Raw genomic sequence first — 51,122 nt, forward strand, 5'->3', positions numbered from 1 at the left:
GCGGGGGGGCCCCCCCCCCCCCCCCCCCCCCCCCCCGCCGCGCCCCCCCCCCCCCCCCCCCGCCCCCCCCCCGCCGGGGGGGGCCCCCCCCCGCGGTGCGTTCCGCGGTCAGCCCGCCGGCGGGACGACCCGGTCCAGCCAGGCCAGCAGGTCGGCGACGACCTCGTCGCGGTTGGTCTCGTTGAACACCTCGTGCCGGGCGCCCGGGTAGGCCCGCAGCGTCACGTCCTCCACCCCGGCGCCGCGCAGCCGGTCGACGAGGACCTGGACGAGCGCCAGCTGCCCGTTGAGCGGGTCCGCGTCGCCGACCGCGACGTACACCGGCAGGTCGTTCCGGATGCCGCGCAGCCGGTCGGGGTCGGCCAGCTGCCGCCCCGAGAGGAACATCTGCCGGCTGTCCGCGGTGGCGAGGCCGAACCCGCACCGCGGGTCGGCGACGTAGGCGTCGACCTGGGCCTCGTCGCGGGAGAGCCAGTCGTAGTCGGTGCGGGCCGGCGCGAACGGCGCGTTGAACGCCGAGAGGTCCGTCGGTCCGTCGAGGTCGACGGCGGGCTCGAGCAGGTCCAGGACCGTCGTCCCGGTGAGCACCAGGGCGGCGAGGTCGGCGGAGTGGTCGAGGACGTACTGCTGGGCGGCGAAGGAGCCCATGCTGTGACCGAGAAGCACCAGCGGGGCGTCGGGCAGGTCGGCGCGCACGTGCGCGGTGAGCCGGCCGATGTCGCGCACCAGCTCGTCCCAGCCGCCGGGGCCGAGTTCGCCCCAGTGGCCGTCCTGCGCGGTGGCGCCGTGCCCGCGGTGGTCCTGGCCGACCACCACCCAGCCGGCGCCGGTCAGCGCGGCGGCCAGCGGTTCGTAGCGGAGCAGGTGCTCGCCCATCCCGTGGGTGAGCTGGACGATCCCGCGCGCGGGACCGGCGGGGTCCCACCGGTAGGCGGTGACGCGGACGTCGGAGGCGGAGTCGAACGTGGTGGTCTGATCCGGCATGCGGGGAGGCTACGGGCGACCGGCGGCGGGTGGCAGGCCGGGCACGACGCAGCGGCGCCGCCCCCGGTCGCACGGGGCGGCGCCGCTGCTCGACGCGGGCCGGTCCGGTCAGCTGCCGGGCGGCGTCCCTCGGCCCGGCCGGCCACTCCCGCCGCCCATCCCGCCGGCGAACTCCCCGGCGGCCGCGGTGCCCGCCTGCTCGGCCCCGTCGGTGGTCCCGCTCGCCGCCAGCCCGCCCAGGTCGTTCCCGGCGGCGGTGCCACCGGTCAGGACCGTGTACGTGGCACCGCTCGCGACCTCGGCCGAGGAGTAGACGAGCGACCCGACGTCCTTCTGCGCGGTGTAGGTGGCCAGCACCTCGCCGTCGGCCGAGACGAGCTGCACCACGGTGCCCGCGGGCGCTGCGACGGTGGTCGCCACCCAGCTCTGGGCGGAGGAGGTCGTGGGGGCCTGCGCCATCCCCGCGCTGCCGGCCGCGAGCAGGACTCCCCCGCTGATCTCCAGACCGCTCTGCAGGTCGAGGGAGCCGTTGCCCGCACCGGTGGGGCCGTTGACGACCACCGTGCCGCCGGTCATGGTGCCCGTGCCGTTGGAGTCCAACCCGTCCCCACCGGCGTCGACCACGGTGCTGCCGCCGGTGACGGACAGCCGGTAGTCCCCCACCGCGGCGAACGCGTCGGCCCCGCCGCCGCCCGGGCCCAGCTGCCCGGAGCCGTCGTTGCCGCCGCCGACGTTGATGCCGTCGTCGCTCGCCGTCAGGTCCAGGTCGCCGCCGCTGATCGTGACGACGGCGCTCTCCAAAGCCTCGTACGACTCCGTGACGGTCACCGTCCCGCCGGCGACGGTCAGGTCGCCGTCGGCGTGCACGCCGTCGTCGGCGGTCGCCAGCGTCAGGGTGCCGTCGGAGATGCTGACGACGCCGTCGGAGTGCACGGCGTCGTCGGCGGCGTCGACGTCGACGGTCCCGCCGCCGACCACGACGCTGACCGTGCCCTCGAGGCCCTTCGCCGAGGCGTCCTCGGCGACGGTCTGTCCGCTGCCGCCGCCCGACACCACCGCCACGTCCCCGCCGCCGATGATCACGTCGGTCTCCGCGGTGACCCCGTCACCGGCGGCGGTCACGTCGACGGACCCGCCGGCCACGTGCACGTAGCCGGCCGCGGAGTCCTCGGCGTTGTCCGCCTTGAGCCCGTCGCCGCCCGCGGTGACGGTGAGGTCGGCGTCCCGGACGACGAGGTAGTCCTTGCCGCGGACGCCGTCGTCGACCGCGTCGACGGCGATCGTCCCCGAGTCGAGGACGAGCCCGTCCTTGCCCGCGATCCCGTCGTTGGCGTTGCCGGTGACATCGAGCGAGCCGCTGCCGGTGATCGTCAGGTCCGCGGCGCTGTACAGCGCCGCGTTCGGCTCGGCGCCGTCGGCCGCGTAGCCCGAGCCGTCGCTGAGCGCGTTCGACGACCCGTCGGCGAGCACGACGACCGCGGTGCCGGCGTCGAGGAACGCCAGGGCCGACGTGTCCGCCGACGAGACCTCGGCGTCGTCCAGGACGATCCGCACGACTTCCTCGTCCGGTGCGTCGACGACGACCTGGCCGTCGAGGGAACCGCTGAGCCGGTAGGTGCCGGCGGCGGTGATGGTCACCGTTCCGCCGTCCACGCTCACCGCGTCGGAGTCCGATGCGGCGGAGTCCCCGGTGAGCGACACGTCGACGACGTCGGCCGCTTCGTACGCCGGGTCCGCGTCGTGCGCCGCGGTGTTGGCGGCCAGGGCGTCGGCGACGCCGATCCCGCTGCCGGCGGCGATCTCCGCCGCTGAGACGGTCGCGGTCGCGCCGTCCGAGGAGCCGGCGGTCGACTCGGCCGTGCAGCCGGCGAGCACGGCAGCCACGAGGGCCGAGGCGAGGGTGGCGCGGATCTTCTTCGGACGGGTCACGGGAGGGTCCGATCGTCGGTGGCGGGGGCCGCCAGGGGGTGGAAGTGCCGGCGCAGGACCGGGCACCAGGTGTTGTCGGGGAGGTCGCCGCGCAGCGCGGCGAGGCCCGTGCCGTACTTGGAGATGCGGCTCGGCCGGTGCCCGGAGCGCCACAGCCGGCGGTCCGCGGCCGAGGCGGCGGCGCTGGACTTCGTCTCGACGACGGCGACCCCGGGGAGGGTCAGGGCGCGGCCACCCGGGAGCGCCCAGGTGAGGTCGGTGTCGATGGTGAGCCGGCTGTCGCCGATCGGGAGGTGCAGCGTGCTGCGCCGGTAGGTGGTGCGCAGGACGGGCCGCAGGTCCTCGCTGCGCACCCAGCCCAGGCCCGCCTCGCACAGCACGGCGTCGACGAAGGCTGCGCCGCCGTCCAGCCCGCGGGCCGGGCCGGGCAGCGGGATCCGGTTCTTGACCGTCGTCCCGCGACCGCCCCGGGTCTTGACCTCCAGGAAGTGGTCCCCGGAGTCCAGGTAGGTGCGGTGGCGCACCTTGAAGCGCCGCCGCCGCCGGCGGGCCGCGAGGTGGTAGCCGGCGAGGTCCGGGGTGTCGTAGTACAGGGACGCGTAGCCGAAGGAGCGGACGGCGTCGATCTCCAGCACCCGGGCGCCATCGGTCTCGGCGAGCCCTGCGACGACGTCGTCCACGGCCCCCAGGGGCAGCACGTACTTGCGGTCGACGCGCGTCTGCAGCGCCGCGCGGTCCACCATCTCCGCCAGCCCGATGGCGGGCAGCGCGCCCAGGGCCGGCAGCGCCGGGGCGGCCGGGCCGGTCACCGGACCACCGCGGCCGGGCGCGGCCGGCCGGGCTCGCCGGGCGCCGGCGCGAAACGCTCGCCAGCGCCCGTGCCGGCAGCCGGACGGCGCCGCGGGTCCAGCTCGTACCGGACGTCGACCCACGTCGTGTCGTTGACCAGGTCGACCCGCTGCACCGTCACCTGGTGCACCCGGGCGGAGAGCAGCGCCTCGAGGTGGCCGGTCAACGCCCGCTCGTCGGTGAAGGCGGTGTCGAGGACCATCACCTGCTGCCGGTACCGGCGCAGGAGGCGGGGGTGCCCCGCTGCGTACATGACGGCGAGGACCAGCGCCATCAGCGACATGGACAGCACCGGGCCCGAGGTGCCCAGGCCGCCGAGCAGGCCCAGCGCCAGGGCCGAGAAGTAGTACGCCACCTCGTGCTGCTCCAGCTCGGTCGAGCGCAAGCGGATGATCGCGAGCACCCCGAACAGCCCCAGGCCCACGCCGGCGCCCACCTCGCTGGTGGCCAGGGCGGCGGAGACGGCGAGGACGCCGACGTTGATGCCGAGGTAGGCGATGACCAGGTCGCGGCGGCGGTGGCGGGGGAAGTAGACGCCGAAGGTGAGCAGGCCGATGGCCAGCAGGTCGGCGCCGAGCAGGTAGGTGTGCGACATCGGGCTTTCCGGGAGGTGGACGGCAGGTCGACATCAGGTTGCGGTCCGGAGATGCGCTGGAACTGGGCGTGAGCTGGGGAGTTGCTGCCAGCAACCGTCCCGTCCTCGCCGTGGAACCCCACGGACGACGTCCAGCCCCCGCCCAGCCCGGTGCCAGCCGGCCGGGCGACCGTGGCGGCATGGCCGACCACGTGACCGACCTGCTCTTCGACTCCGCCGCGGCACGCACCGTGGTCCTCGCGCGGCGACCCGCGGGCGGTTGCGCCGTCGAGTGCGTCGTCTCCGACGTCGTCTGGAGCGACGTCGTCCGGCTGCTCCGGTGGGCCACGGCGGACACCCGCCACGACCTCGCCCTGGAGACCGGGGCGTGGTGGCGGCTGGCCGCCGCGTGCGCGGACCTCCTCGGCCGACTGCCGGGCCTCTGCGACGAGCTCGCCGAGCCGTGGGGCATCGACGGCTCGGTGGCGGTTCCGCCGGAGCTCGACGCCCGGGCCCGCATCGCCTGGTCGGCCGACCGGGTCGTGCGGCTGCTGAGGGCGCCGCACCCCGTGCCGCTGCGCACCCTCGCCGCCGAGATCGACGTGCTGGGCGCGGCCGCGGTGCAGTCGCTGGCCGGCTCCGCCGCCCCTGTCGTCAGGCCGGCAGCGTGAGCTCCCGGTCCACCGCTCTCCCCCTCGGCCTGGGGGCAGCCCTCCTGGCGGTCGCCGCCCTGACCCTGGCCCCGGAAGGCACCGGCTGGGCGTGGGGCTCACCGGCCGTGGAGCTGCGCTGGTACCTGGGCGGTCTGGACTCCGGCGCCACAGTGCTGCAGCTGCTGGGGAACCTGGTGCTGCTCGTCGTCCCGGCGGCGCTGGCGGTCCTCCGCTGGCCCGCGCTGGGCCGGCCGGGCCGGCTCGTCCTGGCCGCCACGGCCACGGCCACCGCCATCGAGCTCCTCCAGTGGGCGCTCCCGCTCGGGCGGGTCGTGTCGCCGCTGGACGCCGTGCTCAACGCCGCTGGCGCCGTCGCGGCCGGCCTCCTCGTGGCCGCCGCGACCGCGATCGGGCGGACCGGCGGCCGGCTCAGCCCGACTCGGCGATCCGCTTGATCGCCGCGAGGGTGGCGGGGATGCCCTCGTGCGCCTGCCGGGTGCGGAGGGCGATCTGCTCGTCGGCCCGCTCCCCGTAGCGCTCGGCGAAGAGGGCCAGCCCACCGGGCAGGAACTCCCACGACTCGGTGAGCTCCGTCCCGCCGGCGACGGGGGCGAGCGTGAAGCTCCAGTGCACCAGGTTGCCGCCGACGACCCAGGCGAACTCCCGGCCGCGGTCGGCCACCACCACCTGCGAGCGCGTCTCCCAGGTCCGGTCCGGGGTCACGTTGCGCCCGCTGAACCAGTCCCCGACCGCGCCCGACGCACCCTCGTCCCACCAGCACTCCCGGCAGACGGGGCTCCACTCCCCGGTGCGGGTCACGTCGGAGACCAGGTCGTACAGCTCCTCGGGCGACGTCGCGACGGTGATCGACCGGGAGTGGCGCAGCTCGCTCATCGGCGCAGTCTCGCAGGCGCCATGCGTGGTCGCGCGGGCCCGCCGGGTATGCGCGCCGCGTGGAAGAGCTGCTGCAGGACGTCGTGGACGTGCTCGTCGTCGTCGTGGAGGCCTGCGGTGCCGCCGTGATCATCATCGGGGCCGTGTGGGCGTTCATCCGGTTCGCCTGGGCCGGCCTGCGGCACCGCGACGTGCACGGCTTCGTGCCGGTCCGGCTGACGCTGGGCCGGTTCCTCGCCCTGGGGCTGGAGTTCCAGCTCGCCAGCGACGTCCTGCGCACCGCCGTGGCCCCCAGCTGGGAGGAGATCGGGCAGCTCGCCGCCATCGCGGCCATCCGGACGGCGCTGAACTACTTCCTCGGCAAGGAGATCGCCGAGGAGCGCCGCGAGGTCGCGGAGGACCGCGAACGGTCCGGGCGGGGATCGGACGACGCCGCGTCGCCGCAGCGCACGGCCGGGACGGCGCCGGACCGTCGGGGGCGGCCGGGGTGAACGCCTGGCTCGCCACGGTCACCGGCCTGGCCGCGCAGGTGGTCGTCGTGCTCGCCCTGCTGTCCGGCGCGCTGGTGCTGGCAGTGACCCGTTCGCCGGCTCCGGCGCTCGCGATCACCCTCGACCACCTCGTCGCGGCCGGGCTGCTCCGGCTGGCCGGCGAGCCGAGCTGGCAGGCGATCATGACGGCCGCGGTGGTGATCGCTCTCCGGCACCTGGCCGGCTACTCCCTGCGCCACGGGGCCGCGTCGTGGCGGAAGGGGCCGGGCCCCCGTGCCGGCCGGTCCCCCCTGCTCCCGCGGCGGCTGCAGGACGAGGTGCACCGCGCCCTGCACCCCGCCTGGCGGCGGTGACACCGTCGTCCTGGGGCACCTGCGGGCCACGACCCGGCTCCCCTGACCCGGTCCGCGGTCCCGGGGGTCAGGACCGCCCGGGCTCCGCCGACGCCGGCGTCTGCCCGCCCTCCAGGTCGCCCTCGGTGTCGAGGTAGGCCTGCTGGAGCTCGGCGAGCAGCGCCGGATCCGGCTCGGCCCACATCTTCCGGTCCACCGCCTCGAGCAGCCGCTCGGCGATCCCGTGCAGCGCCCAGGGGTTGCTCGTCTCCAGGAACTCCCGGTTCTCCGGGTCGAGCACGTAGGTCTGGGCCAGCTTCTCGTACATCCAGTCGGCGACCACGCCGGTCGTGGCGTCGTAGCCGAACAGGTAGTCCACGGTCGCGGCGAGCTCGAAGGCGCCCTTGTAGCCGTGCCGTCGCATGGCGGCCAGCCACTTGGGGTTGACCACCCGGGCGCGGAACACCCGCGCGGTCTCCTCGGACAGCGACCGGGTGCGCACGTGCTCGGGCCGCGTCGAGTCACCGATGTAGGCCGCGGGCGCCCGGCCGGTGAGCGCGCGGACCGTGGCCACCATCCCGCCGTGGTACTGGAAGTAGTCGTCGGAGTCGGCGATGTCGTGCTCGCGGGTGTCGACGTTCTTGGCCGCGACGGCGATCCGCCGGTACGCGGCCTCCATGTCCGGCCGCGCCTGGACGCCGTCGAGGTCGCGGCCGTAGGCGTAGCCGCCCCAGACGGCGTAGACCTCGGCGAGGTCGGCGTCCCCCCGCCAGTTGCGCGAGTCGATCAGCGGTAGCACCCCGGCCCCGTAGGCGCCGGGCTTCGAGCCGAACACCCGGGTGGTGGCCCGCCGCCGGTCGCCGTGGGCCGCCTCGTCCGCGTCCACGTGCGCCTTCACGTAGTTGGCGTCCGCCGGCTCGTCGAGCCCGGCGACCAGGGTGACCGCGTCGTCGAGCATGGTCACCACGTGCGGGAAGGCGTCCCGGAAGAAGCCGCTGATCCGCACGGTGACGTCGATCCGCGGCCGGCCGAGCTCGTCGAGCGGAACCGGCTCCAGCGCGGTGACCCGCCGCGAGGCGTCGTCCCACACCGGCCGGACGCCGAGCAGCGCGAGCACCTCGGCGACGTCGTCGCCGGAGGTGCGCATCGCCGAGGTGCCCCACACGGAGAGGCCGACCGAGCGGGGCCACTCGCCGGTGTCGGCGCGGTACCGGTCGAGCAGCGACTCGGCCATCGCCGAACCGGTCTCCCACGCCAGCCGGGAGGGCACCGCGCGCGGGTCGACGGAGTAGAAGTTGCGCCCGGTCGGCAGCACGTTCACCAGCCCGCGCAGCGGGGAGCCCGACGGCCCGGCGGGCACGTAGCCGCCCTCGAGCGCGTGCAGCGTCGCGTCCAGCTCGTCGGTGGTGCGCGCCAGCCGCGGCACCACCTCGTCGACGGCGAACCGCAGCACCGCGGCCACGGCGTCGTCGTCGTGGCCGAGCACCTCCCGGACGACGTCGGCCACGGCGTCAGGCGTCCACCCTCGGGCCTCCATGCCGGCGACGAGCGCCTCGGCCCGCGCCTCCACCTGGTCGGTGGCGGTGCGGCCGGCGGTGCCGTCCTCGGTCAGGCCGAGCGCCTCGCGCAGCCCGGGCAGGGCGACCGAGCCGCCCCAGATCTGGCGTGCCCGCAGCATCGCCAGGACGAGGTCCACGCGGTCCTGCCCCGACGGCGGGGTGCCGAGCACGTGCAGCCCGTCGCGGATCTGCGAGTCCTTGATCTCGCAGAGCCAGCCGTCGACGTGCAGGATCATCTCGTCGAAGTGGTCGTCCTCCGGCCGCTCGTTCAGCCCGAGGTCGGCGTCGAGCTTCGCCGCCTGCAGCAGCGTCCAGATCTGCGCGCGCACCGCCGGCAGCTTCGCCGGGTCCATGGCGGCGACGTTGGCGTGCTCGTCGAGCAGCTGCTCCAGCCGGGCGATGTCACCGTAGGAGTCCGCCCGGGCCATCGGCGGCACCATGTGGTCGACGAGCGTGGCGTGCGCCCGTCGCTTGGCCTGGCTGCCCTCGCCCGGGTCGTTGACCAGGAACGGGTACACCAGCGGCAGGTCGCCGATCGCGGCGTCGGGGCCGCAGGAGGGCGAGAGCCCGACGGTCTTGCCCGGCAGCCACTCCATGTTCCCGTGCTTGCCGACGTGCACCAGCGCGTGCGCGCCGAACACCGAGCGCAGCCACCAGTAGGCCGCGAGGTAGTGGTGGGACGGCGGCAGGTCGGGGTCGTGGTAGATCGCGATCGGGTTCTCCCCGAAGCCGCGCGGCGGCTGCACCATCACCACGACGTTGCCGGCGCGCAGCGCGGCGAAGACGATCGCCTGGTCGTCGCCGGAGCCGTCCACGAAGAGCGAGCCGGGGGCCTCACCCCAGTGCTCCACCATGGCCTCGCGCAGGTCGGCGGGGAGGGTGTCGAAGAAGCGCCGGTACTCGGAGGCATCGATGCGGACCGGGTTCCCGCTCAGCTGCTCCTCGGTGAGCCAGTTCTCGTCCTGGCCGCCGGCGGCGATCAGCGCGTGCACCAGGGCGTCGCCGTCGAGGTCGGCGACGCCGGGCAGCGCGTCGGGGCCGTCGAACGGGCCGATGTCGTACCCGGCGCCGTGCATGGCGGCGAGCAGCCGGACGACCGAGGCCGGCGTGTCCAGCCCGACCGCGTTGCCGATGCGGGCGTGCTTGGTCGGGTAGGCGCTGAGCATGACGACGATCCGGCGCTCGGCGGGTGGGGTGTGCCGCAGCCGGGCGTGGGCGACGGCGGTGCCGGCCACCCGTGCGGCCCGCTCGGGGTCGGGCACGTAGTGCGTCAGGCCGTCGGCGTCGGTCTCCTTGAAGGAGAAGGGCACGCTGATCAGGCGGCCGTCGAACTCGGGGATGGCGACCTGGTTGCCGACGTCGAGCGGCGACAGCCCGTCGTCGTCGGCGAGCCACTCCTCTCGGGAGCGGGTGAGGCACAGCCCCTGGATCACCGGCACGTCGAGCTCGGCGAGGGCACCGACGTCCCAGGCGCCGTCGTCGCCGCCGGCCTGCGCGGTCGCCGGGCGGGAGCCGCCGGCGGCCAGGACGGTGACCACCAGCGCGTCGGCGGTGCGCAGGGTCTCCAGCAGGTCGCCGGGCACGCTGCGCAGCGAGCTCACGAACACCGGCAGCGCGCGGCCACCGGCGTCCTCGATCGCGGTGCACAGCGACTCGACGAACGCCGTGTTCCCGGCCAGGTGGTGGGCGCGGTAGTAGAGCACCGCGACGGTCGGGCCGGTCCCCCGGGAGCTCCGCTCGAGCAGCCCCCAGTCGGGCGCGACCGACGGCGGCTCGAACCCCTCCCCGGTGAGCAGCACGGTGTCGGAGAGGAACCGGTGCAGCTGGGTGAGGTTGTCCGGCCCGCCCTGCGCCAGGTAGCCGTGCGCCTCGGTCGCCACGCCCATGGGCACGGTGGAGAGCTCCATGAGCTCGGCGTCGGGCAGCTGCTCACCGCCCAGCACGACGACGGGGACGCCGGAGCCCAGCAGCGGCGCGAGCACCTCCTCGTACTGGCGGCGGACGCCCAGGATGCGGACGACGACCAGCTCGCTGCCCTCCGTGAGGGCAGCCATGCCGGCGGCGTCGAGGCGGGCGGGGTTGCCCAGCCGCCAGTCGGCGCCGCTGGCGCGGGCGGAGAGCAGGTCGGTGTCGCTGGTGGAGAGCAGGGTGAACACGTGTGTGCGGCCTCCCTCGGGGTCCGCGCCCCGGGTCGTCGGGCACGGCAGCCGGAGTGTCTGGCTCGCCCCCGCTGCTGAGCGCAGCGCGGGCTCACAGTGGCGGGACCGCGCCGGGTTCGCACCGGCTTCCTCGCTGCACTGCCGTGTTGTGCCGCAGACGCTACCGGGCGGTCCCGCGACCGTCTCAGCCGTCGGTCCCGGCCCCGTCCCAGTCGACGACGCGGTCGGCCACCGCGTCCACCAGCGGGCGGTCGTGCGAGATCGCGAGGACGCCGATGCCGGCCGACCGGCAGTGCTCGAGCAGCAGCCGCCAGATCGCCGCCTGGGTGACCGGGTCGAGGCTGGCGGTGATCTCGTCGGCCACCAGGTGACGCGGCCGGGCGAGCAGTGCCCGGGCGAGGGCCACGCGCTGGAGCTGGCCGCCGCTGATCTCGTGCGGGCGGCGGTCCAGCCAGCCGGGGTCGACCAGCCGCGGGTCCAGCGCCGCCGGCTCGTCGGCCGGCGCGCCGGTCGCGGCGAGCACCTGCCGGACCGTCCAGCGCGGGTCCATCGCCCGCTCCGGGTGCTGGAAGACGAGCTGGACCGGGTGCGGTGCCCGACCGGACCGTGGCTCCCGGCCGTCGAGGGTGACCCGGCCGCGGTGCGGCCGCGCGAAACCGGCCAGCACCCGCCCCAGGGTGCTCTTGCCCCCGCCGCTCGGACCGCACAGCCCGACCACCTCGCCGGCCTCGATCGCGAGGTCCGCCCCGGCGAGCACCCACGGGCGGTCGCGGCCGTAGCGGAACCAGACGTCCTCGGCGCGCAGCATCACGCCTCCGCCGGCACGCGGAAGCCGTGCGCCGGCAGCGCCTGCCACATCGCCCGCGTGTAGGGGTGGGCCAGCCGCTCCCCGGTCCCGGTGAAGTCGGCGGGGCGGGCCTCGTCCACGGTGCGCCCCTCGCGGCAGATCACCACCCGGTCGGCGACCTCGACCGCGGCCTCGAGCTCGTGGGTGATGAGCACGACGGCGCAGCCGTCGTCGGCCAGCCCGCGGAGCTCGGCCAGCGTCGACCGGACGGTCGCGGTGGGCAGCCCGGTGGTCGGCTCGTCGGCGAGCAGCAGCCGGGGCCGGCTCATCGTCGCCATCGCGACCAGCACCCGGCGGGCCATGCCGCCGGAGAGCTCGTGCGGGTACCGGCGGAGCACCTCCGCGCCGAGGCCGCGCCGCTCCAGCGCCTCCGCCGCGGCGCGGCGCGGATCGGGGTGCCCGGCCAGCCGCGCCGACCGCCGGACCTGGCGGCCGACGGGGCTGGTGGGGTCGAGGAAGGCCGCCGACTGCGGCAGCAGCGTGGCCTCACGACCGGCCAGCCGGCGCCGGTCCTCCGGCGCACGCACGGTGCCGTCGAAGGCGATCGTCCCCCGCTCGACGGCGTTGGGCGGCAGCAGGCCCAGGACGGCGTGCGCGAGCAGGCTCTTGCCGGCCCCGCTGGCGCCGACGAGGGCGACCACCTCTCCGGCCGGGGCCATGAGGTCCATGCCGGCCAGCGCGGTCACCGTCCGGCGACGCAGCCCCCGCTCGTACTGGACGAAGTCCACCTCGAGGCCGCGGACCTCCAGCAGCGCGCTCACAGGTGGGCGCTCCGCGGGTCGAGCAGGGCGCGGCCGTTCTCCCCGATCGTGTCGACGAGCTTGACCACGGCCAGCAGGCACAGCCCCGGCAGGACCGCGAGCCACCACGTCCCCGCGCTCAGGTAGCGCATCGCCTCGGCCAGCAGCACCCCGATCGAGGGCTCACCGGGGTCGACGCCGAGCCCGAGGAACGACAGGGCCGCCTCGTGCAGGATCGCGTGCGGGAAGAGCAGGACCGTGCCGACGACGAAGTGGCCGGTCAGGTGGCCGGCCAGGTGGTGCCGGGCGATCCAGCCGCGACCGCGGCCGAGCTGCCGGGAGACGGCGACGTAGTCGGAGGAGACGACCTCGCGCGCCCGGCCGCGCAGCACCCGGGTCAGCGTCGGCCAGTGGGTCAGGGCCACGGCGACCACCGTGGCCCGCGTGCCGCCGCCGAGCGCGAACGCGAGCAGGATCAGCAGCACCAGGTGCGGCAGGGCGAGGAACAGGTCGACCAGCCAGCTCACGACCCGGTCGACGACGCCGCCGAACACCGCGGCGGCGCAGGCCAGCACCAGCGCGATCCCGGCGGAGATCAGCGCCGCACCCGTTCCGACGAGCAGGCTGAGCCGGAGCCCGGACAGGACACGGGCGAGCACGTCCCGGCCCAGCGGGTCGGTGCCGAACGGGTGCTCGGCCGACGGCGCCAGGTTGCGGTCGCCCAGCTGGGTCGTGACGGCGTCGTCGGCCGCCAGCCCCCCGGCGACGAGGACGGCGAGCACCACCACCAGGGACAGGCCGGTCCAGGCGAGGGTGCGGCGGCGGCGGTCACCGAGGAACCCCGGCCGGACGGCCGGCTCGGCGGCGGCGCTCATCGCACCCCCTGGCCGGCCGGGGACGGGGCGACCGGCGACGCCGCCCGATCGGGCAGCTCGTCGGGCGACGGGGAGCGGGGCGCGAGCACCGGGCCGCGCAGGCCGCGCCGCGCCCGGCGGGCGCCGGCGAGGTCCGCCGAGACCCGCGGGTCCAGCCGCGCGTGGACGAGGTCACCGAGCTGGTTGCCGACGAAGACGAACACGGTGGTGAACAGCACGATGCCCAGCAGCAGGGGCACGTCCTGCCCCAGCGCGGCGGCCGTCGTCGCCGCGCCGAGGCCGGGGTAGGCGAACACCTGCTCGGCCAGCACGGCGCCGCCGAAGAGCTCGCCCAGCGAGCTGAACTGCAGCAGCACGGCCGGCGCCGCGGCGTTGCGCAGCACCCGGTGGACGACGACGCCGCGCGTCGACTCCCCCTGAGCTCGGGCGAAGGCGACGTAGTCGCTGGCCAGCGCCTCCACGACCGCGTGCCGGGTGTGCAGGACGACCGGGGCGATGCCCACGACCGACAGCGTCAGCGCCGGCAGCGCGAGGTGGTGCAGCCGGTCCAGCAGGGTCACGTCCTCGGCGAGCGTCCCGACCGGGACGGCGCAGCACACCGGCGTCCACCCCAGCTGGACGGAGAAGACGTAGAGCAGGAGGAGCCCGACCCAGAAGGTCGGCGCGGAGGCCAGGGTGTAGGCCCACCAGCAGATCGCCCGGTCGGCGAAGCGTCCCCGCCGCGCCCCGGCGAGCACGCCGAGCGCGAACCCGACCAGCCCCGACATCAGCCAGGCGGTGGCCATGAGCGCGAGGCTGGCGAGGAAGCGCTCACCGATGACGTCGGCCACGGGCTGGCCGAACGTCAGCGAGCGGCCGAGGTCGCCCTGCACGACCTGCCCGAGCCAGGCGGCGAACCGCTCGGGCGCCGGCTCGTCCAGCCCCCACCGCTCGGCGATCTGCGCCCGCTGCTCCGGGCCGATCGCGGCCACGTCCCCGCCGACGTAGGCGTTCACCGGGTCGACCGGTGAGTGGACCATCAGCGTGAACGAGGCGACCGCGACCGCCGCGAGGAGGAGCACGAGCCGCACCAGCCGGCCGCCCGTCCACCGCAGCGCCGGTCGAGCGCGGCTCAGCAGCTCCACTGCCACCCGGCGATGCCCGCGGTGATCGGCCAGCCGTGCCCGTGCGGTTCGACCTGCGTCGAGCCGAGGTCGAGGCACTCGTCGACGAAGTAGGTGTGGTCGAGGTTGACCAGCCACGCCCAGGCGGCGTCCCCCGACGGCCCGAAGCCGGTGCCCTCGCCGTCGTACTGGGCGGCCCGCCAGTGCGGGATGGCGCTCTCCTGGTCGGGCGCGGTCATCGCCGCCTCGAGCTGCTCGTCGACCGCCGGGTTGGCGTAGAAGCCCGGGTTCCAGTACTCGACCCCGGCCTGGCGCGAGGAGTAGAGGTTGTACATCTCGGTGGGGTCGTGGCTCCCCCAGCCGAACAGGACGGCGTCGGCGTGCAGCCGCTGGTCGATGACGTCCCAGCTGGCGCCGTCCGCGGTGACCTCGATGCCCACGGGCGCGAGCATGTCCGCGACCGACAGCGCGAGCGCCTGCCGCAGCGAGTCGCCCGCGGGGTAGAGCAGTGTGAACGCGGCCGGGACGCCGTCCCGCTCGCGCACGCCGTCGCCGTCGGAGTCCACCCAGCCGGCCTCGTCCAGCAGCTGCCCGGCCCGCTCCGGGTCGGCGTCCTCGATCGCCGCCGCCGGCTCCGCCCAGGGCAGGCCGTCGACCGGTCCCGTCGCCGGGGAGCCGAAGCCCTCCAGGACGCCGTCGACGAGCGCCGCCCGGTCCACTGCGTGGTTGACGGCCTGGCGGATCGCCCGGTCGGAGGTCACGTCGTTGCCGATCGGCTGCCCGTCGTCGGTGGTGCGGCCCTCGTCCGGCACGTACGGGAACATGATCCCGCGGTTGTCGACCGACGGGACGGCGACCAGCCGCATGCCCGGCACCTGGGTCGTCGCCAGCGCGGACGGGACCGCCGCCATGTCGACCTGGCCGGCCGTCGCGGCCGCCAGCGAGGTGTCCTCGCCGGTGAACTGGAAGACGATCCGCTCGAACTCCGGCTGCTCGCCGTAGTAGTCCTCGTTGCGGTTCACGATGAGCTGCTGGCCCTCGTCCCACTGCACGAAGCTGAACGGCCCCGAGCCCACCGGGTCGCGCGCGTAGTCCGGGCCGTGCGCGTGCTCGGGCACGATGCCCAGCGAGACGAGCCGGTTGACGAAGGTGCTCTGCGGTCGCTCCAGGCGGAGCTCCACCGTGTCCTCGTCGACGGCGACCGCCTCGGCCAGCGCGGTGACGTCGGTGAGGCCGCCGCTCCGGCTCGCGGTGGCGAACGTGTAGGCGACGTCGTCGGCGGTCACCGGCTCGCCGTCGGTGAAGCGCGCGTCGGTGCGGATGTCGACGGTCCAGACCAGACCGTCCTCGCTCACCGACCACTCGGTGGCGAGGTCCGGGACCAGGTCGAGGTCGGCGTTCCGGCTCAGCAGCGTGGACTGGAACAGCGGCGAGCCGTACCGGCCCCAGCCGAGGGTCGGGTCGAAGCCGTCGTCCGGCTCACCGCCGATGGCCAGACGCAGCTCGGTCGGCGCGGCGTCGGGGGCCGGTGCGGCCGCTCCCCCGCCGCCGCAGCCGCTCAGCGCGACCAGGGCCACCGCACCCATCGCGGCGACGCGCCCCGCCGGCCACTCCCCGCCCATGCCCGCTCCCGTGCTCGACCTGCTCCGACCCTCGGCCTCCGACTCTATTGCAAAGTCTTTGCAACAGACTCGTCGGTGTCGGTACCGGTGCCGCCCGGCGCATCCGGATGGGACCGCCCGGCGGAAGCAGGGGTGTCGAACGGACCACCGAGGGAGTCGTCATGGCACTGCGTCCCCACCTCCGCCGCACCGGCCCCGCCGCCGGGGCCCCACCGACGTCCGGCGCGGCCGCCCCGCCGGCAGCCGGCACCCCGACGCCGCCGGCGTCCCGAACCCGCCGGGCGCCCTCCGCGCCGCCCGCGGGTGGCCGCAGCCCGGGCGGCGACCGGGTCCTCGCCGTGCACCGGATCGGCGCACTGCTCGTCGCCGCGGTGATCGCGGTCTTCGGCATCCTCGGCTTCGCCGACGGGCTGGAGTTCTTCTCGACCGACGGCGAGCGGATCCTGGGGCTGTCGTCCAACGGCCTGCTGTCGACGATCTCGGTGGTCACCGCCGCCGTGCTCGTCGCGGCGGCCCTCCGCGGGCCGCACATCGCCTCGTCGGTCATGATCGTCGTCGGCGTGCTGTTCCTGGTCTCGGCACTGGCCAATCTGGCCGTGCTGCAGACCGGGTTGAACGTGCTCGCGTTCCGCTTCGCCAACGTCGTCTTCTCGGTCGTCGCCGGACTGGTCCTGCTGCTCCTGGGCGCCTACGGGCGGGTCAGCGGGAACCTGCCGCCCGACAGCCCCTACGCCCGCCCCGGCAGCGATGCCGGCGGCGATGACCCGGCCGCCGACCACCCCTCCACCCCGGCGGAGTTCGCCGCCGAGCGGGCGATGCGGGACGCCGAGGTGGCGGTGGTGCAGCACACCGCCACCCTCGACCAGCAGCGCCGCGTGGCCGCCATGTCAGCGGCGCACAGCCGGGCGGAGCGCCGCCGGATCTGGCTCTCCTTCGACGAGCCCACCGGCGGGGCGAGGCCTCAGGTGGCCGACCAGTAGCCGACCGCGGAGACCCGGTCCCTGGCCGCGCCGAGCTCCCGGCGCAGGTGCTTGGCGAGGGCCCGGGTCGCCGCCGCCTCGCAGGCGGCCCAGAACCAGTCCCGCGACGGGTCGGCCCCTGCGGACGCCGACGGGCCCGTCGCCCAGGCGGCGGTCACCGCGTCGCGCAGCGCCTCCCCGGGCGCACCGTCGCGGTCCACCCACACGACCTCCTGCCCCGCGGCGGCGTTGACCGGGAGGTCGCGGTCGGACGGGTGGCCCGCCTCCAGCCACACGCGCGCGGGCAGCTCTGCGTGGTGGGCCAGCAGCGAGTTCACGGCGGGCAGCGACGCGGGGTCGCCGACGAGGTGGAGCAGCCGGGTGCCGGCGGGCGGCCGCTCGTCGCGGGTGCCCTGCACCGTCACCTCGATCGTGTCCCCGGGGCGGGCGGCCAGGGACCAGTTCGCCGCCGGGCCGTCGTGCAGCGCGAACTCTAGGTCGAAGGTGCCCGCCGCGGGATCGGGGGCGACGAGCGTGTACGCCCGCTGGTGCGGCCGGCCACCGTCGGAGAACCAGACCCGCACCCACATCGCCGGGTGCGGCGGGCAGGCGGCGAGCAGGCCACCGTCGGCCAGGTGCACCCGCTGGTACCGCTCCCCCACCCGCTCGCTGCCCCGCACGGTGAGGACGAAGTCCTTGCCGCGCAGCGCCTTCAGGACCACGCCTTCCCAGCCGTGCTGCACCGCTCGTCCCCTCTCGACGTCGTGTGCGGGACCCCCCGGAACCGGGCTCCGGAGCTGTGTATGGTCCCGATTGGTTAGGTGAGGCTAACCTATGAGAGGGGACTTCCGTGACACAGCTCCAGCCGACCGCGCACCTGTTCTCGGGTGCGACGGTCGACCACTACGCCGCGGTCGTCACCGCAGCGCTCGGCGCGCTCACCGACCGGGTCCGGGTCGTCCGCCGCCCCCGGTCGGGCGCGCCGCAGGCCGATCTCGAGGACCTCGTCGACGGCATCGACCTCGACACCCCGCTCGGCGACACCTTCTCCGCGCTGAAGGAGACCTCCCGGCTCTACCTGGAGCACGCGGTCTGGTTCCACGAGCCCGGCTACGTCGCCCACCTGAACTGCCCGGTCGCCATCCCGGCGCTGGCGGCCGACCTGTTCGCGTCGGCGGTGAACACGTCGGTCGACACCTACGACCAGTCGACGACGGCGACCCTGATGGAGCGCCGGCTCATCGGCTGGGCCGCCGGGCGCGCTGGCCTGGGCCCGGCCGCGGACGGGATCTTCACCAGCGGCGGCACCCAGTCCAACCTGCAGGCGCTGCTGCTGGCCCGGGACGAGGCGCTCGCCGCGCAGCCCGGCGGAAGCCTGCCCGGCGGCGCCCGGCTCCGCGTCCTCGCCACCGACCAGGCGCACTTCAGCGTCGCGAAGGCCGCCCGCCTGCTCGGCCTGGGCGACGACGCGGTGGTGCCGGTGGCCACCGACGGGCAGCACCGGATGGATCCGGCCGCGCTCCGGTCGGCCGCGGCCCGGGTCCGGGCCGCCGGCGACGTCGTCATGGCGGTGTCCACCACCGCCGGCACGACCGACCTCGGCCGCATCGACCCGCTCGCCGCGGTGGCCGACGTCTGCGCAGAGGTCGGCGCTTGGCTGCACGTCGACGCCGCGTACGGGGGTGGGCTGCTGGTCTCGCGCCGGCGCCGGCACCTCCTCGACGGCATCGAGCACGCCGACTCGGTGACGGTGGACTTCCACAAGACCTTCTTCCAGCCGGTGGCGTCCTCGGCGGTGCTGGTGCGCGACGGCGCCACGCTGCGACACGTCACCCACCACGCCGACTACCTCAACCCGCGCGGCGAACGGGCCCCCAACCAGGTCGACCGCAGCCTGCAGACCACCCGGCGCTTCGACGCGCTGAAGCTGTGGGTGACGCTGCGCGCCATGGGGGCCGACGCGGTCGGCGCGGCCTTCGACGCCTGCCTGGACCTCGCCGTCGACGTGCACGAGGACCTGGCTCGTGACCCGGAGTTCGAGGTGCACAGCGCACCGACGCTGAGCACCGTCCTCTTCCGCTACCGGCCGATCGGTGCCCACGGGCCGCTCGACCCCGCCGCCGCCGACCGGCTCGTCGGCGCGATCCGCGAGCGGTTGTTCGACGAGGGCGAGGCGGTCGTCGCCCGCACCGTCGTCGACGGGCGGCCCTGGCTGAAGTTCACGCTGCTCGACCCGGGCACCACCCGCGGCGACGTCCGGGCCGTGGTCGACCTCGTCCGCGCGGCCGGGGACGACCTGCTCGCCGCCGCCGGCACGCCCGTCCGCGACCGCGAGCAGGTGCTCGCGTGAGCGCCGCCGGCACGCCGGTGCACGACTTCGTCGCCGTCGGGATCGGCCCGTTCAACCTCGGACTCGCGGCCCTCAGCGCCCCGGTGCCCGACCTCTCCGGCGTCTTCCTCGACGAGCGCGAGGAGTTCAGCTGGCACCCCGGGATGCTGATCGAGGGCACCACGCTGCAGGTCCCGTTCCTCGCCGACCTGGTGACGATGGCCGACCCCACGTCGCCGTACTCGTTCCTGGCCTGGCTCAAGGAGACCGGGCGGCTGTACCCGTTCTACATCCGCGAGGACTTCCACCCGCTGCGCGCCGAGTACGACACCTACTGCCGCTGGGCCGCCGGGCGCCTGCCGGGGCTGCGGTGGGGCCGGCGCGTGGAACGGGTCGAGCACGCCGACGGCGTCTACCGGGTGTCTGCCCGCGACGTCCGGACCGGCGAGGTCGAGGTGCACCTGGGGCGCCGGCTGGTGCTCGGCGTCGGCACCGCGCCGTGGCTGCCCGAGCCGGTGCGGGACCTGCCCGGGCCGGCCTGGCACTCCGCGGACTACCTGCCGCGCAAGGAGGAGCTGCAGACGCTCGGGCACGTCACGGTCGTGGGCAGCGGGCAGAGCGCCGCGGAGATCTACCTCGACCTGCTGACCGACGCCGACCGCCTGGGCTACCGGGTCGACTGGGTCACCCGCTCACCGCGGTTCTTCCCCATGGAGGTCACCAAGCTGACCCTGGAGATGACCTCGCCCGAGTACGCCCGGTACCACCACGGCCTGCCCATGGCGCGGCGCGACGCCCTCGCCCGCGAGCAGCGCCACCTCTACAAGGGCATCAGCGGCGAGCTGGTCGACGCCATCCACGACACCCTCTACCGGAGGGGCCGGCGCGGCGAGGTGCCGACCGAACTGCTGCCCGGTGTCGAGGTGGCCGGCGCGCGCTGGGACGCCGGGCAGCGCAGCTACGCGCTGCGGCTCCACCACGAGGAGCAGGGGCGCACGGTGACCCGGACGACGCGCGGCCTGGTGCTCGCCACCGGTTACCGGGCGCAGGTGCCGGCCTTCCTCGACCCGGTGCGCGACCGCATCCGGTGGGACGCGCGCGGCCGGTACGACGTGGCGCTCGACCACTCGATCGACGTCGCCGGCCGGGAGGTGTTCGTGCAGAACGCCGAGGAGCACACCCACAGCCTGATCGCCCCGGACCTCGGCATGGGCGCCTACCGGAACTCGGTGATCATCAACGCGATGTGCGGCCGGGAGGTCTACCCGGTGGAGGAGCAGATCGCCTACCAGACCTTCGGGGTCGGCGACGCCGAGGACGCCGAGGACGCCGGGGACACCGCCGGAGCCGGGACCGGCGCGCTGACCGCCGCGGGAGCTCCCCGATGACCACCGCCCCGGCCTGGGCCGCCCGCACGACGGTCGGGGTGCTCACCCTCGAGCCGCTCGACCTCGACCGTGACCTGCGCCTGCTGCACGCGTGGGTGACGCACCCCCGCTCGGCCTACTGGCTGATGCAGGGGCAGGGGCCGGAAGAGGTGCGCGCCGCCTACGCCGCGATCGTCGCCGACCCGCACCACGACGCCTGGCTCGGCCGGGTCGACGGCGTCCCGACGTTCCTCGCCGAGACCTACGACCCGCGCCACCGCGAGCTCGCCGGCGTCTGGCCGGCCGCCCCCGGTGACGTCGGCATGCACCTGCTCGTGGCGCCGCCGGCCGACGGGGCCGCGCCGGTCCGCGGCCTGACGTCGGCGGTCATGGCGGCGGTCGTGCGGTTCTGCCTGGACCGCCCGGGGGCCCGCCGGGTCGTCGTCGAGCCGGATGCGCGCAACGCGGCCATCCGGGCCAAGAACCGGGCGGCGGGCTTCGTCGAGCACGGCGAGCTGGACCTGGGGCACAAGACGGCGGTGCTGAGCAGCTGCACGGCCGAGTCGTTCGCGGCGAGCGAGCTGGCCGGGGTGCTGGCGTGAGCGCGGCGGGGCTCGAGCAGGAGCTCGCCGGCGCGACCCACCTCGAGCCCGAGGCGATGGCCCGGGCGCACCGGCACGTCGTCACCAAGGCGCTGTCGGAGTTCAGCCACGAGCGCCTGGTCACCCCCGAACCGGCCGACGACGGGCCGGCCGACGCGCTGGGCCGGACCTGGTGGCGGCTGCCCACGGCGGCCGGGTCGGTCTACCGCTTCACCGCGCGGGTGCTGCCGCTGGAGCACTGGGACGTCGACCCCTCCTCGGTGAGCCGCACCGTCGACGGCGCCGCCGCGCCGCTGGACGCCCTGGCGCTGGTCGACGAGCTGCAGGCCGACCTCGGCATCCCCGACGCACTGCTCGGCACCTACCTGGAGGAGGTCAGCGCGACCCTCGCCGGCGTGGCGTGGAAGCTCCACCACCGCCGCGCCGACGCCCGCGAGCTGGCCCGCGCCGACCTGCAGACCGTCGAGCGGTCGATGACCGAGGGACACCCGGCCTTCGTCGCCAACAACGGGCGGATCGGCTTCGGGCTCTCCGACTCCGCCGCGTACGCCCCGGAGGCGGGCGAGCCGGTCCGGCTGGTCTGGGTGGCGGCCCGGCGGGAGCACACCCACCTGGCCTGCGGCGACGGCGTCGACGAGGAGCGGCTCTACACGAGCCAGCTCGGCGAGCAGTTGCTCGCGCGGTTCGCCGGCCGGCTCCGCTCACTCGGCCTGGACCCGGCCGACTACCTCTTCCTGCCCGTGCACCCCTGGCAGTGGGAGCACCGGCTGGCGGTCACCTTCGCCGCGGACGTGGGCCGGCACGACCTCGTGCCGCTGGGGGTCAGCGAGGACCGCTACCAGGCGCAGCAGTCGATCCGGACCTTCTTCGACCTGGACCGCCCCGACCGGCACTACGTCAAGACGGCGCTGGCGATCCAGAACATGGGCTTCCTGCGTGGGCTCTCCCCGGCCTACATGCGCAGCACCCCGGTGATCAACGACTGGGTGGCCGGCGTCGTGCGGGGCGACCCGGAGCTGACCGGCGCCGGCTTCGACGTGCTCCGCGAGCTGGCCTCGGTCGGCTACACCGGCGATGCGTACCACCGGATGGCCGGGCGCGGCATCCGCTCGCCGTACCAGCGGATGGTGGCGGCGCTGTGGCGCGAGAGCCCGGTGCCACGGCTGGCGGCGGGCGAGCGGGCGATGACGATGGCGGCGCTGCTGCACCGGGATGCCGAGGGCCGGTCGCTGGTGGGCGGCCTCGTCGCCGACTCGGGGCTGGACCCGCGCACCTGGCTGCGCCGCTACCTCGACGCCTACCTCCGCCCGGTCCTGCACTGCCTGCTGGCCCACGACCTCGCCTTCATGCCGCACGGGGAGAACCTGATCCTCGTGCTGCGGGGCTCGGCGCCGACGCGGGTGCTGATGAAGGACGTCGGCGAGGAGGTCGCCGTGTTCGGCTCCCGGCCGCTGCCCCGGGACATCGAGCGGATCCGCGTGAACGAGCCCGACGACGTGCGCCTGCTGTCGGTGTTCACCGACGTCTTCGACGGGTTCCTGCGCTACCTCGCCGGCATCTTCGACGCCGACGGCCTGCTGTCGGCCGACGCCGTCTGGGCGTGCGTCGCCGACTGCCTGCTGGCGCACCGGGAGGCGTTCCCGGACCTCCACCGGCGCTTCGACCTGTTCACCCCCGCGTTCGCGCACTCCTGCCTCAACCGGCTGCAGCTGCGCAACACCCTGCAGATGGTCGACCTCGCCGACCAGGCGTCCTCCCTGCAGTACGCCGGGACGCTGGCCAACCCGGTCGCGCCGTTCGGGCCGCCGCGGTGACCGGGCCGGCTCCCGGGGTGGCCCGCGACCGGTGGGGCGTGCCCACCATCCGGGCGGGGTCGCTCGACGACCTCGCCCGGGCCCAGGGGTACGCCACCGCCGTCGACCGGGCCTGGCAGCTGGAGGTCGAGCGGTGGCGCAGCGAGGCGACCCTCGCCGCGCACCTGGGCGCGGCCGGGTTGGACTGGGACACCTTCGCGGCCCGCGCCCGGCTGGACGACACCGCCCGTCGCTGCCACGACGCCCTCGACCCGGGCACCCGGCGGTGGGTCGGGGCCTACGTCGACGGGGTGCGCGCCGGCCTGGCCGAGGGCGCCGCGCGCTCGCCGGAGCTGCGGGCCCTGGGCTGGGCGGGTGGGGAACAGCACGGCGGGCGCGGCGGCTGGCGGCCGTGGACCCCGCTGGGCATCTTCCTGGTGCACCACGTCCTGTTCGGTTCGCTGGGCACGACGGTGTGGCGGGGGCACCTGCTGCGTTCCTTCGGGCCGGGGCTCGGTCGGGAGCTCGCCGTCGCGCTGGGCCTGGGCCCGCCGGACGGCAGCAACGCGGTGGCGGTGACCGGCGCGCGGACGGCGTCCGGGCTGCCGCTGGTCGCCGGCGATCCGCACCGCCTGCTGGAGCGGCCCGGGATCTACCAACAGGTGCACCTCCTCGTCGAGGGAGCGGCCGACGACGGCGTCGACGTGGTCGGGCTGGCCTTCCCCGGCGTCCCCGGGGTCGCGCACTTCGGGCACACCGGCACGGTGGCCTGGGCGGTGACCAACGCGATGGCCGACTCCCAGGACCTCTACCGCGAGCGGCTGCGCCGGGACGGCGACCGCGTGCTGGCCCTCGGGCCGGACGGCTGGGAGCCGGCCGACGCCGCGACGGTCCGCCTCGATGTCCGCGACGGCGAACCGGTGACGGTGGAGACCGTCGAGACTGCGCGGGGGCCGGTCGTCGTCCCGTCGTGGACGGCGGAGGAGCCGGGCGAGCCCGAGGCGCTGAGCCTGCGCGCCCCGAGCCGGGTCGACGCCGCGCTCGGCTTCGATGCCCTGCCGCTGCTGCTGCGCGCCCGCACCGCGGCCGACGTCGAGGCGGCGCTCACCTCGTGGGTGGAGCCGGTGAACAGCGTCCTGGTCGCCGACAGCTCCGGCGACGTCCGCCAGCTCGTCGCGGGCCGGGTCCCGGACCGGGCGGCCGCGAACCGCTGGTACCCGGTGCCGGCCTGGGAGCGGGCGCACGCCTGGCGCGGGACCTGCCCGGCCCCGGCCGGGCTCCGGGTCACCGACGGACCCCCGTGGGACGGCGTGGCGGTGACGGCCAACGACCAGCGCCCCGACGTCGCCCCGTACGGCTCGGTGTTCGCACCGGGTCACCGGGCCGCCCGGCTGCGCGCGCTCCTCGGCGACCGCACCGGCCTGACCGCCGACGACCTGGCGGCGCTGCTGCTGGACACCGCCGCCCCCGCCTCCGGCCCGCTGCGGCTGCTCCGCGACCTCCGGCTCCCGGAGGCCCGCACCCCGGCCGCCCGGCTGCACGCGGAGATCGTCGGGTGGGACGGCCGGATGGACGCGAGCAGCCGCGGGGCGGCGGCGTTCGGCGCGTGGCGCGCGGCCCTGGTCCGGCGCGTCGCCGACCTGCCGCTGCTCGCGCCCCTGCACCACCCGGCCGGCGTCCCCGAGGTGCTGGCGCCCTGGGTGTCCCCGGTCGAGCGGATCGGGACGGCGCTGGAGCGGCTGCTCCGCGTGCTCCCCCAGCACGGCGTCGACGTCGACGCGCTGGCCCGGGACGCGCTGGCCGACGCGGCGGGGAGCACCGCCGCGACATGGGGGGCGACGCACCGACTGCGCACCGTGCACTCCCTCGACGGCACCCCCTGGGAGGACGTCGTCGCCCGGCCCGCCGACGGCGCGCCGCTGGCCGGCGACACCGACTGCGTCCTGGCCACGACGAGCCTCCCCGGGCTCACCGACGTCTGCCTGCGCGGCCCCGTCGCCCGCTACGTCTGGGACCTCGCCGACCGCGACGCCAGCCGCTGGGTCGTCCCGCTGGGCGCCGACGGGGTGCCCGGCCCGCACGCGGAGGACCAGACGGAGCTCTGGCTGCGCGGCGACCTCGTCCCCGTTCCCCGCACCGCCACCCCCGCCGGCCTGGAGGAGATCTCGTGACCGACGCCCGCCTCGTCGAAGGAACCAGCCCGTTCGGAGACGGCCGCACCCTCGGGGTGCGCCGGCTCGACCCTGACCGCGACGCCCCCCTGGTGCACTCCTGGGTGCGCGAGGAGCGGGCCCGCTTCTGGGGGATGACCGACCACACCGAGGACCAGGTGCGGGACGTCTACGCATTCGTGGACTCGCTGCCCACCCACCACGCCTACCTGGTGTCGGTCGACGACGCCCCCGTCGCGCTGCTGCAGACCTACGAGCCGGCCGCGGACCCGGTCGCCGAGACCTACCCCGTGCAGGACGGCGACCTCGGCGTCCACCTGCTGCTGGCCCCGGCCCGCAGCAGGGAGGCGGGCTTCACCGCCCGGTTCGTGGCCGCCCTCGCGGCGGTGCTGCTGGCGAACCCGGCCGTGCGCCGCGTCGTCGTGGAGCCGGACGCCGGCAACGAGCTGGCCTTGGATCGCGTCCGCCGGACAGGGTTCGAGCTGGGGCCGGAGGTGGACCTGCCGGAGAAGCGCGCCCGGCTCGCGTTCCTGTCCCGGGAGACCCTCGAGGCGCTGACCGGCGCGGCACGGATATCGGGCTGACGCGCCCGGTCGGCCGCCCTAGCCTGCCGCGGTGGCCTACGACGCGCTGACGGAGAGCATCGCGCTCCTCGAGCGCGGTGTGCCGGACTCCCCGCCGCGGATCAGCCGACGCCGGCGGTTCGCCCCGCTGGCCGTCGACGTCGACGGGGACGTCGCCTGCACCCTCTTCGCCCGCCGCAGCGTCGGCTGCGCGGTGCAGGAGGCCTGGGTGCTCGTGCGGCGCGGGGCCCAGTGGTCGCTGCTCGGGGGCGGCGGGGGCGGCGGGTTCGAGGACGACGACCTGGCCGACCGCCCCGCCGCCGCGGCCCTGGGCGGTCACCTCCTCTGGCGCGGCGGTGGCTCGTCGCTCCGGAACGCCGGGCGGCTGCTGCCCTGGGGTGCCCGGTACGTCAGCTACGCCGTGCTCAGGGCGAGCGCGGAGGTCGACCGGGTCGTCGTCGGTCCGCGGGAGATCAGGGTGCCGCGGCACGGGCACCTCGTGGTCGTCTGGGACGGCGTGCCGCCCCTCGTGGAGGCACGGGCCGCGGACGGCCGGTTGCTCGCCGCGCGTCGGGTGGACCTGCGGCGCCGCCGCCTCCCCGAGGCGTACCGCGACCCCGCGTGATCGCCCGACCAGCGCGGATCCGCCGCCCGGACTGGTCAGGGCCGGATCGGCCCCCTACCGTGGCCGGGTGCGGCCGGGAGGGCAGGACGACCGGCGAGGAGCCGGTCCCTCCGGGGCAACCCCGGGGTCTCGCAGCAGAGCAGGGCGATGCGTCACCCGCCGGACGGCGCGCTCCGCGCACGTCCCGGCGCCTCCGTCACGGAGCGGCTGCCCTCCCCGCCGTCGCGCTCGGCGGCCCCGCCGGTGACGGCCACCCGGCGCGCCGAGGTCACCGCGAACGGCATCGCCACCGCGCTGCTCGCCGGGCGGTGGCGGCGCCCGCAAATGGTGCGCCGGGTCGCCGTCGCGCTCGGGTACCGGCGCGCCCCCCGCTGGGTGGGCACGCTGGTCGGTGAGGTGCTGGGGGCCTACTGGCACCCACCGGCCGACCGCCCGCGGGAACTGGCCGCCTTCCTCCGCACGACGGGGGGCTGGGCGCGCGGTCAGGCGGCCGAGGTGCCGCCGCGGGTGGTGCACTGGGAGCCGGTGCCGACCGCCGTCGTCCGGCCCCGGCTGCCCACGGTGGAGCTGCCCGACCTGAGCGCCCTGGCCCGGCTGCTCGACCTCGACCAGGGCGAGCTGGCCTGGTTCGCCGACGCCCGCACCGTCGAGCGCACGGCGCCCGAGCCCCTGCGCCACTACCGCTGGCGGGCGGTGGACCGGCCGACCGGGGTCCGGCTGCTCGCCGCACCGAAGCCCCGGCTGAAGGAGATCCAGCGGCGGCTCCTGCGGCACGTGCTCGACCCGGTCCCGGTGCACGGTGCCGCGCACGGCTGCGTGCCCGGCCGGTCGGTGCGGACGGCGGCCGCCCCGCACGCCGGCGCCGCCGTCGTCCTGCGGATGGACCTGGAGCACTTCTTCGCGAGCGTCCCCGCGCCCCGGGTGCACGGGCTGCTGCTGGGCCAGGCCGGCCTCCCCGAGCCGGTCGCGCACGCGGTGACCGGCCTGGTCACCACCGTGGTGCCCGCCGCGGTGTGGCGGCGCATCCCGCCGCCGGAGGACCCCGTGGCCCGGGAGCGGCACCGGCGGCTGGGGACGCGGCTCGCCGTGCCGCATCTTCCGCCGGGTGCGCCCACGTCCCCGGCCCTGGCGAACCTGGTCTGCTACCGGCTGGACCGCCGGCTGGCCGCGCTCGCGGCGACTTTCGGCGCGACCTACACCCGCTACGTCGACGACCTGACCTTCAGCGGCGGCACCCGGGTGGGGCGCGGCCGGCTGGCCCAGCTGGTGGGTGGGATCGCCCGGGAGGAGGGCTTCCGGGTGAACGCCGCCAAGACACGCGCGACCGGCTCGGCCCGCCGGCAGGCAGTGCTGGGCGTCGTGGTCAACGAGCGCCCGGCGCTGCCCCGCCGCGAGCGGGACGAGCTGCGCGCGCTGCTGCACAACTGCGCCACCCGCGGCTGGACCACCCAGCTCCGCGGCCGCGACCCCGCCACGTTCCGGGACCACGTCCTGGGCCGGGTGGCCTGGGCGGCGTCGGTGGACCCGGCGTCCGGGGCGCGGCTGCGCGCGCTGGCCGAGCGCATCGACTGGAGCTGACCGCCGACGGCTCGGGCCGACCCGGGACGTAGCCTCGCGGGCGCCATGTCATCAGCCGGGCTGCCCACGCCTCCCCTCCGGGACCGGGCCGACGCCTGCCCCGGCGCGCTGCAGACCCACTCCGCCGCCGACGGCGAGCTCGCGCGGGTGCGGGTCCCCGGTGGACTGCTGGTGGGCGACCAGCTGCGCGTCCTCGGCGCGGCCGCCGTCGAGCTCGGGGACGGCGCGCTGGAGCTCACCAGTCGCGGCAACGTGCAGCTGCGGGGCCTGCGCCCCGGATCGGCCGGCGAGCTCGGCGGCCGGCTGGCGGCGGCCGGGCTGCTGCCCAGCGACAGCCACGAGACGGCCCGCAACCTGTTGGGCAGCGTGTTGAGCGGGCGGACCGGGGGTCTGCTCGACGCCCGGCCCTGGGTGCGCGACTTCGACGCCGGGCTGTGCGCCGACCCGTCGCTCGCCGCGCTGCCGGGACGGTTCCTGGCCACGTTCGACGACGGCCGGGGCGACGTCGCCGCGCTCGGCGGGGACGTCGGCCTGTTCGCGCTCGCCCCCGACGCCGTCGCGCTGACCCTCGCCGGCGCCGACTCCGGCCTGCGCGCCGGTCCGGCGGACGCCGTCGACCTCGCGCTGGCGGCCGCCCGGGCTTTCCTCGACGAGCGCGCCGCCCAGGGCGGAACGGCCTGGCGGCTGGCCGAACTCGCCGACGGGCCGGCGCGGGTGGCGGCCCGGCTGGACGCCCCGGCCGGGGAGCGGGTCGAGGTGCCGGCCCAGCCGCGGATCCGCCCGATCGGTGCGGTGCGGCAGGACGACGGCCGCACGGCCCTCGCCGCGGTGGTCCCCCTGGGCCGGCTGACCGCCGCCCAGGTGTCGCTGCTCGCCGACGTCGCGGCAGAGGTGCAGCTCACCCCGTGGCGCGGGGTCGTCGCGCCCGACCTGGCCGACGGGTCGGCGGCCAGGTCGCTGGCCGACGCCGGGCTGGTGCTCGACCCCACGAGCCCGTGGACGCGCGTGACCGCTTGCGCGGGGCTGCCCGGGTGCGCGAAGTCCCTGGCCGACGTGCGGTCGGACGCGACCGCTGCCGTGATCACCGGATCCCTCCCGGCGGACGGGGCGCGGCAGCACTGGGCCGGGTGCGAGCGGCGCTGCGGCCGGCCCGGCGGCGCAGTGGTGGACGTGGTCGCGACCGGCACCGGCTACCGGGTCGAGGGCAGCGGCCACCCCGGCTGAGGCCGGCTCGCTCCGGCAGGGGTGACGGACAGCAGCCCACGATGCTGAACCCGGGGCTGGGGCGTGCGCCCTGTTACCGGTAGTCGCTCAGCAATGCGCGGAGCACGCGGACGACGTCGGCCAAGACGTCATCGAGGTCGGTGAGGTCCCGCCACTCGTGCCGGACCAGCCGGCGTCGCCACCAGCGGCCGCGGACCTGGTCGACCGCGATGTCCTCGTCGAGCCCGTCGAACCACACCTCGATCGGCTCGCCTGCCGTCCTGGGCTCGATCGTCGTGCCCCAGCCGTAGACGGCCTCCCGCCGGTTCCCGGACTGCCAGAAGCGGTCGTGGTGCCGGTACGACACGGTGCCCTCGTGGTCACGCAGCACTGACTCGACGGTCGCGCGCAAGGCCACCTGCTGGGCGGGCGGCTCCGGAGCGGGGAAAGTCGGGCACGGCGCGACGCTAGCCCGGAGCCGGGCCGGAGGACGCACGTGGCGGGTCGGGCCATGCGAGAGCGGGCACCCGCCGCGGTGAACTCCCGAGCACCACGACCGACCGCTGTCCACGCTGTGCTGAAATCTGTGGACAGGCTTTTGACCTGCACTTTCGGGTTGCCGAGGCCGGTCCGCCCGGCTAGTATTCGTACATGCGTTCGACCGCTGCGGGTGATGCGCTGGACCGGTTGACGGCCGCGCTGGACGACCTGGCGGCCGAGGACCTGGCCGGCCGGTTCGGCCCGCAGCTGCTCGACCGGCTGCGGCCGCTGCTGGTGGCGCAGAACCGGCTCGCCGCGGAAGTCACCCGCACCGTGCGGGAGTGCGAGGTCACCTCCGCCGCCGAGCACGACGGGCAGCGGACGATGGCCTCCTGGCTGCGCGGACATGCCCGGCTGTCGTCGGCCGCGGCGTCCCGGGTGGTGCGCTCCGGGCGGGCGCTGCCCGAGCTACCGGCGGTGCGAGCCGCGTTCGCCGCGGGTGCGATCACGGCGGAAGCGGTCGCGGTGATCACCCCGGTCGCCGCACCGGTGAACGTGGCCGCCGCGCAGGCGCACGACGTGGGCCTCGCCGGGGTCGACGCAACCCTGGCCGAGGTCGCCGCGAGTCGCCCGCACGCCGAACTCCGCCAGGTCGTGGACCACTACCTGGCCCGGCTCGACCCCGACGGCCCCGAGCCCGATCCCACCGAGGGCCGGTCACTGGTGTTCGTCACCCACGCCGATGGCCGCGTCGGGTTCCGCGGCGAGCTCGACGCCGTCGGCGGGGAGAAGTTCCAGGCCGCGATCGAGTCGATCGTGCAGGCCTCCCGCCCCGCCGGGGACAGCCGCACCCGCGCCCAGCAGTCCGCCGACGCCCTGGTCCAGCTGGCCGACAACCAGCTCGCCTCCGGCGCCCTGCCGGTCCTGCGCACCGTGAAGCCGCACGTCATCGTCCGGATCGACCTCACCGACCTGGTCGACCCCGCCACCGGACCGGGCGCGGCCACCACCGGGCTCGGCGCCACCATCTCCGCCGCCCGCGCCCGCTGGCTGGCCTGTGACGGCAACGTCTCCCGCATCGTCATCGGCCCCGACGGCGAGCTCCTGGACCTGGGCCGCCGGCACCGGGTCGTCCCGCCGGCCCTGCGCCGCGCGGTCGAGTACCGCGACCGGGGATGCGTGTTCGCCGGCTGCGACGCCCCCGCCCACTGGTGCGACGTCCACCACCTCGTGCACTGGGCCGACGGCGGAGAGACCTCGCTGGAGAACTCCGGGCTGTTGTGCGAACGCCACCACACCAAGGTCCACCACGGATTCCGCATCGAACGAGATACCGCCGGCCGATGGCACACCTACCGGCCCGACGGCACCGAGATCCTGATCTTCCCCCGCATCACCGGCCAACCCGAACACTCGCGCACCGGCTGAGCCACCGACGCACGACGAACCCTCCCCGGGTCCTGGGAGGGGTTCGTCGGCCTGCTCAAGCACGCAGCACAGCGGTGGGCTGGGACCGCCCGCCGTTCCCCGGAGCAGGTGGCCCGAGCGCGGGACGTAGCCTCCTGCCCGATGTACGACTACGAGAAGGACGGCGCCGAGATCTACCGGCGCTCGTTCGCCACCATCCGCGCCGAGGCGAACCTCGCGAACCTGCCCGCCGACGTCGCCCAGGTGGCGGTGCGGATGATCCACGCCTGCGGGCAGGTGGACCTCGTCGACGACATCGCCCACTCCCCCGACGTCGTGCAGCGCGCCCGCGAGGCGCTGAACGCCGGCGCACCGGTGCTCTGCGACGCGCAGATGGTGGCCAGCGGCATCACCCGGCGGCGGCTGCCGAAGGACAACGACGTCATCTGCACCCTGAACGACCCGCGGACCCCCGGGCTCGCCGCCGAGCTGGGCACCACCCGCACCGCCGCGGCGCTGGAGCTGTGGCGCGACCGGCTCGACGGCGCGGTCGTCGTGATCGGCAACGCCCCCACCGCGCTGTTCCATCTGCTCGAGATGGTGGCCGCCGGTGCCCCGCGCCCCGCCGCCGTGCTCGGCATCCCTGTCGGGTTCATCGGCGCCGCCGAGTCCAAGGACGCCCTGGCGGAGTCCGACCTGGAGTTCCTGGTGGTCCGGGGCCGGCGCGGCGGCAGCGCGATCACCGCGGCCGCCATCAACGCGATCGCGAGCACCGCCGAATGAGCGGACAGACGACCGGCCGGCTCTACGGGGTGGGGCTGGGCCCCGGCGACCCCGAGCTCGTCACGGTCAAGGCCGCCCGGCTGATCGGCGCCGCCGACGTCGTCGCCTTCCACGCCGCGCGGCACGGCCGGTCGGTGGCCCGCGGCCTGGCCGAGCCCTACCTGCGCGAAGGGCAGATCGAGGAGCTGCTGGTCTACCCGGTCACCACCGAGACCACCGACCACCCGGGCGGCTACCAGGGCGCGATCGACGAGTTCTACGAGGCCGCCGCTGCGCGGCTGGCCGCCCACCTGGACGCCGGCCGCGACGTCGTCGTCCTCGCCGAGGGCGACCCGCTCTTCTACGGCTCCTACATGCACATGCACAAGCGGCTGGCGCACCGCTACCCGACCGAGGTCGTCCCCGGGGTGACCAGCGTGAGCGGCGCGGCCGCCGCGGTCGGCCGGCCCCTGGTGGAGCGCGACGAGGTGCTCACGGTGCTCCCCGGCACGCTGCCGGCCGACGAGCTCGCCGCCCGGCTGGCCGGCACCGACTCGGCGGCGGTGATGAAGCTCGGCCGCACCTTCCCGCAGGTGCGGGAGGCGTTCGAGCGGGCCGGCGTGCTCGACCGGGCGCTCTACGTCGAGCGGGCCACCACCGACCGGCAGCGGTGCCTGCCGCTCGCCGAGGTCGACCCGGCGAGCGTCCCGTACTTCTCCCTCGCCCTGCTGCCCAGCCCGCTCACGCCGCAGGTCACGGAGCCGGCCCAGCCCTCCGGCGAGGCGGCCACGCACGGAGAGGTCGTCGTCGTCGGCCTCGGTCCGGGCGCGCGGAGCTGGACGACCCCGGAGGCCGCCGAGGCGCTCGCCGCCGCCGACGACCTCGTCGGCTACGGCCCCTACCTCGACCGGGTCGCGGCCAACCCGCGCCAGACCCGGCACCCCAGCGACAACCGCGTCGAGGCCGACCGTGCCGCGCACGCGCTGACGCTGGCCCGGGAGGGGCGGCGGGTCGCGGTCGTCTCCAGTGGAGACCCGGGCGTCTTCGCCATGGCCGCCGCCGTGCTCGAGGTGGCCGAGCGCCCCGAGTTCGCCGGTGTCCCGGTGCGGGTCGTCCCCGGCCTCACCGCCGCCCAGGCGGTCGCCTCCCGGGTGGGGGCCCCGCTGGGGCACGACTTCTGCGTGCTGTCGCTCTCCGACGTCCTCAAGCCCTGGGAGGTGATCACCGATCGGCTGCGCCACGCCGCCGCCGCCGACCTGGTCATCGCCCTCTACAACCCGCGCTCGAAGCACCGCCCGCACCAGCTCGGCGAAGCGCTGCGGGTGCTGCTGGAGGTGCGCCCGCCGGAGACCGTGGTGGTCGTGGGGCGGGACGTCGGCGGGCCGGAGGAGAGCCTCCGGGTCACCACCCTGGGCGCGCTGGACCCCGCGACCGTGGACATGCGCTGCCTGGTGCTGATCGGCTCCTCGCAGACCCGCGTCACCGCCTCCGGCGCGGTCTACACCTCCCGCCGCTACCCGGGCTGACACGCCGGGGCGGGGAATGCCCGCGCGATCGTTGCCCTTTCCCACCGTCGTGGCACCCCCGACGCTCAGCAGAGCCCCCGCGTTCTGGACCACCGCCGGCCTGCTGCTGCTCGTCCTCGCGGCCTCGGGGGTGCCCACGCCGCTGTACCGCGTCTACCAGGAGCAGTTCGGCTTCGGGCCCGGCATGCTCACGACGGTCTTCGGCATCTACGCCCTCGCCCTGCTGGCCGCCCTCCTCGTGGTGGGTGGCCTCTCCGACCACGTGGGCCGCCGGCCGGTGGTGGCCGGCGGGCTGCTGCTGCAGGCGGTCTCCATGGCCGTCTTCCTGACCGCCGACAGCGTCGGCTGGCTGCTCACCGCCCGGGTGCTGCAGGGCCTGTCGATGGGCGCGCTCACCGGAACCCTCGGCGCCCTGCTGCTCGACACCCAGCGCCCGGCCCGCCCGCTGGGCCCGCTGGTCAACAGCGCCGGGCCCGGCATCGGGCTGTCGCTGGGGGCCGTGGGCGCCGGCCTGGTCGTGGAGTACGTCGCCTCGCCCACGCGCTGGGTCTTCGCCGTCCTGACCGGGGTGCTGATCCTCGCCGCCGCGCTGGTGCCGCTGCTGCCCGAGACCTCCCCCCGCGCACCGGGAGCGCTGCGCTCGCTGCGGCCGACGGTGCGCGTGCCCGCACCCCAGCGCCCGGCGTTCCTCACCGCGCTCCCGGCCATCGTCGCCGCGTGGGCGCTCGGCGGCCTGTACCTCTCCCTCGGCCCCTCGCTGGTCGCCTCGGTCTTCGGCATCGAGGACCACCTGGTCGGCAGCCTGCTGGTGCTGGCCATGCAGGGCACCGCGGCGCTCGGCGCCGTCCTGGGCCGCGACCTCGCACCGGAGCGCGCCATGGTCGCGGGCGCCTCCGTGTTCGCCGTCGGGGTGACCGGCACGATCGCCGCCCTGCTGACCGGGCAGGTCGTCGTGCTCTTCGGCTCCGCCGTCGTCTCCGGCCTCGGCTTCGGCCTGGCCTTCCTCGGCGCGGTCGCCACGGCCAGCGCCGGCGTGGCACCGGCCGAGCGCGCCGGACTCCTGTCGAGCGTCTTCGTCGTCGGCTACCTGAGCTTCAGCGTCCCGGCCGTGGCCGCCGGGGCCGCCGCCGGGGCGTTCGGCCTGGCACCGGTCACCGAGGTCTACGCCGCCGTCCTGGTCGTCCTGGCGCTGGCCGCGGTCGCCGGTGTGCGGCTGCGCCGCCGGGCGACCCCACCCGACCGGACGCCGGACGCCGCGGAGTCGCTGCCCGCCTGAGCCGGGTCGGCGGTACGTCGGATCAGGTCGTGCGCGACCGAACCCATTCCCGGGCCGCCTCCACGGTGTCGGCCACCGCGACCCCCGGCGGCAGCGGCGGGCGGCGCACCAGCACGACCGGCACCCCCAGCTCGCGAGCGGCGGTCAGCTTGGCGGCGGTCATCCCGCCCCCGCTGTCCTTGGTGACGACGACCTCCACGGCGTGCGCCCGCATCAGCGCGATCTCGTCCGCGACGGTGAACGGCCCGCGGGCGAGCACCACCGTGCTGCGCCGGGGCAGCGGCGGCGACGGGGGGTCCACCGACCGCACCAGGCAGTGCCCCGGGACGTCGGCGAACGCGGCGAGCCCCTGCCGCCCGGTCGTGAGGAACACCGAGTCGTACCCGGTCACCGCTGCCGCCGCTCGTTGCAGTGACCCGACCCAGTGCCAGTCGTCCCCCGGCCCGGCGGACCAGCCCGGTCGTTGCAGTCGCAGCAACGGAACCCCGGCGACCGCCGCCGCCTCCGCCGCCGCCGCCGTCATCCCGGCGGCGAACGGGTGCGTGGCGTCCACGACGGCCGCCGTCGGGGCCTCCCGCAGCCAGGCCGCCAGCCCCGCCGCACCGCCGAACCCACCGATCCGCACCGCACCCACCGGCAGCAGGGGCTCGGCGACGCGCCCGGCCAGGGAGCTGACGACGTCGACCCCGTCATCCACCAGCGCTCCGGCCAGCCGTCGCGCTTCCCCGGTCCCGCCCAGGACCAGCACCCGGCCGGTCACGCCGCGCCGCCGTGCATGCTGATCACGTGATGACGGCGGACCGGACGGACGGCACGGGCCTGCGCTCGGGCTGGACCACGGGCGCCTGCGCGACCGCGGCGGCCACCGCCGCCTACACCGCGCTGCTCACCGGCGAGTTCCCCGACCCGGTCACGATCGACCTGCCGCACGACCGGCACCCGTCGTTCGCGCTGGCCATCGAGCGCCTCGAGGACGGCGCCGCCACCGCCGGCGTGGTCAAGGACGCCGGAGACGACCCCGACGTCACCCACGGCGCGCTCGTTTCCGTGCGGGTGACCCACGGGGCACCCGGCAGCGGGGTCACCTTCCGCGCGGGCGAGGGCGTGGGCACGGTGACCAAACCCGGGCTGCCGCTGGCGGTCGGCGAGCCCGCGATCAACCCGATGCCCCGGCAGTTCATCGCCGCGCACGTGGCCGCGGTAGCCGCCCGCCACGGCGGCTCCGGGGACGTCGTCGTCGAGGTGTCGGTCGAGCACGGCGCGGAGCTCGCCCGCCGGACCTGGAACCCCCGGCTGGGCATCCTGGGCGGGCTGTCGATCCTGGGCACCACGGGCGTCGTCGTCCCGTACTCCTGCTCGGCGTGGATCGACTCGATCCGCCGGGGCATCGACGTGGCCCGCGCCGCCGGGTACGCGCACGTGGCGGCCTGCACCGGCAGCACCAGCGAGCGGGTGGCCGTCGAGACGTACGGGCTGCCCGAGGACGCGCTGCTGGACATGGGCGACTTCGCCGGGGCCGTGCTCAAGTACCTGCGCCGCCACCCGATCGGCCGGCTCACGATCGCCGGCGGCATCGGCAAGCTCGCCAAGCTCGCCGACGGGCACCTCGACCTGCACTCCGGCCGCTCGCAGGTGTCCTTCGAGTCGCTGGCCGGCCGGGTGCGCGCTGCGGGCGGCCCCCCGGAGCTGGTCGACGGGGTGCGGGGCGCCAACACCGCGCTGGACGCGCTGCAGCAGTGCCGGGCGGCCGGCCTCCCGCTGGGCGATCTGGTGGCCGCCGCGGCGCGGGAGACCGCGCTCGGCGTGCTGCGCGGCGCCCCCGTGGCGGTCGACGTGATCGTCATCGACCGCGCGGGCACCGTGGTCGGCCGGAGCTAAGCCTCGTCCGGTTGGACGGCCCTGCTGCAGGGGCTCGCCGCGAGCTCGCGAGCGGTGGGGGGCAGCAGGGTCCTTCATCGGCATCGGCTCGTCGAGTAGAGGTGGCTGTCGGGGAACTCCCCGGCGGTCAGCACCGAGCCGACGATCACCACCGCCGTCCGCTTCACCCCGGCGTCGGCGACCTGCGCCGCGATGTCGGCCAGGGTCCCGCGCAGGACCAGCTCGTCGTCCCGGCTGGCGCGGGCGACGACGGCGACCGGGCAGTCCGGGCCGTAGGAGGGCAGGAGCTCGGGCACCAGCTCGGCGATCCGCTGCACCGCGAGGTGCAGCACCAGCGTGGCGCGCGAGGCGCCGAGGGTGGCCAGGTCCTCCCCCGCCGGCATCGGCGTGGACCGGGCAGACGTGCGGGTGAGGATCACCGTCTGCCCGACGCCGGGGACGGTCAGCTCCCGCTTGAGCGAGGCGGCCGCCGCGGCGAAGGCGGGCACGCCCGGGACGACGTCGTAGGGCACGCCGGCCGCGTCGAGGCGCCGCATCTGCTCGGCCATCGCGCTGTAGACCGACGGGTCGCCGCTGTGCAGCCGGGCGACGTCGAGCCCGGCCTCGTGGGCCGCGACCAGCTCGGCGGTGATCTGGTCGAGGTCGAGGTTCGCGGTGTCCACCAGCCGGGCGCCCGGCGGCGCGGTGTCCAGTAACTCGCGGGGCACCAGCGCCCCGGCGTACAGGCACACCGGCGCCGTGGCTATGAGCCGGGCGGCCCGGACCGTGACCAGGTCGGCGGCGCCGGGCCCCGCGCCGATGAAGTGCACCGTCATGGCTTGACTCCCGACCAGATCGTCACGGGCATGGCCGCCTTCCAGCCGGTGAAGCCGCCCACGGGTGCGGCGGTGGCGACGGCGAGGCGCACCAGCTCGCCACCGTGCCGCGCGTACCGGTCGGCCAGCACCGCCTCGCTCTCCAGCGTGACGGCGTTGACCACCAGCCTCCCACCCGGCGGCAGCGCGGCCCAGCAGGCGTCGAGCACGCCGGGGACCGTCGCGCCGCCCCCGACGAAGACGGCGTCGGGGGCTGGCAGGCCCGCCAGCGCCTCGGGGGCGCGGCCCTCCACCACCCGCAGGTCGGGGACGCCGAGCCGCCCGGCGTTGCGCGCGATCCGCTCGGCCCGCTCCGCGCGCGACTCGACCGCGACCGCGCGGCAGGACGGGTGCGTCCGCATCCACTCGATGCCGATCGAGCCGGCACCGGCCCCGACGTCCCAGAGCAGCTGGCCCGGCAGCGGGGCCAGCCGGGCCAGGGTCACCGCCCGCGCGTCGCGCTTGGTCAGCTGGCCGTCGTGCTCGTAGGCGTCGTCGGGCAGGCCCGGAACGGTGGGCAGCGGCACGGTGCCCGGGTCGGCGACGACCTCCACGGCGGTCACCACCAGCGGGTCGGTCTCGGCGTGCGGCCACCCCGCGGCGGTGCCGGTGAACCGCCGCTCGCCCGGCCCGCCCAGCTGGGCCAGCGCGATGACCCGGCTGGCGCCGTACCCCCAGGCCACGAGACGGTCCGCGACCGCCGCCGGGGACGACGTGTCGGATCCGAGCACCAGCAGCCGCCGGCCCGGCGTCACGTGCGGGGCCAGCAGCTCCACCGGCCGGCCGACGACCGTCACCACCGTCGTCTCCTCCACCGCCCAGCCCAGCCGCGCGCACGCCAGCGTCACCGACGACGGGTGCGGGACGACGTCGACCGCGTCGGCCCCGAGGACCCGCGCCAGCGAGGTGCCGATCCCGGAGAACATCGGGTCGCCGCTGGCCAGCACGACTACCCGCCGGCCGGGGTGCGCCGTGGGCAGGGCGCGGATCGCCGGCCCCATCGGCGAGGGCCAGGGCACCCGCTCCGCGGCCACCGACGGTGGTACCAGAGCCAGCTGGCGCGCGCTGCCACGCAGCACCTCGGCCGTCTCGATGGCCCGCCGGGCCGTCGGCGACAACCCGTCCCAACCGTCCGCGCCGATGCCCACGACCACGATCGGGCGCTCGGCGGGGACCTCGGGGGCTGGCACGGGCGCCGATCCTAGGCAGCCCTCCCGACCGCGGCCGGCGCACGGGCGCCGGGCTGCGCCGGCCGGGCCGCGGTCGGGGTCGCGTGCCGCAGCGGATCAGGCGGGCGCGAGGCCGCCGGCGTGCAGCCGGCGCTTGGCGACCGCGATGGGCACCTGCCCGACGACGGCAGGCAGCACCCAGAACACCGGGTTGGCCGTCTCGGCGACCAGGAGGGCGGTCACGAGGGCGATGTAGGAGCCGCCGAGCAGATGCGGCTGGAGCGTGGCCCAGTGGTGCCACGCCCGCCGGCGGGCGAGCGCGCCCGCCACGGCGAGCACCTCCGTGAGCACGGCGACCGGCAGCAGCCAGAGCAGACCCGGCGACGTCGCCGCGAGCACCCCGCCGGTGACGGCCGCGACCACGACGGCGACCTGGTAGCCGGCCGCCGCGGCAACGCCCCGAGCACCCGCGCGACGGGCCGCGAGCCACACGGGCCCGAGGAGCAGCCCGGCGGTCCCCGCGAGGACGTGGACACCGAGCAGGGGGTCATCCATGGCCGGCCTTCCTTCCCGGTGAACCGAACAGCATCCCGGCCGCACGCCGGGCGAGCTCGAGCAGCGCCTCACCACCGCCGTCGGGGGCGAGACCGGCTCCGGCGAGGTTCCCGGTCGCCGCCAGCCCGGCGAACCCGTGGACCAGCGACCACGCGGCCACGACCGCGGCCCGCGCGTCGTCGACCCGACCGTCGACGGTCAGCGCGTCGACCCCGCGCTGGAGCACCGCGAAGGTCCGGGCCCGGGCAGCGGAGAGCTCGCCGTCGTCCGGGTCGAGGACGTCGGGGGCGAACATCACCGCGAAGTGACCGGGGTGGTCGCGGGCGAAGCGCACGTAGGCCACGCCGACCTCGCGGAAGTCGGAGGCGGCCGCGTCCTCGAGGGCACTGGCGAGCATCCGGTGGCCCTCGGCGGCCAGCGCCGTCAGCAGACCGGTCCGTGAGGCGAAGTGGTGCCGGTGCGCGGCGTGGGACACACCCGCCGAGCGGGCGAGCGCCCGGATCGAGACCTCGGCGACGCCGGAGCGGGCCGCCACCTCGGCCGCGGAGCGCAGCAGCACCGCGCGGAGGTCGCCGTCTGGCCGGGTCACACCAGCAGCTTGCCACTGACAACTTGCCAGTGACAAGCACTGATGGACGGCGCTGCTCGGCGACGCGGCCGGGGCCTGTCGCCCCGTCGACCGGCAGGGGCTGGATCAGAAGGGCACCTGCTGGCCCAGGAGGCCGGCTCCGCTGCCCCGGCCCGAGAGGACCCGGCAGAACTCGACGGCGTCGAGCTCCAGCTGCTCGCCGTCCGTCCCCGCCGACCACTGGCCGCCGGCCGGGCCGGTGAGGGTGAGCCGGTACGGCCGGCCGTGCCGCCCGGCCCACTCGGCGACGACGTCGGCGACCAGCACCCCGTCGTGCTCGGGCGTGAGCTCGGGCTCACGGCCGGTCGCGCGGCTGACGTCGACCCGGTGCATCCAGACGTCGCGGGTCAGGACGACGTCGAGCAGGAAACCGATCCGCCAGAACTCGCGGACCGTGCCGTTGACCTGCTCCTCGCGCAGCTTGACCCGCCCCGCCACCCGGGACAGCCGGCGCCGCCCCCGCAGCGCACGCGGCGCCGTGACCTCGAGCGCGGCGACGACTGCCGGGCCGTCGAGGTCGGCGTGCTCCCGCACCTGCACGTCGGTCAGCGCGTCGATGCCGCCCCCGGCCTTGCCGGCGAGCCGCTGCTGACGGGCCATCTCCCGCACCGAGGCGGCCATCTCCGCCATCCCGAGCACGTGCGCGGCCATGGCCCGCACGTCCCAGCCCGGGCAGTCGGTGGGCCGGCTCCAGTCGTCGGCGTCCAGCTGCCGGAGGAGGGCGACGATGCGCTCGTACTCCGTGGCGGCGAGCCGGTAGGCGGTGTCCCGGTCCAGGGCGGCGGACCGCGGGCGAGGACGGGCAGGGGCAGGAGAGGGAGCGGTCACGTCGGACCTCCTCGGATCAGCGGGTGGATGGGTTCCTCTGGTGGTGGCCGAGCCACATGTCCATGACGTCGGGCAGGACGGTGGTGAAGGCGCCGGTCTCGAACGGCTCCCCGGGAGCGTTGGACAGCTGCTGGGAGATGACCCCGCCGACCAGCGCCGTCCAGGCGCGGTAGGCGCGGTCGAGGTCGACGTCCGGCGCCAGGTGCCCGGCGTCCCGCAACCGGGCCAGCAGCGCGCGGGACTCCGCGTCCAGCGCGACGGCCGGCTCGTACGCCCGCGGCGAGGGCGTGAAGCCGGGCACCGGCCGCCAGAACATGAGCGCGGAGTGGGCGGGGTGCTCGACGGCCCAGCGCACCAGGGCGGTGGTTCCGGTGCGCAGGGCGGCGAGCGGGTCGGCGTCCTCGCGCGTCGCGCCCGCGAGCCGCAGCACGTCGGCGAGCGCACGCCAGCCGCGTTCGAAGAGGGCGTCGTACAGCGCGTGCTTGCCGTCGAAGTACCCGTAGAGGGAGGGCGAGCGGATGCCCATGCGACGGGCCACCTCACCGAGGGTCAGCCCGGCGACACCGTGCTCGGTCATCACCTCGACGGCGACGGCGACGACCTCCTCGATCGTCTCCTGCCGCCGCCGCTGTCGGCGGTCCGGCGGTGCTGCCCCGGTCACAGGCGCATTGTTTTCCTAACGGCGTTAGGAAGTCAACGAGGTCTTAGGTCGCCATCGGGCGGCGGGGGGTCTGTCGCCGGCCGGGCCGCTCGTGGTCTGATGACGCAGCCACACGCGACGGCAGCGGAGGAAGCCCGGTGAGAATCCGGCGCGGTCCCGCCACTGTGACCGGGGAGCCCGTCCCCACGCTCGGCCACTGCTCCCCCGGGAGCGGGAAGGTCGGGGACGGGCGTCGAGCCGGGAGCCAGGAGACTCCAGCCGTCGTCCCTGCCACCTCCGGGCGTGGACACCCGGGGAGAGGACGCGTGCCATGCGCGGGTACCCCGCATGAGCTTTCCCTTCACCGCCGTCGTCGGCATGGACGACCTGCGGCTGGCCCTGCTGCTCAACGCCGTCTCCCCCGCCGTCGGCGGGGTGCTGGTGCGCGGCGAGAAGGGCACGGCGAAGTCGACGACGGTCCGCGCGCTGGCCGCCGTCCTGCCGCCGGTCGACGTCGTCGCGGGCTGCCGCTTCGGCTGCGACCCGGCAGCGCCCGACCCCGCCTGCCCCGACGGCCCGCACGAGCCGGGTGCGGCGGCCCGCACCCGCCCGGCCCGGCTGGTCGAGCTGCCCGTCGGCGCCTCCGAGGACCGGCTCGTCGGCTCCCTGGACCTGGAACGGGCGCTCACCGAGGGGGTCAAGGCCTACGAGCCGGGCCTGCTCGCCGCCGCCCACCGCGGGGTGCTCTACGTCGACGAGGTCAACCTGCTGCACGACCACCTGGTCGACCTGCTGCTCGACGCCGCCGCGCTGGGCACCGCGTACGTCGAGCGCGAGGGCGTCTCGGTGCGGCACGCCGCCCGCTTCCTGCTGGTCGGCACCATGAACCCGGAGGAGGGCGAGCTCCGCCCGCAGCTGCTGGACCGGTTCGGGCTGACCGTGGAGGTCGCCGCCCCGCGCGACCCCGCCGTCCGCGCCGAGGTCGTGCGCCGGCGGTTCGCCTCCGACGCCGACCCGGCCGGTTTCGCCGGGCAGTGGGCCGCCGACGAGTCCGCGCTCGCCGCCCGCATCGCCGACGCCCGCGCCCGCCTGCCGCACGTCACCCTCTCCGACACCGCGCTGCGCCAGGTCACCGCCGTCTGCGCAGCGTTCGACGTCGACGGTCTGCGTGCGGACATCGTCACCGCCCGCGCCGCCATCGCGCACGCCGCCTGGTGCGGCCGCGACGAGGTGACCGAGGACGACGTGCGGGTGGCCGCACGGCTGGCGCTCCCGCACCGGCGCCGGCGCAACCCGTTCGACGCACCCGGGCTCGACGAGGAGACCCTGGACCGGGCGCTGGAGGACAGCCGCCCCGAGGACGACCCGGAGCCCCCGGACGGCCCGCAGGACGGCGGCCCGGACGACGGCGGCCCGGACGACAGCGGCCCGGACGGCGGTGGCCCGGACGACGGCGGCGGCCCCGGCGCGGACCCAGGCATAGGAAGCAATACACCCATGTCCGACGCCGAGACGCAGGTAGAGCCTCCTATGCCTGGGGACGACGGGGGGGAGGTCCCGCCGACGACCGCCCCGCGCGGTGAGGGCGGCGGGCACACCGACGCGGCCCCGGCTCCGGAGAAGGCCGCGGTCGCTCCGTCCGACCCGTTCCGCACCCGGCGGCTGGAGGTGCCCGGGATCGGCGCCGGGGCCGCGGGCCGCCGGTCGCGCGCGCGGTCGGAGCGCGGCCGGGTGGTCGGGTCGACCCGCCCCGAGGGCACCGTCACCAAGCTGCACCTCGCCGGCACCGTGCTCGCCGCGGCGCCCCACCAGCGCGCCCGCGGCCGCAGCGGCCCGGGGCTGCGGATCGAGCGCGACGACCTGCGCCAGGCCGTGCTCGAGGGCCGCGAGGGCAACCTCGTGCTGTTCGTCGTCGACGCCAGCGGCTCGATGGGCGCCCGCTCCCGGATGGCCGCGGTGAAGGGCGCCGTGCTCTCCCTGCTGCTCGACGCCTACCAGCGCCGCGACAAGGTCGGGCTGATCACCTTCCGCGCCGGCGCGGCCGAGCTCGCCCTGCCACCCACCTGGTCGGTCGAGGCGGCCGCCGCCCGCCTCGGCAGCCTGCCCACCGGCGGGCGCACCCCGCTGGCCGCCGGGCTGCTCGAGGCCCACCGCACGCTCACGCTGGAGCGGGTGCGCGACCCGCGGCGCCGGCCGCTGCTGGTCGTCGTCACCGACGGCCGGGCCACCGGCGCGCGCGGCGGCGACCACCTGGGCGAGGCCCGCCGGGCGGCCGGGCTGCTCGCGGCGGCGGACGTCGCGAGCGTCGTCGTCGACTGCGAGTCCGGGCCGGTACGGCTCGGGCTGGCGGCGTCCCTGGGGCTCCAGCTCGGTGCGCAGACGCTGCGCCTGGAGGAACTGGGCGCCGAGTCCCTGGCCAGCACGGTCCGCGACGTGCGGAAGGCCGCCTGATGCCGCAGGGACAGGTCGCCGTCGTCCCGCAGGACGGGCTCACCACCCGGCAGCGCCGCAACCGCCCGCTGCTCGCGGTGCACACCGGCGAGATGAAGGGCAAGTCCACCGCCGCGTTCGGCATGGCGATGCGGGCGTGGAACCAGGGCTGGTCGGTCGCGGTCTACCAGTTCGTCAAGAGCGCCAAGTGGAAGGTCGGCGAGGAGAACGCGCTGACCGCGCTGGGCCGGCTGCACGAGCAGACCGGTGAGGGCGGGCCGGTCGTCTGGCACAAGATGGGCGCGGGCTGGAGCTGGTCGCGCAAGCACGGCGAGGAGACCGACCACGCCGCCGACGCGGCCGAGGGCTGGGCACAGATCAAGCGCGACCTCGCCGCCGAGGCGCACCGGTTCTACGTGCTCGACGAGTTCACCTACCCCCTGAAGTGGGGCTGGGTGGACGTCGACGACGTCGTCGCGACGCTCACCGCCCGGCCCGGCAGCCAGCACGTCGTCATCACCGGACGGGACGCTCCCCCGGCGCTGGTCGAGGCCGCCGACCTGGTCGTGGAGATGACGAAGGTCAAGCACCCGATGGACGCCGGCCAGAAGGGCCAGCGGGGGATCGAGTGGTGAGCCTGCCGCGGGTGGTGATCGCGGCACCGTCGAGCAACGCCGGCAAGACGTCGGTCACCACCGGGCTGATCGCCGCCCTCACGGCCCGGGGGCTGACGGTCTCCCCGCACAAGGTGGGCCCCGACTACATCGACCCCGGCTACCACGGGCTGGCCGCCGGGCGGCCGGGCCGCAACCTCGACCCCTGGCTCGTCGGCGAGGAGCGGATCGCGCCGCTGCTGCTGCACGGGGCCCGCGGCGCCGACGTCGCCGTGGTCGAGGGCGTCATGGGGCTGTTCGACGGCGCCACCCACCCGAGCGTCGAGCCCGGGTTCGCCTCCACCGCGCACGTGGCCGGGCTGCTGCGCGCGCCGGTGGTCCTCGTGGTCGACGCCTCCTCGCAGGCCCGCAGCGTCGCCGCCCTCGTGCACGGGTTCGCCACGTTCGACCCGTCGGTGCGGCTCGGCGGCGTCGTGCTCAACCGGGTCGGCAGCGACCGGCACGAGGCGATCCTGCGCGAGGCGCTCGGCGCCGCCGGCGTTCCGGTCCTCGGGGCGATCCGGCGGCTGGAGACCCTGCACACGCCCTCCCGCCACCTGGGCCTGGTGCCGGCCGCGGAGCGCTCGGCCGAGGCGGTGGCCACGGTGCGCCGGCTCGGGGAGGTCGTCGCCGCCGGGGTCGACCTGGACGCCGTGCTGCGGCTGGCCCGCTCGGCGCCCGACCTCGCCGAGCAGCCCTGGGACCCGGCCGCGGAGGTGGCGCCCACCGGCAGCCGGCCGCGCATCGCGGTCGCCGGCGGCCCGGCTTTCACCTTCGGCTACGCGGAGAACGCCGAGCTGCTCGCGGCCGCCGGTGCCGAGGTGGTGACCGTCGACCCGCTGCGCGACGAGGCACTGCCCGCCGGCACCGCGGGGCTGGTCGTCGGCGGTGGCTTCCCCGAGGTCTACGCCGCCGAGTTGTCGGCCAACGAGTCCCTGCGCGCCGACGTCGCCGCGCTCGCCGCCCGCGGGGCACCGATCGCCGCCGAGTGCGCCGGCCTGCTGTACCTGGCCCGCGAGCTGGACGGCGTCCCCATGTGCGGGGTCCTGGACGTCGGGACGGCGATGGCCCCCCGGCTCACCCTCGGCTACCGCGCCGCGGTGGCGACCACCGACTCCGTGCTCGCCGCGGCCGGCACCCGGGTGCGCGGCCACGAGTTCCACCGCACCCACGCCGATCCCCCGGCCGGCCCCACCCCCGCCTGGCAGTGGGCCGCCACCGGTCCCGAGGGGTTCGTCTCCGGCGGGGTCCACGCCTCCTACCTCCACCTCAACTGGGCCGGCAGCCCCGAGCTGGCCCAGCGCTTCGTCACCGCCTGCGCCCCCGCCGTCCGAACGGAGCACGCCCGTGCACATCGCTGAAGGCTTCCTGCCCGCCGGCCACGCGATCGGCTGGACGATCGCCGCCGCGCCCTTCGTCGTGCACGGCGCCCGGGCCGTGGTCAAGGAGGTGCGGGAGAACCCGGAGTCGACGCTGCTCCTGGGCGCGGCCGGGGCGTTCACCTTCGTGCTGAGCGCGATCAAGCTGCCGAGCGTCACCGGCAGCTCGAGCCACCCGACCGGCACGGGGCCGGGCGCGATCCTCTTCCGGCCCCCGGTGATGGCGCTGCTCGGCACGGTCGTGCTGCTGTTCCAGGCGCTGCTGCTGGCGCACGGCGGGCTGACCACGCTCGGGGCCAACGCCTTCGCCTTCGCCGTCGTCGGGCCGTGGGCCGGGTACGCCGTCTACCGGCTGACCCGCGCCGCGGGGGCCGGGCTGCTACCCGCCGTCTTCGCCGGGGTCGCGGTGGCCGACCTGGCCACCTACGTCACCACGTCGGTCCAGCTCGCGCTGGCCTTCCCCGACCCGGCCAGCGGCCTCGCCGGGGCGCTGGCCAAGTTCCTCGGCGTCTTCGCCGTCACCCAGATCCCGCTGGCCATCGGCGAGGGCCTGCTCGGCGTGCTGCTCTTCCGGGTGCTCACGGTCAACGCCCGCCCCGAGCTCGAGCGGCTCGGCATCCTGAAGCCCGCCCCCGTTCCCGCGGCCGTGCCCGCCGGAGGTGCCGCGTGAACCGCCGCGCGCTCGTCAACGCCCTCCTCGTCGTGGCGGTGGTCGCGCTGTTCGCCGTTCCGCTGCTCCTCGACGGGGGCAGGTCGGAGTTCGGCGGCACCGACGCCGCGGTGACCGAGGAGCTCGAGGCCGACGGCTACACCCCGTGGTTCGACTCGCTGTTCAGCCCGTCCGGTGAGGTGGAGTCCGGCCTGTTCGCCCTGCAGGCGGCCCTCGGCGGTGGCGTGCTCGGCTACGTGCTGGGCCGGCTGCGCGGCCGGCGGACGGCAGCTCCCGCGCCCGCCACGAGCACGCCGGCGGAGACCGACCCGCGGTGAGCGGCCTCGCGGTCGACGACGCGGCGTGGCGCAGCGCATGGCGCGGGCGTTCGCCCGGGGACAAGCTGCTGCTCTGCGCCGGCCTCGTCGGCTGCGCGCTGGTGCTGCCCGCCTGGCCGGGCAGCGTGCTCGTCGGGCTCACCGCCGTCGGGCTGGCCCTCGGCCCGGCCCGGGTGCCCGCCCGCACCTTCGGCCGGGCGATCCGCTGGCCGCTGGCGTTCATCGCGATCGGTGCGCTCACCGCGGTGGTGTCCGTCGGCGACGGCGGCATCGGCTGGGCCCCGGACGCCGCCGCGCAGGCCGGCTCGCTGGTCGGGCACGCGGTCGCCGGCAGCGCCGCGGTCCTCCTGCTGGCCACCACCACGCCGATGTCGGACCTGCTGCCCGCGCTGCGCCGGCTCCGGGTACCGGCCGCGGTCGTCGAGGTGGCGGGCGTGATGTACCGGCTGCTGTTCGTGCTGCTCGACAGCCTGCACACGATCCGCGAGGCGCAGACGGCGCGGATGGGCTGGTCCTCACCGCGCCGCTCCTACCGCTCCGCCGGGCTGCTCGCGGCCGGGGTGCTCACCCGCTCCTGGGACCGCGCCCGCCGGCTGCAGGAGGGCCTGGCCGGCCGGGGCATGGAGACCGACCTGCGCGTGCTGCCCGAGGTGCTGCCGTCGTCCCGGCTCTTCCTGGCCACCGCGCTCACCGGCCTGGCGGGGATCGTCGCGATCAGCGTGGTGGTGGCATGAGCCACCGGACCCTCGGCGCCACCGGGCTGGTCGTCGGTTACGAGCGCGGCCGCCCGGTCCTCGACGGCGCCGACCTCACCGTCCCCGCCGGCCGGCGGCTGGCCGTGCTCGGGGCCAACGGCTCGGGCAAGACCACGCTGCTGCGCTGCCTGTCCGGCGCGCTGGCGCCCGTCTCCGGCGCGGTGACCGTGGACGGGGTGCCGCTGGAGCACACCCGCCGCGGCCTGCGGCAGCACCGGCAGACCGTCCAGCTGGTGCTGCAGGACCCCGACGACCAGCTGTTCTCCGCTTCCGTGGCGCAGGACGTCTCGTTCGGCCCGCTCAACCTGGGGCTGGACGAGGACGCGGTGCGCGCGCGGGTGGCCGAGGCCCTGGACCTGCTCGCCGTCGACCACCTCGCCGCCCGGCCCACCCACCAGCTCTCCTACGGAGAGCGGAAGCGGGTGGCGATCGCCGGTGCGGTGGCGATGCGGCCGTGCGTGCTGCTGCTCGACGAACCCACCGCCGGGCTCGACCCCTCTGCGGTCACCGAGGCGCTGGCCGCGCTGTCCCGGTTGCAGGAGCACGACTCCACCGTGGTGATGAGCACCCACGACGTCGACCTGGCGCTGCGCTGGGCCGACGAGGTGGCCGTCGTCGTCGACCGCGCGGTGGTGCAGGGCGCCCCTGACGACGTCCTCGGCGACGGCGAGCTGCTGGCCCGCGCGCGGCTGTCCCGCCCCTGGGCGCTGGAGGTGGGTGCCCGGCTGCGCGAGCTCGGTCTGCTCCCCGAGGGCCCCCTCCCCCGGGACGCCGCCGGGCTGCTCGGCGCCCTGCCCGACCGTCCCGGCGTGCCCACGTGAGGACCGTCGGCATCGGGCTGTCCTCCGGGGTGAGCGCCGCCGAGGTGCTCGCCGCCGTCGACGCCGTCCTCCCCCGGCCGTGCGGGCCGGTCCGGCTGGCCACTCTGGACACGCGCGTGCGCGAGCCGGGGCTGGTGGACGCCGCCGCCCGGCGCGGCTGGCCGCTCGCCGGTCACCCGGCCGAGGCGCTGGCCGGGGTGCGCGTGCCCGCACCGTCCGGCGCGGTCGCCGACCGGGTGGGCACCCCGTCGGTCGCCGAGGCGGCGGCGCTCCTCGGGGGCGGGGTGCTCGAGGTCGGGAAGACGGTGCGCGGCCGGGTGACCGTCGCCGTCGCGCGGCCGCCGGACCCGACCGCCGACCCGCACCGGACCACCCCCACCGATGCAGCAGGAGGACCCGTGACCACCCAGCCCACCGGCGACGGCGTGCACCCGGTCGGGCTGCGGCTGGCCGGCCGGCGCGTGGTCGTCGTGGGCGGGGGTACGGCCGCGCACCGCGGGGTGACCGGCCTGCTCGCCGCCGGCGCGGAGGTGACGGTGGTCAGCCCGGGCCTGACGCCGGCGCTGGAGTCGGCCGCCACCGCCGGGCACCTGGAGTGGTGGCCGCGGCGCTACGCCGCCGGGGATCTCGCCGGGGCGTGGTTCGCGCTGGCCGCGACCGGCGATCCCGACGTCGACGCCGCGGTGGCCGGGGACGCCGACCGGCACCGGATCTTCTGCGCCCGCACCGACGGTGCGCGGGCCGGCGCCGAGCTGCCCGTCACCGGCCGCGCCGGCGACCTCGTGCTGGCGGTCCACGACGCGGCCGACCCCCGGGCGGCGGCCGGGCTCCGCGACGCGGTCCTCGCCGGGGTCGCCGACGGCACCCTGCCGGTCCGCCGTTCCGACACCGGGCCGGGGCGGGTCGTCCTCGTCGGTGGCGGCCCGGGTGATCCGGGGCTGATCACCGTGCGCGGCCGGCAGGCGCTGGCCACCGCCGACGTCGTCGTCGCCGACCACCTCGGCCCCCAGCCACTGCTCGCCTCGCTCCCCCCCGAGGTCGAGGTCGTCGACGCCTCCAAACTGCCGCGCGGCCGCTCGATGGCCCAGGAGACCATCAACGACCTGCTGATCACCCACGCCCGCGCCGGCCGCCGCGTCGTCCGTCTCAAGGGCGGCGACCCCTTCGTCTTCGGCCGCGGCTTCGAAGAGGTCCAGGCCTGCACCGACGCCGGCATCCCCGTCGAGGTCGTGCCCGGCATCACCAGCGCCGTCGCCGTCCCCGCCCTCGCCGGCATCCCGGTCACCCACCGCGGCCTCACCCACGAATTCGTCGTCGTCTCCGGCCACCTGCCCCCCGGCCACCCCCAGTCACTGGTCGACTGGGCCGCCCTCGGCGCACTGCGCGGCACCCTCGTCGTCCTCATGGGCGTCGACACCGCCCCCGCCATCGCCGCCGCCCTCGTCGAGCACGGCCGCGCACCCGACACCCCCGTCGCGGTCGTCACCGACGGCTCCACCCCCACCCAGCGGTCGCTGCGCACCACCCTGGCCGACCTCCCGGCCACCCTCACCGAGCACGCAGTCCGCCCCCCGGCGGTCTGGGTCGTCGGTGAGGTGGTCCACCTCACGTCAGCCGACCGCGGGCGTGTCACGGCGCGTCGGTGACTGGGCGTGAACGCCCGCCGGACTGTCGGCCACGGTGCTGGACGAAGTCGTCCCCAGGCATGGTGATCGGCCGGATCGGCACCTAGCGTGGGCCCGTCCGGACGGACCCTCTCGTCACTCGACCCGTGACAGCCGCCCGGACGCCGCCGAACCACCCGCCGGATCCGTCCGGCACCCGGACCGGGGACCCAACGCACCACCTGGGGTGAAGCGACGAGCGGCCCGCACGGGCCGTCCGCCGCCGGGCGACTTCCCGCCCGAACCCGTCAGCTAACCCGGTAGGCGGCCGTGGAAGAAAGGAAGACCCGCCGAACATGGCGAGTTCGCTCAGCCCTGCCCACCGCCGCATCACCGGACGGCGGGCCCTGCTGGCCCTCGTGGCCGCCGGCGGCGTCGTCCTGGCGCCGCTCCCCGCCGTCGCCGACCCCGAGCCGGCCACCTCCCAGGAGGCGGCGGACCTCGTCGCCGCCCGCGCGCACGACCTGGAGGTGCTCACCGAGCGCTTCAACGAGACCCGCGAGCACCTCAAGGCGGCGCAGGCGTCCGCCGACGCGGCCGCCGAGGAGCTCACCGCCGCGCAGGCCGCCTTGGCCCAGGCGCAGGACCGCGTCCGCACGGTGGCCCGCAGCGCGTACACCGGTGACCGGCTGGACACCGTGACGGCGATGCTGACCAGCGGCTCGCCCACGGAGCTGATCGACCGGGTCGGCCTGCTCGACACGATCGCCGCCCACAACAACGGCGTGCTCGGGGAGGCCCGGACCGCCGGCGAGGACGCCGAGCGCGCCCGTGCGGACGCCGAGCGGGCCGCGGCGGACGCCCAGGCGCAGGTCGACCGCGTGAACGCCGAGCGGGCGCGCCTCGACGAGGAGATCGCCGTCTACCAGGCGCACTTCGACCGGCTGAGCGCCGAGGAACAGCGCGCCTCCCGCGCCGCCGCCGAGCGGCACGCCGCCGAGGAGGCCGCCGCGGCCCAGGCAGCCCAGGCCGCCGAGGAGGCGCCGGCCGCCGCCCCGGCTCCCGCCGCCCCGGCTCCCGCAGCCGCGGCTCCCGCCCCGGCCCCCGCGGCTCCCGCCCCGGCCCCCGCCCCCGCGCCGCCCGCGCCGGTGTCCGGCGGCAGCGGCGCGGCGCAGACCGCGGTGAACACCGCCATGGCCCAGATCGGCGACCCCTACGTGTGGGCGGCCGCCGGCCCGAACGCCTTCGACTGCTCGGGCCTGGTGCAGTACGCCTACGCGGCCGCGGGCATCAGCCTGCCGCACTCCAGCCGCATGCAGTCGACCATGGGGACGCCGGTCTCCCGGTCCGCCCTGCAGCCGGGTGACCTGGTGTTCTTCTACAGCCCGGTCAGCCACGTCGGCATCTACATCGGCAACGGCCAGATGGTGCACGCCGCCACGTCCGGTGTCCCGGTGAAGGTCGCGTCGATCGACTCGATGGGCGGCTACAACAGCGCCCGGCGGATCGCCGGCTGACGACCGCCGGCTGAGACACCCGGGGGGGGGGGGGGGGGGGGGGGGGGGGGGGGGGGCGGGGGGGGGGGGGGGGGGGGGGGGGGGGGGGGGGGGGGGGGGCGGGGGGGGGGGGGGGGGGGGGGGGGGGGGGGGGGGGGGGGGGGGGGGGGGGGGGGGGGGGGGGGGGGGGGGG

General features: G+C 76.4%; 48 protein-coding genes and 3 riboswitches. Of the genes, 28 read left to right on the forward strand and 20 right to left on the reverse strand.

What is annotated here, in order from left to right:
- Positions 1-108 precede the first annotated feature (108 nt).
- From ACI79K_RS17940 to ACI79K_RS17955, 4 genes are all read right to left on the reverse strand, one after another.
- Positions 109-984 (reverse strand): alpha/beta fold hydrolase, encoded by an 876-nt coding sequence (locus ACI79K_RS17940; protein ID WP_456600379.1) that lies wholly within the window; start codon positions 982-984, stop codon positions 109-111.
- Positions 985-1,092: 108 nt separating this feature from the next.
- Positions 1,093-2,913, reverse strand: a complete 1,821-nt coding sequence (locus ACI79K_RS17945; protein ID WP_456600380.1) for a carbohydrate-binding domain-containing protein — start codon at positions 2,911-2,913, stop codon at positions 1,093-1,095.
- Positions 2,910-3,722, reverse strand: a complete 813-nt coding sequence (locus ACI79K_RS17950; RefSeq protein WP_456589667.1) for a polyphosphate polymerase domain-containing protein — start codon at positions 3,720-3,722, stop codon at positions 2,910-2,912. Before ACI79K_RS17950 ends, ACI79K_RS17945 begins: the two co-directional genes overlap by 4 nt.
- Entirely contained in the window at positions 3,719-4,357 is a 639-nt protein-coding gene (locus tag ACI79K_RS17955) for a DUF4956 domain-containing protein (RefSeq protein ID WP_456600381.1), read from the reverse strand. Before ACI79K_RS17955 ends, ACI79K_RS17950 begins: the two co-directional genes overlap by 4 nt.
- A gap of 179 nt (positions 4,358-4,536) precedes the next feature.
- On the opposite strand from ACI79K_RS17955, the gene ACI79K_RS17960 reads away from it, so the two are divergent.
- Both ACI79K_RS17960 and ACI79K_RS17965 read left to right on the forward strand, forming a co-directional pair.
- On the forward strand, positions 4,537-5,007 hold the full coding sequence (locus ACI79K_RS17960) for a hypothetical protein (protein ID WP_456600382.1): 471 nt from the start codon (positions 4,537-4,539) through the stop codon (positions 5,005-5,007).
- Positions 5,004-5,444, forward strand: coding sequence for a VanZ family protein (locus ACI79K_RS17965; protein WP_456600383.1), 441 nt, complete (start codon positions 5,004-5,006; stop codon positions 5,442-5,444). The genes ACI79K_RS17960 and ACI79K_RS17965 overlap by 4 nt, the downstream gene beginning before the upstream one ends.
- On the opposite strand, the gene ACI79K_RS17970 is transcribed toward ACI79K_RS17965, so the two are convergent.
- Positions 5,419-5,883 carry an SRPBCC family protein gene (locus tag ACI79K_RS17970; protein WP_456600384.1) on the reverse strand — a complete coding sequence of 155 codons (465 nt, stop codon included), beginning with the start codon at positions 5,881-5,883 and terminating at the stop codon, positions 5,419-5,421. The two genes, ACI79K_RS17965 and ACI79K_RS17970, sit on opposite strands and share 26 nt — an antisense overlap.
- Before the next feature lie 59 nt (positions 5,884-5,942).
- Here ACI79K_RS17970 and ACI79K_RS17975 point away from each other — a divergent pair, with 59 nt between their 5' ends.
- Positions 5,943-6,374, forward strand: a complete 432-nt coding sequence (locus tag ACI79K_RS17975; RefSeq protein ID WP_456600385.1) for a DUF1622 domain-containing protein — start codon at positions 5,943-5,945, stop codon at positions 6,372-6,374.
- Positions 6,371-6,727, forward strand: a complete 357-nt coding sequence (locus ACI79K_RS17980; protein ID WP_456600386.1) for a hypothetical protein — start codon at positions 6,371-6,373, stop codon at positions 6,725-6,727. The genes ACI79K_RS17975 and ACI79K_RS17980 overlap by 4 nt, the downstream gene beginning before the upstream one ends.
- 67 nt (positions 6,728-6,794) lie before the next feature.
- Here ACI79K_RS17980 and cobN read toward each other — a convergent pair whose 3' ends face one another.
- The 6 genes from cobN to ACI79K_RS18010 form a co-directional block, all read right to left on the reverse strand.
- A complete protein-coding gene (gene cobN / locus ACI79K_RS17985; RefSeq protein WP_456595470.1) occupies positions 6,795-10,421 on the reverse strand; it encodes a cobaltochelatase subunit CobN in 3,627 nt (1,208 codons plus the stop codon).
- A gap of 54 nt (positions 10,422-10,475) precedes the next feature.
- A riboswitch (cobalamin riboswitch) is annotated at positions 10,476-10,556 on the reverse strand.
- A gap of 52 nt (positions 10,557-10,608) precedes the next feature.
- Positions 10,609-11,232: an ABC transporter ATP-binding protein gene (locus ACI79K_RS17990; RefSeq protein WP_456600387.1), complete on the reverse strand. Its 624-nt coding sequence runs from the start codon at positions 11,230-11,232 to the stop codon at positions 10,609-10,611.
- Positions 11,232-12,032, reverse strand: a complete 801-nt coding sequence (locus tag ACI79K_RS17995; protein WP_456589676.1) for an ATP-binding cassette domain-containing protein — start codon at positions 12,030-12,032, stop codon at positions 11,232-11,234. The genes ACI79K_RS17990 and ACI79K_RS17995 overlap by 1 nt, the downstream gene beginning before the upstream one ends.
- Positions 12,029-12,886 (reverse strand): ABC transporter permease, encoded by an 858-nt coding sequence (locus tag ACI79K_RS18000; RefSeq protein WP_456589677.1) that lies wholly within the window; start codon positions 12,884-12,886, stop codon positions 12,029-12,031. The genes ACI79K_RS17995 and ACI79K_RS18000 overlap by 4 nt, the downstream gene beginning before the upstream one ends.
- Complete coding sequence (locus ACI79K_RS18005; RefSeq protein ID WP_456600388.1) at positions 12,883-14,016, reverse strand: ABC transporter permease; 1,134 nt, start codon at positions 14,014-14,016, stop codon at positions 12,883-12,885. The genes ACI79K_RS18000 and ACI79K_RS18005 overlap by 4 nt, the downstream gene beginning before the upstream one ends.
- Entirely contained in the window at positions 13,998-15,611 is a 1,614-nt protein-coding gene (locus ACI79K_RS18010; RefSeq protein WP_456600389.1) for an ABC transporter substrate-binding protein, read from the reverse strand. The genes ACI79K_RS18005 and ACI79K_RS18010 overlap by 19 nt, the downstream gene beginning before the upstream one ends.
- A 161-nt stretch (positions 15,612-15,772) precedes the next feature.
- On the opposite strand from ACI79K_RS18010, the gene ACI79K_RS18015 reads away from it, so the two are divergent.
- Positions 15,773-16,591 (forward strand): DUF4383 domain-containing protein, encoded by an 819-nt coding sequence (locus ACI79K_RS18015; RefSeq protein WP_456600390.1) that lies wholly within the window; start codon positions 15,773-15,775, stop codon positions 16,589-16,591.
- On the opposite strand, the gene ACI79K_RS18020 is transcribed toward ACI79K_RS18015, so the two are convergent.
- Positions 16,573-17,313, reverse strand: coding sequence for a siderophore-interacting protein (locus ACI79K_RS18020; RefSeq protein WP_456600391.1), 741 nt, complete (start codon positions 17,311-17,313; stop codon positions 16,573-16,575). The two genes, ACI79K_RS18015 and ACI79K_RS18020, sit on opposite strands and share 19 nt — an antisense overlap.
- Before the next feature lie 107 nt (positions 17,314-17,420).
- On the opposite strand from ACI79K_RS18020, the gene ACI79K_RS18025 reads away from it, so the two are divergent.
- From ACI79K_RS18025 to ACI79K_RS18065, 9 genes are all read left to right on the forward strand, one after another.
- Positions 17,421-18,920 (forward strand): pyridoxal phosphate-dependent decarboxylase family protein, encoded by a 1,500-nt coding sequence (locus ACI79K_RS18025; protein WP_456600392.1) that lies wholly within the window; start codon positions 17,421-17,423, stop codon positions 18,918-18,920.
- The gene (locus ACI79K_RS18030) at positions 18,917-20,287 is read left to right on the forward strand and encodes a lysine N(6)-hydroxylase/L-ornithine N(5)-oxygenase family protein (RefSeq protein WP_456600393.1); all 1,371 of its coding nucleotides are present in this window, start codon (positions 18,917-18,919) and stop codon (positions 20,285-20,287) included. Before ACI79K_RS18025 ends, ACI79K_RS18030 begins: the two co-directional genes overlap by 4 nt.
- On the forward strand, positions 20,284-20,868 hold the full coding sequence (locus ACI79K_RS18035; protein WP_456600394.1) for a GNAT family N-acetyltransferase: 585 nt from the start codon (positions 20,284-20,286) through the stop codon (positions 20,866-20,868). Before ACI79K_RS18030 ends, ACI79K_RS18035 begins: the two co-directional genes overlap by 4 nt.
- The gene (locus ACI79K_RS18040; RefSeq protein ID WP_456600395.1) at positions 20,865-22,682 is read left to right on the forward strand and encodes an IucA/IucC family protein; all 1,818 of its coding nucleotides are present in this window, start codon (positions 20,865-20,867) and stop codon (positions 22,680-22,682) included. The genes ACI79K_RS18035 and ACI79K_RS18040 overlap by 4 nt, the downstream gene beginning before the upstream one ends.
- A gap of 17 nt (positions 22,683-22,699) precedes the next feature.
- Positions 22,700-24,832, forward strand: a complete 2,133-nt coding sequence (locus tag ACI79K_RS18045; protein ID WP_456600396.1) for a penicillin acylase family protein — start codon at positions 22,700-22,702, stop codon at positions 24,830-24,832.
- On the forward strand, positions 24,829-25,416 hold the full coding sequence (locus tag ACI79K_RS18050) for a GNAT family N-acetyltransferase (RefSeq protein WP_456589687.1): 588 nt from the start codon (positions 24,829-24,831) through the stop codon (positions 25,414-25,416). The genes ACI79K_RS18045 and ACI79K_RS18050 overlap by 4 nt, the downstream gene beginning before the upstream one ends.
- Positions 25,417-25,447: 31 nt before the next feature.
- On the forward strand, positions 25,448-26,020 hold the full coding sequence (locus tag ACI79K_RS18055; RefSeq protein WP_456589688.1) for a hypothetical protein: 573 nt from the start codon (positions 25,448-25,450) through the stop codon (positions 26,018-26,020).
- Positions 26,021-26,167: 147 nt separating this feature from the next.
- Positions 26,168-27,598, forward strand: a complete 1,431-nt coding sequence (locus ACI79K_RS18060) for a reverse transcriptase family protein (RefSeq protein ID WP_456600397.1) — start codon at positions 26,168-26,170, stop codon at positions 27,596-27,598.
- Between the two features lie 45 nt (positions 27,599-27,643).
- Entirely contained in the window at positions 27,644-28,822 is a 1,179-nt protein-coding gene (locus ACI79K_RS18065) for a precorrin-3B synthase (protein ID WP_456600398.1), read from the forward strand.
- A gap of 73 nt (positions 28,823-28,895) precedes the next feature.
- On the opposite strand, the gene ACI79K_RS18070 is transcribed toward ACI79K_RS18065, so the two are convergent.
- Entirely contained in the window at positions 28,896-29,213 is a 318-nt protein-coding gene (locus tag ACI79K_RS18070; RefSeq protein ID WP_456600399.1) for a hypothetical protein, read from the reverse strand.
- 266 nt (positions 29,214-29,479) lie between these two features.
- Between ACI79K_RS18070 and ACI79K_RS18075 the strand changes: the two genes are divergently transcribed.
- From ACI79K_RS18075 to ACI79K_RS18090, 4 genes are all read left to right on the forward strand, one after another.
- A complete protein-coding gene (locus ACI79K_RS18075) occupies positions 29,480-30,709 on the forward strand; it encodes a DUF222 domain-containing protein (protein ID WP_456600412.1) in 1,230 nt (409 codons plus the stop codon).
- A gap of 141 nt (positions 30,710-30,850) precedes the next feature.
- Entirely contained in the window at positions 30,851-31,471 is a 621-nt protein-coding gene (locus ACI79K_RS18080; RefSeq protein ID WP_456600400.1) for a precorrin-8X methylmutase, read from the forward strand.
- Positions 31,468-32,976, forward strand: a complete 1,509-nt coding sequence (locus ACI79K_RS18085; protein WP_456600401.1) for a precorrin-2 C(20)-methyltransferase — start codon at positions 31,468-31,470, stop codon at positions 32,974-32,976. Before ACI79K_RS18080 ends, ACI79K_RS18085 begins: the two co-directional genes overlap by 4 nt.
- 49 nt (positions 32,977-33,025) lie before the next feature.
- Positions 33,026-34,252 carry an MFS transporter gene (locus ACI79K_RS18090; protein ID WP_456589694.1) on the forward strand — a complete coding sequence of 409 codons (1,227 nt, stop codon included), beginning with the start codon at positions 33,026-33,028 and terminating at the stop codon, positions 34,250-34,252.
- Between the two features lie 22 nt (positions 34,253-34,274).
- On the opposite strand, the gene ACI79K_RS18095 is transcribed toward ACI79K_RS18090, so the two are convergent.
- Positions 34,275-35,012 carry a cobalt-precorrin-6A reductase gene (locus ACI79K_RS18095; RefSeq protein WP_456600402.1) on the reverse strand — a complete coding sequence of 246 codons (738 nt, stop codon included), beginning with the start codon at positions 35,010-35,012 and terminating at the stop codon, positions 34,275-34,277.
- A gap of 29 nt (positions 35,013-35,041) precedes the next feature.
- Between ACI79K_RS18095 and ACI79K_RS18100 the strand changes: the two genes are divergently transcribed.
- The gene (locus ACI79K_RS18100; RefSeq protein WP_456600413.1) at positions 35,042-36,130 is read left to right on the forward strand and encodes a cobalt-precorrin-5B (C(1))-methyltransferase; all 1,089 of its coding nucleotides are present in this window, start codon (positions 35,042-35,044) and stop codon (positions 36,128-36,130) included.
- 74 nt (positions 36,131-36,204) lie between these two features.
- On the opposite strand, the gene cobM is transcribed toward ACI79K_RS18100, so the two are convergent.
- The 6 genes from cobM to ACI79K_RS18130 all read right to left on the reverse strand — a co-directional run bounded on the left by cobM (position 36,205) and on the right by ACI79K_RS18130 (position 40,825).
- On the reverse strand, positions 36,205-36,945 hold the full coding sequence (gene cobM / locus ACI79K_RS18105; protein WP_456589697.1) for a precorrin-4 C(11)-methyltransferase: 741 nt from the start codon (positions 36,943-36,945) through the stop codon (positions 36,205-36,207).
- Entirely contained in the window at positions 36,942-38,174 is a 1,233-nt protein-coding gene (cbiE, locus tag ACI79K_RS18110) for a precorrin-6y C5,15-methyltransferase (decarboxylating) subunit CbiE (protein WP_456589698.1), read from the reverse strand. Before cbiE ends, cobM begins: the two co-directional genes overlap by 4 nt.
- Before the next feature lie 96 nt (positions 38,175-38,270).
- Positions 38,271-38,708, reverse strand: a complete 438-nt coding sequence (locus ACI79K_RS18115; protein WP_456589699.1) for a hypothetical protein — start codon at positions 38,706-38,708, stop codon at positions 38,271-38,273.
- Complete coding sequence (locus tag ACI79K_RS18120) at positions 38,701-39,297, reverse strand: TetR/AcrR family transcriptional regulator (RefSeq protein ID WP_456600403.1); 597 nt, start codon at positions 39,295-39,297, stop codon at positions 38,701-38,703. Before ACI79K_RS18120 ends, ACI79K_RS18115 begins: the two co-directional genes overlap by 8 nt.
- Positions 39,298-39,402: 105 nt before the next feature.
- Positions 39,403-40,164, reverse strand: a complete 762-nt coding sequence (locus tag ACI79K_RS18125; protein WP_456600404.1) for a maleylpyruvate isomerase family mycothiol-dependent enzyme — start codon at positions 40,162-40,164, stop codon at positions 39,403-39,405.
- A 16-nt stretch (positions 40,165-40,180) separates the two neighbouring features.
- Positions 40,181-40,825 carry a TetR/AcrR family transcriptional regulator gene (locus ACI79K_RS18130; RefSeq protein ID WP_456600405.1) on the reverse strand — a complete coding sequence of 215 codons (645 nt, stop codon included), beginning with the start codon at positions 40,823-40,825 and terminating at the stop codon, positions 40,181-40,183.
- 127 nt (positions 40,826-40,952) lie between these two features.
- A riboswitch (cobalamin riboswitch) is annotated at positions 40,953-41,079 on the forward strand.
- Between the two features lie 73 nt (positions 41,080-41,152).
- Here ACI79K_RS18130 and ACI79K_RS18135 point away from each other — a divergent pair.
- From ACI79K_RS18135 to ACI79K_RS18175, 9 genes are all read left to right on the forward strand, one after another.
- Positions 41,153-43,255, forward strand: coding sequence for a putative cobaltochelatase (locus ACI79K_RS18135; protein ID WP_456600406.1), 2,103 nt, complete (start codon positions 41,153-41,155; stop codon positions 43,253-43,255).
- Positions 43,255-43,869, forward strand: coding sequence for a cob(I)yrinic acid a,c-diamide adenosyltransferase (cobO, locus tag ACI79K_RS18140; RefSeq protein ID WP_456595447.1), 615 nt, complete (start codon positions 43,255-43,257; stop codon positions 43,867-43,869). Before ACI79K_RS18135 ends, cobO begins: the two co-directional genes overlap by 1 nt.
- A complete protein-coding gene (locus tag ACI79K_RS18145; protein WP_456600407.1) occupies positions 43,866-45,248 on the forward strand; it encodes a cobyrinate a,c-diamide synthase in 1,383 nt (460 codons plus the stop codon). Before cobO ends, ACI79K_RS18145 begins: the two co-directional genes overlap by 4 nt.
- A complete protein-coding gene (locus tag ACI79K_RS18150) occupies positions 45,235-45,936 on the forward strand; it encodes an energy-coupling factor ABC transporter permease (protein ID WP_456589706.1) in 702 nt (233 codons plus the stop codon). Before ACI79K_RS18145 ends, ACI79K_RS18150 begins: the two co-directional genes overlap by 14 nt.
- On the forward strand, positions 45,933-46,253 hold the full coding sequence (locus tag ACI79K_RS18155; RefSeq protein ID WP_456595445.1) for an energy-coupling factor ABC transporter substrate-binding protein: 321 nt from the start codon (positions 45,933-45,935) through the stop codon (positions 46,251-46,253). The genes ACI79K_RS18150 and ACI79K_RS18155 overlap by 4 nt, the downstream gene beginning before the upstream one ends.
- Positions 46,250-46,987 carry a cobalt ECF transporter T component CbiQ gene (gene cbiQ / locus ACI79K_RS18160; protein ID WP_456600408.1) on the forward strand — a complete coding sequence of 246 codons (738 nt, stop codon included), beginning with the start codon at positions 46,250-46,252 and terminating at the stop codon, positions 46,985-46,987. Before ACI79K_RS18155 ends, cbiQ begins: the two co-directional genes overlap by 4 nt.
- Positions 46,984-47,829: an energy-coupling factor ABC transporter ATP-binding protein gene (locus ACI79K_RS18165; RefSeq protein ID WP_456600409.1), complete on the forward strand. Its 846-nt coding sequence runs from the start codon at positions 46,984-46,986 to the stop codon at positions 47,827-47,829. Before cbiQ ends, ACI79K_RS18165 begins: the two co-directional genes overlap by 4 nt.
- Entirely contained in the window at positions 47,826-49,475 is a 1,650-nt protein-coding gene (gene cobA / locus ACI79K_RS18170) for a uroporphyrinogen-III C-methyltransferase (RefSeq protein WP_456600410.1), read from the forward strand. The genes ACI79K_RS18165 and cobA overlap by 4 nt, the downstream gene beginning before the upstream one ends.
- Positions 49,476-49,621: 146 nt before the next feature.
- Positions 49,622-49,775: riboswitch (cyclic di-AMP (ydaO/yuaA leader) on the forward strand.
- A gap of 14 nt (positions 49,776-49,789) precedes the next feature.
- A complete protein-coding gene (locus tag ACI79K_RS18175; RefSeq protein ID WP_456600411.1) occupies positions 49,790-50,950 on the forward strand; it encodes a C40 family peptidase in 1,161 nt (386 codons plus the stop codon).
- The last annotated feature ends 172 nt before the right edge of the window (positions 50,951-51,122 follow it).

The organism is Blastococcus sp. SYSU DS0616, assembly GCF_054051015.1.

Excerpts from the sequence above, each read along its gene's own strand:
- ACI79K_RS17940 (WP_456600379.1), bottom strand. The coding sequence starts at position 984 with ATGCCGGATCAGACCACCACGTTCGACTCCGCCTCCGACGTCCGCGTC.
- ACI79K_RS17955 (WP_456600381.1), bottom strand. The coding sequence starts at position 4,357 with ATGTCGCACACCTACCTGCTCGGCGCCGACCTGCTGGCCATCGGCCTG.
- ACI79K_RS17960 (WP_456600382.1), top strand. The coding sequence starts at position 4,537 with ATGGCCGACCACGTGACCGACCTGCTCTTCGACTCCGCCGCGGCACGC.
- ACI79K_RS17970 (WP_456600384.1), bottom strand. The coding sequence starts at position 5,883 with ATGAGCGAGCTGCGCCACTCCCGGTCGATCACCGTCGCGACGTCGCCC.
- ACI79K_RS17990 (WP_456600387.1), bottom strand. The coding sequence starts at position 11,232 with ATGCTGCGCGCCGAGGACGTCTGGTTCCGCTACGGCCGCGACCGCCCG.
- ACI79K_RS18000 (WP_456589677.1), bottom strand. The coding sequence starts at position 12,886 with ATGAGCGCCGCCGCCGAGCCGGCCGTCCGGCCGGGGTTCCTCGGTGAC.
- ACI79K_RS18010 (WP_456600389.1), bottom strand. The coding sequence starts at position 15,611 with ATGGGCGGGGAGTGGCCGGCGGGGCGCGTCGCCGCGATGGGTGCGGTG.
- ACI79K_RS18015 (WP_456600390.1), top strand. The coding sequence starts at position 15,773 with ATGGCACTGCGTCCCCACCTCCGCCGCACCGGCCCCGCCGCCGGGGCC.
- ACI79K_RS18035 (WP_456600394.1), top strand. The coding sequence starts at position 20,284 with ATGACCACCGCCCCGGCCTGGGCCGCCCGCACGACGGTCGGGGTGCTC.
- ACI79K_RS18060 (WP_456600397.1), top strand. The coding sequence starts at position 26,168 with ATGCGTCACCCGCCGGACGGCGCGCTCCGCGCACGTCCCGGCGCCTCC.
- ACI79K_RS18065 (WP_456600398.1), top strand. The coding sequence starts at position 27,644 with ATGTCATCAGCCGGGCTGCCCACGCCTCCCCTCCGGGACCGGGCCGAC.
- ACI79K_RS18080 (WP_456600400.1), top strand. The coding sequence starts at position 30,851 with ATGTACGACTACGAGAAGGACGGCGCCGAGATCTACCGGCGCTCGTTC.
- ACI79K_RS18085 (WP_456600401.1), top strand. The coding sequence starts at position 31,468 with ATGAGCGGACAGACGACCGGCCGGCTCTACGGGGTGGGGCTGGGCCCC.
- ACI79K_RS18100 (WP_456600413.1), top strand. The coding sequence starts at position 35,042 with ATGACGGCGGACCGGACGGACGGCACGGGCCTGCGCTCGGGCTGGACC.
- cobM (WP_456589697.1), bottom strand. The coding sequence starts at position 36,945 with ATGACGGTGCACTTCATCGGCGCGGGGCCCGGCGCCGCCGACCTGGTC.
- ACI79K_RS18115 (WP_456589699.1), bottom strand. The coding sequence starts at position 38,708 with ATGGATGACCCCCTGCTCGGTGTCCACGTCCTCGCGGGGACCGCCGGG.
- ACI79K_RS18135 (WP_456600406.1), top strand. The coding sequence starts at position 41,153 with ATGAGCTTTCCCTTCACCGCCGTCGTCGGCATGGACGACCTGCGGCTG.
- cobO (WP_456595447.1), top strand. The coding sequence starts at position 43,255 with ATGCCGCAGGGACAGGTCGCCGTCGTCCCGCAGGACGGGCTCACCACC.
- ACI79K_RS18165 (WP_456600409.1), top strand. The coding sequence starts at position 46,984 with ATGAGCCACCGGACCCTCGGCGCCACCGGGCTGGTCGTCGGTTACGAG.
- ACI79K_RS18175 (WP_456600411.1), top strand. The coding sequence starts at position 49,790 with ATGGCGAGTTCGCTCAGCCCTGCCCACCGCCGCATCACCGGACGGCGG.